Here is a 57,671-nt window from a genome sequence, read left to right as displayed (position 1 = left end):
CGGCGATTGCCAACGGAATTGCCCACCATGGCGGCTTCGTACCCTATACCGCCACCTTCCTGATGTTTGTCGAGTACGCGCGTAACGCCGCGCGTATGGCGGCGCTGATGAAGGCGCGGCAGATTATGGTCTACACCCATGACTCCATCGGCCTTGGCGAAGATGGCCCGACGCACCAGGCGGTAGAGCAGCTTGCCAGCCTGCGGCTCACGCCAAACTTCAGCACCTGGCGTCCGTGCGATCAGGTGGAAACCGCGGTGGCGTGGAAGGCAGCGGTTGAGCGCCACCACGGCCCAACGGCGCTGATCCTGTCCCGACAAAATCTGGCACAAATGGAGCGCACGCCGGAGCAGGTGAAGGAAATTGCTCGCGGTGGTTATGTGCTGAAGGATGCGGGCGGTAAACCGGACCTGATTCTGATAGGCACCGGTTCAGAAGTGGAAATCACCGTGCTGGCGGCAGAAAAGCTGCGTGCGGACGGGGTGAACGTGCGAGTGGTTTCGCTGCCTTCGACGGATACCTTTGATGCACAGGATGAAGAGTACCGTGAGTCGGTGCTGCCTTCCGGCGTCAGCGCCCGCGTGGCGGTCGAAGCAGGCATTGCCGATTACTGGTACAAATATGTCGGCCTGAAAGGGGCGATTGTCGGGATGACCGGCTATGGCGAATCGGCGCCAGCGGAAAAACTGTTCCCGTACTTTGGCTTTACGGTGGAGAATATTGTCGAGAAGGCAAAAGCGGTATTGAAGAAACGTTAGGTTATGGCGCAAATGCCCGATGGCGCTGCGCTTATCGGGCCTACGAATGGATGCTCGTACGGGCGGATATTTTGTAGGCCGGGTAAGGCGTAGCCGCCACCCGGCAATGGCTCACGCATCATGCCCGATGGCGCTGCGCTTATCGGGCCTACGAATGGATGCACGTACGGGCGAATATTTTGTAGGCCGGGTAAGGCGTAGCCGCCACCCGGCAATGGCTCATGCATCACGCCCGATGGCGCTGCGCTTATCGGGCCTACGAATGGATGTTCGTACGGGCGGATATTTTGTAGGCCGGGTAAGGCGTAGCCGCCACCCGGCAATGGCTCATGCATCACGCCCGATGGCGCTGCGCTTATCGGGCCTACGAATGGATGCACGTACGGGCGGATATTTTGTAGGCCGGGTAAGGCTTAGCCGCCACCCGGCAATGACACCCGCACCACACCTACCCGGTGATCCACTGGGTAGGCCACGCATCGGCACCCTGCCAGTTATCGCACTCCGGCTGCCCGGCATAGCGCACTAAACGGAAACGCTGCCCATCGTAGCGCCAGCGGGTTTGCACGCCGCAGTCGCCCAGCCCGCGCCCTTTCTCAAGGGTGATAAGCTCGCGCGTATTTTCATTGAAGGTCAGGTTCATCAGCTCAACGTCACGGCTATCCTGCCCGGAAGGCAGGAATGGCAGACGCAAGCGCACCGGATGCGAAGCATGGGGCTTTTTACGCGACACCAGCCAGGCACGGTAAATCGTGTTATAAGCGCCGGATTCACAACTGATCATCATCAGCGCTTTATCATCAGTGAGCGCGGTGACCCACACTTCACGGCGCAGCGGATCCAGCGAGCACTGGGTATTGTTCATCCGCCAGGTGCCATAATCGAGCAAATCATTGTATTCATCGCGAGTGAGCGGCGTCGGCGTCGGGTTGACTTTGGCAACGGTTTTCAGCGGCGGCGCGGGCGGCACGCTTAACGGTGGTTCATCGCCCTTTCGCACCCACGCCGTTTCGCTGCCAACGCGCTTTTGCTGTGAATCGATAAACAACAGCGCGGCTTTTAGCCCTTTCAGGGAGATCACCTGAACCCCTTTTTGCAGGGTTATCGCCTGCGCGTCCTGCACCTGTTGCAAAAACGCATCAATCGTTGCGCTATCTTCCGTGGCGAGAAGCTTTGGCTGAACCTTCCAGTGTTCTTCCCCACGCTGGAGCGGCTTGTCATCGAGCAGCAGCCGCGGCGCAATCGGCGGCACGGCGGCGACCGGGTTGACCAGACCGCCCAGTTCGATACGCAACGCAGCGTCCATATGCGCGCCCGCACTGCGGCTGAGGGTCATCACCAGGCCGTGGTGCAGGCCGACGTTACGCGTGACGCAGAAATTCTGATTATTGCAGGTGACCAGCCAGTCCGAAAAAACCTGCTGGACAGGAGACGCCCACGTCACAGACGTTGGGAGGAGCCCCAAAAACAATAAGAGAAGAACGCGGTAGCGCATGAACGGTACAACCCCAGAAGAAAAAAACATCAATTAACCGGGGTATCTTCAACGCCAGGGCCGCCACGCTCAATCGGATTTGTCGGATTGATTCATATAAAATACATAATTATTTCTTTAGTAAAATCAATTAATTAAACCAGAAGACTGCAAATACTGTAACAAGATCACCGTCTTACCGTCGCAGATTTCACCCCGCGTTATCATCGCCAGCGCCTCGGTAAACGGGATTTCCAGCACTTCAATGTCTTCATCGTCGATGCCGCCGCCCATCCCCTGGCGCTGGTTATCGTCGTATTCGCCAATAAAGAAGTGAGCGATTTCCGTGACGCCGCCGGGTGACATATAGAGCTGGAACACTTTGCGCACCTCGCCAACCTGATAGCCGGTTTCTTCTATGGCTTCTTTGCGAATGCACGCTTCCGGCTCGTCATCATCCAGCAGGCCTGCGCAGGTTTCGATGAGTCGCCCGTCAGCGTTGCCGTTGACCCAGGTGGCGACGCGGAACTGGCGTACCAGCACCACGTTCTTTTTGCGCGGATTGTAGAGCAGAATGGTGGCGCCGTTGCCCCGGTCATAAACTTCGCGTTTATGCCGGATAACTTCGCCATTTTTGCGGGTTAAATCGTAGGTAATATTGCGCAGAATAAAGTAGTTATCGGAGAGGACTTTATCTTTAATTAGCTCAATCTTAAATGACATACGGGCTCCACAACGCGATTCGAAGCGAACCATACTACGCCGTGGCGCCCGTTTTGTCGTTAATGTACGCCGTGCGTTTTCATACCTAACCAGTCGATAATACCCTGGGCGGCATGACGGCCCTCTGCCATCGCGGTCACCACCAGATCGGCTCCGCGCACCGCATCGCCACCAGCAAACACTTTCGGATTAGTCGTCTGATAACGATAGCGGCTTTCAACGTTCGCGCGAATGCGCCCCCAGTCGTCGAGTTCCACGCCCTGGGCGCTCAGCCACGGCATGCTATGTGGATGGAAACCAAACGCCATAATGACCGCATCGGCAGGCATAACAAACTCGCTGCCCTCAATCGGTACCGGGCGACGGCGTCCCTGACTGTCCGGCTCGCCCATCGCGGTGCGGATGAAACGAATCCCGTTCACCTTGCCCGCTTCATCCAGTTCGAGCGTCAGCGGCTGAACGTTGAATTCAAATTCCGCCCCCTCTTCCCGCGCGTTTTTCACCTCTTTCCTGGAGCCCGGCATGTTGGCTTCGTCACGACGATAAGCGCAGGTTACCTTCGCTGCGCCGTGACGTAGCGCGGTACGCACGCAGTCCATCGCCGTATCGCCGCCGCCCAGCACTACTACATTTAACCCAGCGGTGTTGATGAACGGCTCGTCTGGCAGTTCGTTCAGCCCCATCACATTTTTGGTGTTGGCGATCAGGAAAGGCAGCGCGTCATAAACGCCCGGCGCATCTTCATTGGCTAAATTGGCTTTCATCGAGCGGTAGGTACCCACGCCGACAAAGACCGCATCGTACTCTTCCAGCAGGTCGTTCATCGTCAGGTCTTTACCGATTTCGCAATTCAGCTCAAAGCGAATGCCCATCGCGGTGAAGATTTCGCGGCGGCGGGCCAGCAGCGATTTATCCAGCTTGAAGGACGGAATGCCGAAAGTCAGCAGGCCGCCGATTTCCGGGTGGCGATCAAACACCACAGGCTCCACGCCCTGACGGACCAGGACATCCGCACAGGCCAGCCCTGCCGGGCCCGCGCCGATAATCGCCACGCGTTTACCACTTGCCACTACCGGGCCCACCTCAGGCCGCCAGCCCTTCGCCAGCGCCTGGTCGGTAATGTAACGCTCAAGGTTGCCGATGGTCACCGCGCCATGTTCGTCACGCACGGTGCAGGCACCTTCGCAGAGACGGTCCTGTGGGCAGACGCGTCCGGTAATTTCCGGCAGCGGGTTAGTCTGATGCGACAACGCCACCGCCGCGTCAATATCCCCGGCCTTTACCCGGTCAATCCACTGTGGAATATGGTTATGCAGCGGGCAGGTCCATTCGCAGATACTGTGCTCGCCGCAGGTCAGGCAGCGCGATGAAGCCTGCTGAGCCTGATTTTCACTGAGCGGCAGGTAGATTTCCGCGAAGCCGGTTTTGCGCGCGCTAATCGCCAGTTTATCGGCTTCACCCCGCGCTGGCGTTTGCGCCATCTGCTGCACTTTACTCATCGCGACGGTGTTCTGGCCCGCGCTTTCGCTGTGCCACGGCTGGGCATCGCGACAGGCTGCCTGCATACGGCGGTTTTTCGACATATCGGCCAGCCGCTGCGGGCTGACCAGCGCCAGCGCATCCGCCGGGCAGTTTTCCACGCAGGCCGGGCCCGCGTCGCGCCCTTCGCAAAGGTCGCATTTCTGCGCGTTGGCTTTTACCCGCCCATCGGCAGCGGGCGTCAGGACAATCTGCATGGTGCCAAACGGACACGCGACGGCGCAGGATTTACAGCCAATACATTTGCTTTGGTCAACCAGAATTGCATCATCACGCTGGCTGATTGCACCGTTGGGGCAACTGCGCGCGCACGGCGCATCTTCGCAGTGGCGGCAAGTTACCGCGCTCCGCTGCGTCTGATTTTTGAAGACGGTAATGCGCGGTTGAAAGCGCACAGACGTTAAGACATGCTGTTCATGGTTATGCGACATTACGCAGGCAACTTCACATGCCCGACAGCCAATGCATTTTTGGCTGTCAGCCATTATAAAACGGTTCATAGCGTCCCCTTGTCCGGGTTATATATACTCAAAATCATTCGAGTTGCTTCAAGGCGGCAAGAGAGTGAATCCCCAGGAGCGTACATAAGTACGTGACTGGGGTGAGCGAGCGCAGCCAACGCAGAAGCAACTTGAAGGATGAAGAGTATAAGCTTTCTATTTATAGGGACTATTTATTAGCCGAGGAACTATGCAGCAGGCAATGTCCATTTGCCCAGGAATGGCGACTATTTATCACTATGCTGTGGCAGATCAAAAAATTTCATCATAAATGAAATTACGTTTCATTCAGTTAATGGCAAGATCCCCGCTGAAAACTTCTTGTAACGTGACCGTAATAATCTTGACGAAATGCCTGTCTATGCAGAAAAGCGGCATGATAATTTACACTATCTCCTTAATTTCTCCACGATTGCCGGGAGCCTTGCGGCTAGAGTGTTCCGAGCATTGGCGTCATTAAAAATACGTATAACGAGGTCTCTTCCTGATGGCGAATTTCTTCATCGATCGCCCCATTTTTGCCTGGGTGCTGGCAATCCTGTTATGTCTGACGGGAACCCTGGCTATTTTTTCTTTGCCGGTTGAGCAATATCCCGATCTTGCGCCACCAAACGTACGTATCACCGCCAACTATCCGGGGGCGTCCGCGCAGACGCTGGAGAATACCGTCACTCAGGTTATCGAGCAGAACATGACGGGCCTAGATAATCTGATGTACATGTCATCACAAAGCAGCGCCACCGGCCAGGCGAGCGTGACGCTCAGCTTCCTTGCGGGCACCGATCCAGATGAAGCCGTCCAGCAGGTGCAAAACCAGCTGCAATCGGCGCTGCGTAAACTGCCGCAGGCGGTGCAAACTCAGGGCGTTACGGTACGTAAAACCGGTGATACCAACATTCTGACTATCGCTTTCGTCTCCACGGACGGCAGCATGGATAAACAGGATATTGCTGACTACGTCGCCAGTAATATTCAGGAACCGCTCAGCCGCGTGAACGGCGTGGGCGATATTGATGCCTACGGTTCGCAATACTCCATGCGTATCTGGCTGGACCCGGCCAAACTCAATAGTTTCCAGCTCACCACCAAAGACGTTACCGATGCGATTTCCTCGCAAAACGCCCAGGTGGCGGTCGGTCAGTTGGGCGGTACGCCGTCCGTTGATAAGCAGGCGCTGAACGCCACCATTAACGCGCAGTCGCTGCTGCAAACGCCGCAGCAGTTCCGCGATATTACGCTGCGCGTCAATCAGGACGGTTCCGTCGTCACGCTCGGCGATGTAGCTGAAGTCGAAATGGGCGCGGAAAAATATGATTATCTGAGCCGCTTTAACCGCAATGCCGCCTCGGGCCTCGGGGTGAAACTCGCGTCTGGCGCCAACGAAATGGCGACGGCGGAACGGGTTATCGCGCGTCTGGATGAGCTTAAAGAGTATTTCCCGCGCGGGCTGGAATACAAAGTCGCCTATGAAACGACCTCGTTCGTTAAAGCCTCCATCACCGATGTGGTAAAAACCCTGCTGGAAGCCATTCTGCTGGTGTTCCTGGTGATGTACCTGTTCCTGCAAAACTTCCGTGCGACGCTTATCCCGACCATCGCCGTTCCGGTGGTGTTAATGGGTACCTTCGCCACGCTCTACGCCTTCGATTACAGTATCAACACCCTCACCATGTTCGCGATGGTGCTGGCGATCGGCCTGCTGGTCGATGATGCCATCGTGGTGGTCGAGAACGTCGAACGCATCATGAGCGAAGAAGGCCTAACACCACGGCAGGCGACGCGTAAATCGATGGGGCAAATTCAGGGCGCGCTGGTGGGCATTGCGATGGTGCTCTCGGCGGTATTCATCCCGATGGCGTTTTTCGGCGGCACCACGGGGGCCATCTACCGTCAGTTCTCGATTACGATTGTCGCGGCAATGGTGCTTTCGGTGCTGGTGGCGATGATCCTCACCCCTGCCCTGTGCGCAACGTTGCTGAAGCCGATTCATAAAGGGGAATCCCAGCATACGAAGAAAGGTTTCTTCGGCTGGTTTAACCGCGTCTTTGATACCAGCTCGCGTCGTTATGAATCGGGCGTGGCAAAAATTCTGCATCGTAGTCTGCGCTGGATTGTGATTTATGTCCTGCTGCTGGGCGGGATGGTGTTCCTGTTCCTGCGTCTGCCAACGTCCTTCCTGCCGCAGGAAGATCGCGGTATGTTCACCACCTCTGTGCAGTTGCCCAGCGGCGCGACGCAGCAGCAAACGCTGAAAGTGGTGCAGAAAGTTGAAGATTACTTCTTCGCCAACGAGAAAGATAACGTCACCTCGATTTTCGCCACCATCGGTTCCGGCCCTGGCGGTAACGGGCAGAACGTGGCGCGTATGTTTGTGCGCCTGAAGGACTGGGACGATCGAGACGCCAAAACCGGCACCTCGTTTGCCATTATTGAGCGCGCGACCAAAGCGTTTAACAAGATCAATGAAGCCCGCGTTTTTGCCAGCAGCCCGCCAGCGATTAGCGGCCTGGGCAGTTCCGCCGGGTTTGATATGGAGCTTCAGGATCACGCCGGAGCCGGCCACGATGCGCTGATGTCAGCGCGTGACCAGTTGCTGGAAATGGCGGCCAAAAATCCGGAACTGACGCGCGTGCGCCACAACGGCCTTGATGATAGCCCGCAGTTGCAGGTTGATATCGACCAGCGCAAAGCGCAGGCGCTCGGCGTGTCGATTGATGATATCAACGACACTCTGCAAACCGCGTGGGGCTCAAGCTATGTGAACGACTTTATGGATCGCGGCCGCGTGAAGAAAGTCTACGTTCAGTCGGCGGCAAAATACCGCATGCTGCCGGAAGATATCAATCTGTGGTATGTGCGTAACCAGTCCGGTCAGATGGTGCCATTCTCCGCCTTTGCGACGTCGCGCTGGGAAACCGGCTCACCGCGTCTGGAGCGTTACAACGGCTATTCGGCGCTGGAGATTGTCGGTGAAGCCGCGCCGGGCGTCAGTACCGGGACGGCAATGGATATCATGGAAAATCTGGTGCGCCAGCTTCCGGCGGGCTTTGGCCTCGAATGGACGGCGATGTCCTATCAGGAACGGCTCTCCGGCGCGCAGGCCCCGGCACTCTACGCTATCTCATTGCTGGTGGTGTTCCTCTGTCTGGCCGCGCTGTATGAGAGCTGGTCGGTACCGTTCTCGGTGATGCTGGTGGTTCCGCTGGGGGTTATCGGCGCGCTGCTGGCAACCTGGATGCGCGGGCTGGAGAACGACGTCTACTTCCAGGTGGGGCTGTTGACCGTTATTGGGCTATCGGCGAAGAACGCCATTCTGATTGTCGAATTTGCTAACGAGCGAAATCAGGAAGGGGAAGACCTGCTTCAGGCGACGCTGGACGCCTGCCGTCAGCGTCTGCGTCCGATTCTGATGACCTCGCTGGCGTTCATCTTCGGTGTGTTGCCAATGGCCACCAGCACCGGTGCAGGCTCTGGCGGACAGCACGCCGTAGGTACCGGCGTAATGGGCGGGATGATTTCCGCAACGGTTCTCGCTATCTTCTTCGTACCGCTGTTCTTTGTGCTGGTACGCCGTCGTTTCCCGTTGAAAGAGAAACCGGAATAACCCCTATCGCAGCCAACAAAAAAGGCGACTGGAAAGTCGCCTTTTTATTTGTACATCCGTACATATAATGAGAAGAAGAACAGCGCGCCCTTAACTCACAATACTGGAATCATTTACGAAGCATAACTTCGATAAAATCTTTCCAGTTCCCCAGTTCACGTTCAATCATAACAGCCTCTCTTATTATTATGCTTATCTTACGTGGAATTTTATGGCCTGTGAAGATCGTTTACCCTATTGCTATGATTGTTGCCTCCAGGACTGCTTTCACTTCTTGCGGTAACTATGGGCCCGCTGAATATAAAATTATGTGATGCACAGCAACATTTTGAAATAGTTTATCCGCACCGCATTTAATGGAGAAAAACAGACGTCAGAAGCTGTTATAACGGCCATAGTGGTAGAGCCGGGGCGTGATTCCCCCTCGCCAGCAGCCTGCATTTTTGCGCTAATCTTTCCAGCCAATAACTTACCTTTCCTGCTTTCGGCAGAAATAGTATGCATCTCCAGTGAAATTTTATTCATCAGCCTTTGGAAATCACGCTGAATTAATTGATAATACGGATTGCTAAGATTATTCCGTGTATATTTGTTCTCTCATTAAACCTGCTAATCGATAAAAATAAGGACGCCAATACATGATCACCCTGTATGGAATAAAAAATTGTGACACCATAAAAAAAACCCGTCGCTGGCTGGATGAACACCAGGTGGAGTATCGCTTCCATGATTATCGCGCCGATGGATTAACGGCAGAATTATTAGCCACCTTTATAAATGAACTGGGTTGGGAAGCGCTGCTCAATACGCGCGGCACCACCTGGCGTAAGCTGGATGAGTCCGTTCGCGCCGGTGTCGATAACGCAAATAGCGCGGCGGCGCTGATGCTCGAAATGCCAGCAATCATCAAACGCCCATTGCTCTGCGCGCCCGCACAGCCTATGCTGCTGGGTTTTAGTGATGAACGTTACAGCCAGTGGCTTGCCGACATCGCCCCGGCAGCCGGTCAATAAACCGCCTGTCAGCAACAGCACACTCGGTGCGAAGCACGCAAACTGACTTCGTACCGATGAAGAAAACAAGCAAACATCAGCAGTTAATCAATGAGGTGTAGTCTATGTCTTGCCCGGTCATTGAGCTGGCTCAGCAGCTTATTCGCCGCCCTTCCCTTAGCCCCGATGATGCGGGCTGCCAGGCGCTAATGATTGAACGCCTGCGCGCAGCGGGTTTTACCATTGAACACATGGATTTTGGCGATACGCAGAATTTCTGGGCGTGGCGCGGTCAGGGAGAGACGCTGGCTTTTGCCGGTCATACAGATGTCGTACCTTCCGGCGATGCCGATCGCTGGATCAACCCGCCCTTCGAACCAACCATCCGCGACGGCATGCTGTTTGGCCGCGGTGCGGCAGATATGAAAGGTTCACTGGCCGCCATGGTGGTCGCCGCCGAACGTTTTGTCGCGCAGAACCCAAATCATCAGGGGCGACTGGCGTTTCTGATCACCTCCGATGAAGAAGCCAGCGCCACAAATGGCACGGTGAAAGTCGTTGATGCATTAATGGCGCGTAATGAGCGTCTCGATTACTGCCTGGTGGGTGAACCGTCGAGCACCGAAGTGGTGGGCGACGTGGTGAAAAATGGCCGTCGCGGCTCGATGACCTGTAACCTGACGATCCACGGCGTTCAGGGCCATGTGGCCTATCCGCATCTGGCCGATAACCCGGTTCACCGCGCTGCGCCGTGGCTCAATGAGCTGGTGGCGGTTGAGTGGGATCAGGGTAACGAATTCTTCCCACCGACCAGCATGCAGGTGGCGAACATTCAGGCCGGTACCGGCAGCAACAACGTGATTCCGGGCGATCTGTTCGTGCAGTTTAACTTCCGTTTCAGTACCGAACTGACGGATGAAATGATTAAGGAGCGCGTGATTGCGCTGCTGGAAAAACATCAGCTACGCTACAGCGTTGAGTGGTGGATTTCCGGGCAGCCGTTCCTGACCGAACGCGGTAAACTGGTCGATGCGGTGGTCAACGCCATTGCGCACTATAATGAAATTAAACCGCAACTGTTGACGACGGGCGGCACATCGGATGGTCGATTTATTGCCAGAATGGGCGCACAGGTGGTGGAACTGGGTCCAGTCAACGCCACCATTCATAAAATCAATGAATGTGTGAACGCTGCCGATTTGCAACTGCTGGCGCGGATGTATCAGCGCATTATGGAACAGCTTGTCGCCTGACAACACATTTAAGAGGTAACGCACATGGACTGGCTGTCAAAATACTGGTGGGTTCTGGTACTGGTGTTTCTGGTTGGCGTGATGATCAACGTGATTAAAGATCTCAACCGCGTCGATCACAAAAAATTCCTCGCCAATAAGCCGGATCTTCCTCCCCATCGCGATAACAACGCGAAGTGGGACGAAGACGACGATTGGCCGAAGCACGATCAGTCGAAAAAACCGTAATAACAAACGGGCCGGAAATCCGGCCCGTTTTGTTTTAAAGCATCTCAATGAGATCGTCATTCTTCGGCGTACTGCCGCTTAACGCTTCATCGAAGTAATGTTTCGGAATGGTGTAGCGCAGATGATCGAGTGCGAACTGCATACTGTGTTCGTCAATCGCATGCCCCAGATCCTCTACGATATCCAGCGTGACATCTCCGCCTGCTGCCAGTAAGGCTTCCTGACCCGCCACCGCGTGCGCAAGGTCGATAACCCGGTCTTCACCACCGTGAATCAAATGCACAGTCGTCGTTGTCGATGCGGTTTCAGGCAGCGTCGCATAACGGCCATTAAAGGCAATAACACGGGACGCCAGATTGGGTTCCGCTTTGACGCTCTCAAGCGACATAATCGCACCTTGCGAGAAACCAATTAACGCGGTTGCCAGCGGACCAACGCCGCTCTGTTTTTGCCAGTAGCGTACGGTTTCGATAAAGGTGGGCATAATCGCATCAACGCGCGCCTGGCGATTCTCTTCGGTCACGCCCTGCACAGAGAACCACTGACGCGCCGGAGCCGGGCCACAAGGCTCTGCGCCACCAATGCTCACAACGAGCGCATCAGGAAACAGCGGTGCGAACCAACTGCCAATTTGCCCCATTGCCACCGGGTTATCGCCCACGCCATGGAACAACAGCAGCAACTGTTGCGCGGGTTTAGCGGGGCTTTGAACGACAAAATGATCGTGTTTCATGGCTATCTCCTTTGTTACCGCTCAGTTTACGCTGGCCGAAAAGAATGACCATGCCATTTAACTGAATGAGATAGTTAAAAAAATTGCACCTGCTTTAAGCGTTCGCGCAGCTTTTCGGCACGTTCAGGATTAAGGTCAAACATCGCCTGGGCGGCCTCTTCACGCAGACGTATAAGCAGTGCTTTACGCCCATGAAGACCCAGCGTTGCGCAGAGTTTAGCTTCATCTTCCTGCGCTAATCTGCCGCGTAGCGCCGTCAATGCTAACGGGCTGAGAGAAGCCAACAGGTGCAGATTACCCAGCGTAGCCAGCAACGGACGATGGGCGAAGGCAAAGCCCGCCAGATCCCACCACGCTTCATCATTAAGCATAGCCTCCGGCCCCTGCGGCAGCGTCAATTTCTCATCGACCCACCCTTGCAGCCAGCGCCACTCCTGGCATAAACGTAAATGTTCATGCTGAGTCAGCTGTTTTCCGGTATCGGTGAGCGGGAACAGCGCCATCGCCGCGTAACAACCGCTGCTGGCTTCGCGCTGCGTGCCGATGCGCACCAGGGTAAAGCCACAGCGTTGCCAGAACTGCCAAAGCTCGTCGGTGTAACCAAAGCTAACGGAGAGATAATCGCAGCCCGAGGCGTGCTCACAGGCGCGGGCAATGAGCGCAGAACCAATACCCTCGCGCTGGCGCAAAGGGTGTACTGCCACGCGGCTAATGCGCCGACCGGTCAATGTCGCCGCCAGCGGGCTGCCGCCGTGCGCGGCGAGCGACTGCGCCACCAGGTTACCGCGCGGTCGACGAAACCCCGCCCATACCGCCTGACTTAATTCAGCGCTCAATCCGCCCTCATCCACCAGCCATAGCGCGCCCGCCAGGCCGTTCGGCGTGTCGGCTGCGATAAAATGTTGCCCCGGCGCATCCATCATCCGCCGGAGATCGAGCGGTGAGGTGCGATAGTGCGCACCGGAAAGGAGCTGATACATCGCCGTGGGGAGCTTAGGTTCCGACAGCCATTGCGCCTGTTCTAACGCCCTGAAACTTAACGGGCCGGACGGGGAAACGGTAAAGCTATCGTCAGCGAAAATCAGCAGATCATTCACCACCGCTTCCAGCGGGCAGCCCTGAGCCCAGCGAACGGGCGTGTTGAGCGTAAACTGGCGTAGCGCGGGGAAACGCGCGCAGAATTTCAGCAGGAATCCCCGTCCCGTGCCTTCATAGCCCTGAACGGTGGTGGTCAGTAAAAGATGTGGGAATCGAGAGGCGAGTTGTTCCAGCAGTGGTGCGGGAATAGCGGCGGCTTCATCCACCACCAGCCAGTCTGCGGTTTCAGCAGAAGCCAGCAGGGCGTCCGGCGCCATAAAGTGAAAACGCTCGCCGGCAAAAGCGGCAATGACGTCAGCAGATGCCCGCGTCGGCGCGGTAACGATAGCTCGCCCCTTCAGGCTGCGGATGTGCATCCCCGCCAGTGCCGATTTGCCACGCCCGCGCTCGGCGGTAATGGCGGTCACGCGCGCGGGATTACCCGCCAGCGCATTGAGGATAATGGCTTGCTCCGCATCCGGCTCACCGCTGGCGCGCAGCCAGTGTGGGCGCGAGGGAAAGTTGACCTCCGGGAATGCATCCCCTTCTCGCCACAGCAGTGCTTCCGGGCTTTTGCGCAATACATCGCAAAAATGGTGCACAAAGCGCGGCGTGGCAATCGCTTCTGGCGAGTCGCTCCAGCGCAGGGAATCGGCATCCGGCTGATGTGGCCACCGCGCCCATTCCGGCACCAGCAGCAACAGCCAGCTTCCGGCGCGTAAGGTTCCGGCAAGTGCGGCAAAAGCGGAAACGTCGAAACCCTGACGGGCATCAAAGACGGCGTGCTGAAACTCACGCCCCAGCAGCGTCACCAGCTTTGCTGGCGCGCAGTACGGTTCCGCTTGCGCATCGGGCCCCACCCACAGTACGTCTGACTGAGCGGCGTCACGAAAGGTTTGCGCCTGCTGCTGTGCCCAGTGTGGCTCGCCGCTGATAACCAACAAGCGGCGTACACCTTCCTGCGCCATGCGCGGCGCGAGGGTTAAAAGTTCATCCATGATTGCGATTCATTAACTTACAGCGTTTTGCCGAACGTATTGCACTGCGCCGGGTCACCGCTATCCAGACCACGTTTCAGCCAGGTATAACGCTGCTGTGATGTGCCGTGGGTGAAGCTATCCGGCACGACGCGCCCCTGGCCCTGCTGCTGGAGACGATCGTCGCCAATCGCTTGTGCCGCGTTCAGCGCTTCTTCCAGATCGCCCGGCTCCAGTACGCCCTGCTGCTGCATCGCATGGCCCCAAACGCCAGCGAAGCAGTCCGCCTGGAGTTCCATACGCACAGAGAGTTGATTGACTTGTGATTCGGACGCGTTCTGCTGCATCTGACGGACTTTTGGCTCGATACCCAGCAGTTTCTGCACGTGGTGCCCTACTTCATGCGCAATCACGTAGCCCTGAGCAAAGTCGCCATCCGCGCCCAGTTTCTCTTTCATATCATCGTAGAAAGAGAGATCGATATACACCGTGGTGTCCGCCGGGCAATAGAATGGGCCCATGACCGACTGGCCGGTGCCACAACCCGTACGCGTCGCACCGCGATACATCACCAGTTTCGGCACCTGATAGGTTTTACCCATTTTTTCAAACTGCTGGGCCCAGGTATCTTCGGTGGTCGCAAGTATCACCGAGGTGAATTTGGCGGCTTCGTCATCCTGAGGACTAACGGTTCGTTGTTGGGAGGATTGCTGCGATACAGGTTCTCCGGTCAGAAAGCCCGTGAGATCGACGCCGTAATAGCCCGCGACAACCACGACAATCAACAGAATGATGCCGCCTTTCCCGCTGGGAATACGAATGTTTCGCCCGCCGCCTGAAATCGGCGAACCGGAATCATTTCGTCTGTCTTCGACATTGTCGCTTTCGCGACGACCTTGCCAACGCATATCTACCTCGAACCTATCCTATTAATTATAGTTATGATCGTAGGCGGTTCAGACGAGGATTACCACAGGAAATAACGGGGAAATTCAGAGGGTGCGCGCACCCTCTGCGATGCAGTGGCTTAGGGGGCTCAGTCCAGGTTAACACCCAGACGACGGGCCACTTCTTCGTAAGCTTCAATCAGTCCGCCCAGGCTCTGGCGGAAACGGTCTTTATCCATTTTATCCATGGTTTGTTTATCCCACAGACGGCTACCGTCCGGTGAGAATTCGTCACCCAGTACGACTTCACCGTTGAACAGACCAAATTCCAGTTTGAAATCGACCAGGATCAGGCCCGCATCATCAAACATTTTTTTCAGAACATCGTTGGCTTTGAAGGTCAGTTCTTGCATACGTGCGAGGTTTTCTTTGCTCACCCAGCCAAAGGTTTCGCAGTAAGATTCATTGACCATCGGGTCATGCATCGCATCATTTTTCAGGAACAGGTCGAACAGCGGTGGATTCAGTTCGATGCCTTCTTCAATCCCTAAGCGTTTCACCAGCGAGCCTGCCGCACGGTTACGCACCACGCACTCTACCGGCACCATATCCAGTTTTTTCACCAGACATTCGGTGTCAGAGAGCAGACGTTCCATCTGAGTCGGGATACCCGCTTCTTCCAGTTTGGTCATAATGAAGTGGTTGAACTTGTTGTTCACCATGCCTTTACGATCGAACTGCTCGATGCGCGCACCGTCCCCTGCTGACGTATCGTTACGGAATTCGAGCACCAACAGATCCGGGTTTTCCGTACTGTAGACGGTTTTCGCTTTACCACGATACAACTCAGCTTGCTTTTGCATCTTTATTACTCCTGGTGAGATTTAACGATAAACTTGCCGCTTTTCTGCCGACGCACACGTTTGCGTATCATATCAGAAAAAAGGGCCGGATTGCTCCAGCCCTGAATATTACTTGCTAAACGCTGCCTGGAAGACGGCGACCAGCGCGTCGTTCTGAGACTGCGTCAGGGTATGACCTTTCGGGTCGATGAATTGCAGACTGCTGCGGTTGTCGAGATCGCCGACCTGCAGTTTGTAATCACCGGAGACCAGACCCGGATCGGTAGCGCCCAGTTCCTGCCAGCTGCTGTCAGACAGCGGCTTGTAGGTTACGTTGATGCTGCCCTGAGAACGGGTGCTGTCGGTCACTTTCATGCCCACTTTTTCCAGCACGCCCGGCAGACGTTGCCACACCTGGTTGAACGGACCACGCACCACCAGCATTGGCAGGCCAGTGTCATCCGCTGCGCTCTGCACGTCGAAGGTGGAACCCGCTGCGCTTTGTGAAGCATTCTGCGCGGCGGTCGCTTTCTGATCGAGACCTGCGGAAATGACGTTCAGCATCTCGGCGCTATAGCGTTGCAGCGATGCGGTATCAGCAACCGGTTTGCCCGCTTGTTCCAGGTTAACCAGTTTCACCACCACCGCCTGCTGATAACCCTGCGGTTTCACGGAGACTTGATAACGGCCACGGTACTGCTGATCTTCATCAAGACGGTTCCACTCAACCCAATCGGTGGTTAACGTTTGGGTGGCATCATCACGTTTATCGATGGTGTAGTTTTTACCCTGAAGGATGCTCACTACCTGCGGCCACAGGTTACCGCTACGGCCACTTTCGACCAGCAGCGTGGCGGTATCGCCCGTGAACTGCGTGCGCGCACCAGAAACCAGCGCCAGAGGCTGTGCCGGCGGACGGATGTCCAGGGCTTTACCTACTGCGCCGCTACCGTTAGCAACCGGAATGTTATAATCACCGCGTTGAACCGGCAGGATCATGCCAGCCGGCGCGTGAAGTTCACTTAACGGCGCGGCATCCAGATAGGATTCATCGCCGCTCACCTGGCGCTTATAACGCGAGTCGGAACTACACGCTGCAAGCAGCAGGACAAGTGAAACACCCGCAACCTTCGCCAGGCGCGACTTCTGTACTGAGTAAGCCATCAAATCTCCCTAAACTTTACAGCAAACCGGCGTGCTTCATTGCAGAGGCGACGATATCACGACCGTGGTCGGTGATAGGTGTCATCGGCAGACGCATCGTATCGGTTGCTACAAGTCCCAACTCCTTACACGCCCATTTAACCGGGATAGGATTGGGTTCGACAAATAATTTATTGTGCAGCGGCATCAGACGATTATTGATGACGCGCGCTTTCGCAAACTCGCCAGCGGCGGCCAGTTTACACATTTCTGCCATATCACGCGCAGCAACGTTTGCAGTGACGGAAATCACACCCTGACCGCCCAGCTGCATGAAGTCCAGACCCGTGGCATCATCACCGCTCAGCAGGATGAAATCGTCTGAAACCAGCTCTTTGATCTGGTGAACACGACTTAAGTTCCCTGTTGCTTCCTTGATTGCGATAATATTTTTTATTTCAGCCAGGCGACCCACGGTTTCTGGCAGCATATCGCAACCCGTACGAGACGGCACATTATACAGAATTTGCGGCAAGTCAGTATGTTCTGCGATCGCTTTAAAGTGCTGGAACAGACCTTCCTGAGTCGGACGGTTGTAGTAAGGGGTCACTGTCAGGCAGCCGACTACGCCGGTGTTGTTGAAGCGCTGGGTGAGGCTTATCGCCTCTGCGGTGGCGTTTGCCCCGGTGCCCGCGATAACCGGAATACGGCCATCGGCCAGCTCTACGGTCATCATCACGACATCGCCATGCTCGTCGTGGCCAAGCGTCGCCGATTCTCCTGTCGTCCCTACAGATACAATCGCCGAGGTCCCGTTGGCGACATGGTAATCAATCAGTTTTTTCAGGCTTGAACGGTCGACATTACCTTTCTCATCCATCGGCGTGACAAGCGCTACAATACTTCCCGTGAACATGGGGCCATCCTCTGTGCTGACGTGCGGACATGAGTCTCAATGGTACGTTTGGTACTGTAATAAAAGCAAGAGACTGAAGCCCCTCAGAATGTTGTATGCCGGTTTTTTTTATGCTTTCCTAGGGAATACCTCACCTTTTTGAAGGAAGCACCGGTTTGACAGCCACATTACAACACTATTTGGTCATTACAGCTCTGGGGGCCGATCGCCCTGGCATTGTCAATACCATTACGCGTCACGTCAGTAGCTGCGGCTGCAACATCGAGGACAGCAGGCTGGCTATGCTTGGTGATGAGTTCACCTTCATCATGCTGCTTTCCGGTAGCTGGAACGCGATCACCCTGATTGAGTCCACTTTGCCATTGAAAGGGGCCGAACTGGATCTGCTGATTGTGATGAAGCGCACCACCGCGCGACCGCGCCCGGCAATGCCTTCCACCGTGTGGGTGCAGGTTGAGGTGCCTGATTCTCCGCATATTATCGAACGCTTCACCGCGCTTATCGATTCATGGGAGATGAACATTGCCGAACTGGTTTCCCGAACCCAACCCGGCGATGAAAATGCGCAGCCACAGCTGTTTATTCAGATAACTGCACACAGCCCGGCTACGAAAAATGCATCAAATATTGAGCAAGCGTTTAAAGCCCTATGTACAGAATTGAATGCACAAGGCAGTATAAACGTCATAAATCATTCTCAGCATGACGAACAAGATGGAGTTGCCTAATGAACCCACTGAAAGCCGGTGACATCGCACCGAAATTTAGTTTGCCCGATCAAGACGGCGAGCAAGTAAATTTGACCGACTTCCAGGGACAACGCGTACTGGTCTATTTCTACCCGAAGGCCATGACGCCGGGCTGCACCGTGCAGGCCTGCGGTCTGCGCGATAATATGGATGAACTGAAAAAAGCGGGCGTGGAAGTGCTGGGCATCAGCACCGATAAGCCGGAAAAACTCTCCCGCTTTGCCGAAAAAGAGCTGCTGAACTTTACCCTGCTGTCCGATGAAGATCATCAGGTTTGCGAGCAGTTTGGCGTCTGGGGCGAGAAGTCCTTTATGGGTAAAACCTACGACGGCATCCATCGCATCAGCTTCCTGGTTGATGCCGATGGAAAAGTTGAGCACGTTTTCGATGATTTCAAAACCAGCAATCACCACGACGTGGTGCTGAACTGGCTTAAAGAGAGCGCTTGATGTAAAAAAGCCGACGTTTTAACGTCGGCTTTTTATTTACTCTTCGTCGGCCACTAAACCATCCGGCCAGGCATGGACTACCGCTTTAATCAGCGTCGCCAGCGGGATGGCGAAGAATACGCCCCAGAATCCCCACAGCCCGCCGAAAATCACCACCGACAGAATAATCACCAACGGATGCAGGTTCACGGCTTCAGAGAAAAGCACCGGCACCAGCAGGTTACCATCCAGCGCCTGAATAATTAGGTACACCGCAAACAGGCTCCAGAACTCGGTCCCAAGGCCAAACTGGAACAGCGCCACGCACACCACCGGAATGGTGACCACAAACGCGCCGATATAGGGAATCAGGACGGAGAACCCTACCAGCACCGCAAGCAGCAGCGAATAGTTGAGGCCGAACAGAATAAAGCCTATCCAGGTCGCCACGCCGACCACCACCATTTCTAATACCTTGCCACGGATATAGTTGGTGATTTGCTGGTTCATCTCTTTCCAGACTAACCCGGCCAGACCGCGATTACGCGGCAGCACGCGGCGCACGGCGTTCAGCATCTGCTCTTTATCCTTCACCAGGAAAAAGACCATTAACGGCACCAGCACCAGATAGACCGCCAGCGTCAGCAGCCCAACCAGCGAAGCCACCGAATATTTCACCACCGAGTCGCCCATGGTCTGCATGCGCGCGCGCATGTTTTCTGCCATCGCATCGATGATGCCCGCGTCCATCAGCGCCGGATAACGGCGCGGCAACGTGGCGGCAAAATCAGAGAGCTTATTCAGCATGCCGGGCATATCGCGAATCAGATAGATGCCCTGCTGCCAGGCGACCGGCATCACCACAAACGCCATCAGCAGCAGAATACCGACAAAGACGACCAGCACGGCGGTGGTGGCCCAGCGTCGCGACCAGCCGAGTTTCTCCAGGCGAATGGTGGGCCACTCCAGTAAATACGCGAGCACAATCGCCACCAGCAACGGCGCTAACAAGCCGCTAAAGAAAAACAGGATACCGAAACCGGCCACCAGAATAACCAGCAGCGCTATCGCTTCCGGGTCACTAAAACGGCGGCGGTACCACTGCATCAACATTTCGAGCATAAAGACTTCCCTGACGCACATTGGCGGATCACAGTGCCCGAATTGTATCTAAATGTCACAGAAAAGACTTCGCTTTTTCTATTTATAGACACAAACAGCAAAAGTTGTGTGAATATCATTTTCAACCTCTTTGAGGCCAGATAAACTGCCCAAATAGCCTTTCAGGGAACGTAACGCCGCCCTGTCGGTCAAACTGAAAAATCCCACATTACAGGACAGAGGTTATGTTCAGGCAGTTGAAAAAAACGCTGGTGGCATCCCTTATTGCAGCGCTCACGCTCGGCCAGGCGGCACCCGCTTTTGCAGATGCGGCTGATACGTTGCCAGATATGGGCACCTCCGCAGGAAGCACGCTCTCCATTGGTCAGGAGATGCAAATGGGGGATTTCTACGTACGCCAACTGCGCGGCAGCGCGCCGCTGATTAACGACCCCCTGCTGGTGCAGTACATCAATACGCTGGGTATGCGTCTGGTGTCGCACGCCTGGTCGGTGCGTACGCCGTTCCACTTCTATTTAATCAACAACGACGATATCAACGCCTTCGCCTTCTTCGGCGGGAACGTGGTGCTGCACTCGGCGTTGTTCCGCTATTCCGATAATGAAAGCCAGCTGGCATCGGTCATGGCGCACGAAATCTCTCACGTCACCCAGCGCCATCTGGCGCGTGCGATGGAAGACCAGAAACGTAACGCCCCGCTCACCTGGGTCGGCGCATTAGGCTCAATTCTGCTGGCGATGGCCAGCCCGCAGGCCGGGATGGCGGCGTTGAGCGGTACCCTCGCCGGTACGCAACAGAGCATGATCAGCTTCACCCGTCAGAATGAAGAAGAAGCGGATCGTATCGGTATTCAGGTGTTACAACGATCCGGCTTCGACCCGCAGGCGATGCCGGCATTTATGGATAAATTGCTCGACCAGGCGCGCTACTCCTCGCGCCCGCCAGAAATGCTGCTGACTCACCCCCTGCCGGAAAGCCGTCTGGCCGATGCGCGTAACCGCGCCAATCAGATGAAACCGATGGTGGTGCAATCCTCCGCCGATTTCTATCTGGCGAAAGCGCGTACGCTTGGGATGTATAACTCCGGGCAAAATCAGCTGACCAGCGACCTGATCGATGCCTGGTCGAAGGGCAATATTCGCGAACAAAATGCCGCGCAGTATGGCCGTGCGCTTCAGGCGATGGAAGCGAAGAACAACGCGCAGGCCAGTAGCCTGCTGCGCCCGCTGCTGGCCGCCGACCCGCAAAATGCGTGGTATCTTGACCTGGCAACCGATATCGACCTCGGTCAGAACAAAGCCGCCGACGCCATTAATCGGCTGAAAAGCGCGCGCGACCTGCGCACGAACCCGGTGCTGCAGCTCAACCTGGCCAACGCCCTGCTCGAAGCAGGACAGGCATCTGAAGCGGTGACCATCCTTAACCGCTACACGTTCAACTATAAAGATGACACCAACGGCTGGGAGCTGCTGGCACAGGCGCAGGCCAAACTGGGCCATCGCGATCAGGAACTGGCAGCCAGAGCCGAGAATATGGCGTTAGTCGGACGGCTCGACCAGGCGATTTCTCTGCTCAGCAGCGCCAGCGCCCAGGTCAAACTCAGAAGTCTGGAACAGGCGCGCTACGACGCGCGTATCGACCAGCTTCGTCAATTACAGGAACGTTTCCGTCCTTACACGAAAATGTAAATCGGGAACGAAATTGTCAGAACTCGGGAGATTTTATGACTGATGCGGTAAAAATTTACCACAACCCGCGCTGTTCCAAGAGCCGCGAGACCTTAAGCCTGCTGAAAGCCAACGGCGTTGAGCCAGAAGTGGTGCTTTATCTGGAAACTCCGCCGGATGCCGAAGGCATCAAGCAGCTGCTGCAAATGCTGGGCATGAACAGCGCCCGCGAACTGATGCGCCAGAAAGAAGATCTCTATAAATCACTCAATCTGGCCGATAACCAACTGACTGAAGCCCAGCTGATTCAGGCGATGGTTGAGAACCCGAAGCTGATTGAACGCCCGATTGTGGTCAGCAACGGCCAGGCGCGCATTGGTCGCCCACCGGAGCAGGTTCTGGAAATCGTTAGCTAGTGTGAGTTTGCCGCAGCACTTCAAGAAAGTGCTGCGGCGTGCATTCACCCAATTTTTTCTGCCCTTTCCCCGAATTCCATAGTTCACAGAGGTGCTGTAATACCTCATCAGGGCTTTTTTCTTTCAGTACCGGGAAAAGCTCCCCCAGCGGTGGTGTTGCAGATTCTCCCCACGCTACGATGGGTCGAGACGCTACGCGATGCTTTAATTTTTTCGCATCCAGCCATTCGCTGACAGGCGAGTCTGGCGCTATCTCAAACCACTTACAATCATTTGTCTCAATAGATTGAATATCAGCAGGACACTGCGTTAGCGCCTCTTCCAGCCAGTGAATCACCAGCTGTCGCGATATGCCTGAATAGATGCGCGCAAAGAGCCAGCCGCTGACAGGCTCCTGCGCCCATAACAAATGATGATCGCCGCCATCATCCATGTGCAGCGGCAAAAAGACGTAATGCAACTGCAACGAATCCGCACGCAGCCCTGCTTTCAATGCCTTTTTTCCCTGTAATGACGCAGCACCCGCCCCCCTCCGCGCAGGTTTCAGGTAGCGGTTCAACGTTGCCCGCGAAACCGTAATTCCCAGCCCTTCAACAACAAGAAACAGTAATTCATCCAGCGGCGCGCGCAGTTGTTCACGTAAGACATTAAGCAAGGCAATTTGATCAGATCTCAATGCTTTGTGTATCACGCCAGGCGTGGTTTGCCGGTCAGTGATATGCTCGCGCTGACGCCAGCGACGCACGGTTGTCACAGAAATACCCAATTCCTTTGCCAGCTCACGGTCACTTTTATCTGACTGTTGCAGATAGCGACGTATGCGTGGCGTAGTGGTGGCGTTGGCATGCAGCTTAATTTCCATGACTATCTCCACAAATAATCGTAACTAATCATATGAGATTAATATGATTAAACCCAACGCAATGTGACTCATTTCACCGTTCTGCGTGAGGAATTCTTCAATAATCCCGTTACATAACACACACCCTGCCCTTAATCTTGTACGGAGTTCACAATGAACAATGTTCTGGGATTTCTTGAAGCAAAGCTGATGCCACTGGCGGCTAAAGCGGCGCAACAGCGCCATTTATGCGCCATTCGCGGTGCTTACGTCTCCTTCATGCCGTTTATCATCGTCGGCTCTATTCTGTTGGTTATCTCCTCATTTCCTAACCAGCCTTACCAGTTGTTTATGTCTCGCACCTTTGGTGATAACTGGAGCAGTATCGTTGAGATTCCTTTCAGCGCCGTCTTTTCAACTATGTCGCTGTTCATTAGCTTTCTGGTGGCCTTTCGCCTGGCTGAGCACTATGGCGAAGACAGAATCTCCTGTGGGATCCTCGCGCTGGTTTGCTTCTTAATTCTTACCCCGTTTATCAAAGTCGCCGACAACGGCGGTATCACCGTGGTACCGATCGAATGGATTGGCACCAAAGGCCTGTTTGTCGCTATGATTGGCTCACTGCTCTGGACGGAACTGTTCTGCTGGCTGAAACGTAAAAAGCTGGTGATCAAGATGCCTGAGGGCGTTCCACCGGCAGTGCAGGAGTCTTTCGCCGCGCTGATCCCGGCGCTGATCGTAATGATTATCGTGCTGGCGATTCGTATCAGTTTTGATAACACCCACTACCGCACCATTCATCAGTTTATTTATGAAGTGGTGGCTACGCCGGTTCGTCACTACGGTACCTCTTATTTTGGCGCGCTGATGACGGTGTTCAGCATTACGATCCTCTGGTCCGTCGGCATTAACTCCGGCTCGATGATTAACGGCATCATTCGCCCGCTGTGGATGGAAAACCAGACCGATAATATCGCCGCAATTCAGGCGGGTGCAATGCCGCCGCATATCATCACCGAACAGTTTTTTGACATGATCTGGATGGGCGGCGCGGGTGCGACGTTATCGCTGGTGCTGGCGATGCTGATTTTTGCGCGCAGTAAAAACATGCGCGAAGTCGCCCGACTGGGGGCGGGTGCCTCAATCTTTAATATCAACGAACCGATTCTGTTTGGCCTGCCGGTCATTATGAACCCTATCATGCTGATTCCGTTTAACCTGGTGCCACTGGTGCTGGTGACCGTGCAATATGTGGCCATGAAAGTCGGTATCGTCGCGGTGACCACCGGGGTCTTTATTCCCTGGACGCTGCCGCCGGTCATCAGCGGTTTCATTGTGACCGGACATCTTTCCGGCTGCCTGATGCAGATAGTGAACCTGTTGATTGGCGCCATGATCTATCTACCCTTCATGCGCATCCTGGACAAACAGTACCGCGCCGCAGAAATTCAATCACATCACGACGCCGCTAACGCACTGGCGAAACAGGAGTAAACAATGTGGGGAATCATTGCCACCTGGAGAATGGCGCTGGAAGGCGTTACGCAATCCGCCGACGCTCTGATGCAGGGCCATCGCGCCGGCGATGCAGTGGTAGACGCCGTTGCCGCCGTTGAAGACTTTCCGTTTTATAAATCCGTCGGCTACGGGGGATTGCCAACCGAGAATGGTGAAGTTGAGCTGGACGCCGCCTGGATGGATGGCGACACGCTGGCCTTTGGCGCGGTAGCCAATCTGGTCGACATCGCGAACCCGGTCCGCGTCGCGCATGCCCTTGGACGGCAACGCTACAACTGTGTGCTGGTCGGGCAAGGCGCACGGGAATGGGCGTTAAGCCAGGGGTTTGCCGATAAAAAGATGCTCACCGAACGAGCGCTTCAACACTATCGTAAACGCTGCCGCGAAACGCTCGATAAAGGGCTAAGCCCGTACGATGGACATGACACCGTCGGCATCATCGGTCTGGATAAACAGGGTTCAATGAGCGTCGCGACCTCCACCAGCGGCCTGTTTATGAAAAAGCGCGGACGCGTGGGCGATTCCCCTGTGATTGGTTCCGGTTTCTATTGCGACAGTGAAGTTGGCGCCGCAACGGCCACCGGCGTCGGGGAAGATCTCATGAAAGGCTGCGCCAGCTACGAAATCGTTCGCCGCATGGCACAGGGCATGGCGCCACAGCAGGCAGCGGATTCTGTCGTCCAGGAGCTAGAAGACAAGCTGATGTCGCGCTTCGGGCGAGCGGGCGACCTGTCTGTCGTCTGCATGAACGCGCGAGGTGAGTTTGGCGCGGCCACCAATATTCAATCCTTCTCCTTCGTGGTCGCGACGGAAAACCAGCCGCTAACTGTTTTTCGCACCGAGCGCGTACAAGGAAAAACCGTTTGTTATCCCGTCGATGATGCGTGGATGCAGGCCTACGCTGCGCGGATCCGGGCTCCGATTGAGGAATAATTTATGATTCACTATCAATTACTGACATCTCACCAGGAAATTGTGGCAAAAAGCCATCTTATCACCACAGCAGGTAGCCCGCTCGCGAATGCACTCCCCTCGTTATTAATGCAAGAAATGAGCGCACAAGCCGAGACGGGTGAGCTTGCGGATACCACATTTCACTGCGCGCCGCTGGCCCGCCTGACCATCGTGCCGCAAAGCGACTGGCAGGATACGTTAACCGATACGCTGGTTAATCATCTGCGCCCTCTGCTGGCCGCGCCGCGTAGCGAGCATGTTGTGCTGGATTGTTCATATTCACCCCATCTCGTTGTGGTGAGAAAAGCGGTGCGTTTCATCTTCAACCTGGCGCATAACCTGGACGATCTGGGGCTAAAGAAAACGACCAATCGCTTACGCGTCACCCAGCTCAGCCTCTATTGTCACGAGGAACAGAAACCATCGCTGGAAGCATTAATCCGCGAGGAACACGCCATTGCCTATGGCATGATCGCCGCCCGTCGGCTGGCTGATATTCCATCTGAACAATGTACCCCGCAGTTTGTCGTCGACGAGGCGCAGCGACTTTGCGCCGATTTTCAGTCATTACGCTGCGAAGTTCTGGACGAACAGGCTATCGTTGAACAAGGGCTGGGGTTATTGCATGCCGTGGGTAAAGGCTCAGCCCGCCCGCCACGCCTGTTAGCGATTCATTATGACGGCGTAAAAGAAGGCCCGGTACGCAGTTACGTGGGCAAAGGGATCACCTTCGACACCGGCGGTCTGTGGCTGAAAGAAGGCGCTGGCATGTACACCATGAAGTACGACATGTGCGGTGCCGCCAACGTTCTGGGGCTAATGCTGACCATCGCCACGCTGGCGCTGCCGGTGCGGGTGATGGGGGTACTGGCGCTGGCGGAGAACGCCATCGGGCCAAATGCGATGCAACCGGGCAACGTAGCACGCGCCTGCAACGGCTTGACGGTTGAAATCAATAATACGGATGCCGAAGGTCGATTGGTGCTGGCCGACGCCATCGCCTGGGCCAGCCAGCGTCACGCCCACACCCGATACATTATTGATATGGCAACGCTTACCGGTGCGGTAGTCAAAGCGTTAGGCTACGAGCTGAGCGGTTTGATGACCCAGGATGAAAACCTGCGTCAAGCGTTGACGCAGGCCGGAGAACAAAGCGGCGATGAAGTGTGGTCGCTACCTCTGGATGCGCGCCTGAAAAAACAGACCGACAGCGCAATTGCCGATTTGTGCAATACGCCGGGAAATAACGCCGCAATTAGCGCCTCCGCCGCGTGGCTGCTGCATCACTTCTGCCCGCAAAGTATCCCGTGGGCACATTTAGACGTCAGCGGCACCGCCCTGTGGCGCGAGAGTGGAAAAAGCGTGGCATCGGGCAGGCCCATTCCTTTACTGCTGCGCCATTTGCTCAACGACCTACGCTGAAAAAAGTGCGTATCACGTTCAGGAAAAATTGTCGTCTTACACGGCAGTAAAAGTATCTCTCGCCGCTGCTCGCAGCGGTGAGATTTGCCCATTGAGCCGGTTAAGCAACGCTGCCAGAGTCCCTCCATCAGTTAATATCCCATGGAGGGAGTATGGAAGAGCAAACCACATCCACACCGCACGATGCGATCTTTAAGCATTTTATGGCCCACGTGGATACGGCGCGGGATTTTCTCGAGATTTATCTTCCCGCTTCGCTACGCGCCATCTGTGATCTGAGCACCTTAAAGCTGGAAGCCACCAGCATGGTGGAGAAAAATCTGCGCTCGCGCATTTCGGATATTCTCTATTCGGTGAAAACGCAGGCGGGCGACGGCTATATCTACACGCTGATTGAGCATCAAAGTCGTCCGGAAAAACACATGGCGTTTCGGATGCTGCGCTACTCGCTGGACGTTATGCAGCGGCATCTGGATGCCAAAAATAAACAGTTGCCCATCGTTATCCCCCTGCTGTTTTATCATGGCGAGGCGACGCCCTATCCCTACAGCCTGCGCTGGTTTGATGAATTCGCCGACCCCGAACTGGCTAAGCGTTTGTATAGCCAGCCCTTTCCTCTGGTCGATATCACCGTCGTGCCCGATAGCGAAATTATGCAGCATCGGCGAATTGCCACACTCGAACTGCTGCAAAAACATATCCGATTGCGGGATCTTTCCGAGCAGATCGCCCCGCTAGCTGCCCTTTTAACGATGGGATACACTAGCAAGGATCGGCTGCTTGCCATACTGAATTACATGCTGCATACCGGCACCGCCGAGAACCCTGAGAAGCTGATTCAGGAGCTTTCTCAGCGTACGTCACACCATGAGGGAACGCTTATGACTATTGCCGAATATCTTGAGCAGAAAGGCTGGACCAGAGGAGTTGAAGAGGGGCGCGGTGAGGAAGCGCGACGTATTGCGCTTGCCATGCTGGCCGAGGGATTTAACGTGCAACAAGCGAGCAGACTGACTGGTGTCGCTGAGACAGAGCTGGTCAGCGCCAGCACGCACTAACCGCTACAGCTTCAGAATCTCTTTCACAAACGGAATCGTGAGTTTTCGCTGGGCAGTAATCGACGCGTGATCCAGCTGGTCGAGCGTTAAAAATAGCGTACGCATCTCTCTGTCCAGCCGTTTAAGCAGGAAACGGCACACATCTTCCGGCAGCTCAAAGCCGCGCAGACGCGCGCGCAGTTGTAGCGCTTGTAGTTTGTCTTCATCAGAGAGCGGCTGAAGCTTATAAATTTGCCCCCAGTCGAGACGAGAAGCGAGATCCGGCAGGCCGAGATTAAGCTGACGCGGTGGACGATCGCCGGTGATCAGCAGTCGGGTATTCCCTGTTTCGAGGATCCGGTTATACAGATTGAAAATCGCCATCTCCCAGAGTTCATCCCCGGCAATGCACTCGATGTTGTCAATACACACCAGCGCAAGCTGTTCCATTCCTTCCAGAACCTCCGGCACAAACCAGGTGCGTTTATCCAGCGGAACATAGCCCACGGCATCACCGCGCGCCGAGAGTTCAGCACAGGCTGCGTGCAGCAGATGGCTACGCCCTGCCCCTTCCCGCGCCCATAGATAGATGTATCCGCTGTGTTCCTGGCGCAGGACGTTTTGCACGGCTGCAAGGAGAGAAGGGTTATCACCCGGCCAGAAACTCGCAAACGTTTCGTCGTCGGGAAGATAGAGTGGCAAAGAGAGCTGTGCCGGTGCGTTCAGAGGGACCTCTTCATGAGCTTACGTAAAAACGCGATGAGTTTATCACAGAATTATCCCATGAGAGAACCGGGCGGCGTACCGCCCGGTCAGAGGATCAGCGGGTGGAGACGTCGCTGTCGTCAGCATCCAGCACCACTTCTTCCGGGCGCAGCACGCTGATCAGTTTGAAGATCAGGCTCAGGCAGACGCCCACCACGGTCGCCAGCGCCATGCCTTTCAGCTCAGCAGCCCCAATGTGCACTTTCGCGCCGCTGACGCCGATGATCAGAATCACCGAGGTCAGGATCAGGTTTTGCGCTTTGCTGTAGTCCACTTTCGATTCAATCAGGACGCGAATACCGGATGCGCCAATCACGCCGTACAGCAGCAGAGATACACCACCCATCACCGGCAGCGGGATAATCTGGATGGCCGCAGCCAGTTTACCGACGCAGGAGAGCAGAATCGCAATCACCGCCGCGCCGCCGATAACCCATGTGCTGTAGACGCGGGTAATCGCCATCACGCCAATGTTTTCACCGTAAGTGGTGTTTGGCGTGGAGCCAAAGAAACCAGAGATAATCGTCGACAGACCGTTAGCGAACATAGAACGGTGCAGACCTGGGTCGCGAATCAGATCTTTTTTAACGATATTCGCGGTCACCACCAGGTGGCCGACGTGCTCGGCAATCACTACCAGCGCAGCAGGCAGAATCGTCAGAATAGCGAACCATTCAAAGCGCGGGGTATAGAAAGTTGGCAGCGCGAACCAGTGCGCCTGGGCAATCGGCGTGGTATCGACAACGCCCATCACGAAGGAGAGCGCATAGCCCACCAGCACACCAATAAGAATAGGGATAATGGCGAGGAAGCCGCGGAACAGAACTGAACCAAATACAGTGACCGCAAGCGTAACCATCGAGATAATAATAGTTTTGCTATCCGGCGTTTGCCCTTCTGCTGGCAGCAGGCCCGCCATGTTCGCCGCCACGCCCGCCAGTTCAAGGCCGATGACGGCAACGATTGCGCCCATCGCCGCCGGAGGGAACATCACATCCAGCCAGCCGCTACCGGCTTTTTTCACGATAAACGACACCAGACAGAACAGCACGCCGCACATAATAAAGCCACCGAGCGCCATTTCGTATCCCAACGGCAGCAGAAGCATAACCGGTGAAATAAATGCAAAGCTCGAGCCCAAGTACGCCGGAATTTTGCCTTTACAGATAAAGAGGTAGAGCAAAGTGCCGACGCCGTTGAACAGCAGCACGGTTGCCGGGTTAATGTGGAACAGGACTGGCACCAGAACGGTGGCACCAAACATGGCGAACAAGTGCTGCAAGCTAAGCGGGATCGTCTGTAACAGCGGCGGTCGTTCACTCACTCCGATAGCACGGCGCGTCATAATGTTTTCCTCAGTGTCAGTGTTTTTAGATTTTGCATTTAGTTTTATTCAAAAAAAAGCCGACTCTTAAGTCGGCTCTTTATGATTTATTATCTTATTTAGTACCAAAGATTTTGTCACCGGCGTCGCCGAGGCCCGGAATAATGTATCCGTGCTCGTTTAACCCGTGGTCAATGGATGCGGTGTAGAGCTCAACGTCCGGGTGCGCGCTTTCCAGCGCAGCGATGCCTTCTGGTGCCGCGACCAGCACCAGCACTTTGATGCTGCTGCAGCCCGCTTTTTTCAGCAGGTCGATGGTGGCGATAACGGAACCGCCGGTTGCCAGCATCGGGTCAACGATCAGCGCCATACGCTCATCGATATTGGAAACCAGTTTCTGGAAGTACGGTACCGGCTCCAGCGTCTCTTCGTCGCGGTACATACCCACAACGCTGATACGCGCGCTCGGAACATTTTCCAGCACGCCGTCCATCATGCCGAGGCCCGCACGCAGGATTGGCACAACGGTAATTTTCTTGCCTTTAATCTGGTCGATTTCTACCGGGCCATTCCAGCCTTCGATAGTGACTTTTTCGGTTTCCAGATCGGCGGTTGCTTCATAAGTCAGTAAGCTGCCAACTTCGGAGGCGAGTTCACGGAAGCGTTTAGTACTGATATCGTTCTCGCGCATCAGGCCTAGCTTGTGTTTGACGAGTGGGTGTTTCACTTCCACAATCTTCATTCTCTTTCTCCTTTGAATAGGGCAGCCACAAAAAAAATCGACGGATTATACCGCCATTCTTTTCGCCGGCAACATTTTTTTACTTGATGCTGATCAAGCATAGGCGGGGTTGCGGTGAAGAGAAAAACGATTATCAGCGCTGACAGGCATTACGAAAGGAAAGCGGCCAACCGGGGTTGACCGCTTAAAAGCAATTACAGCTTCTCGCCGTTAGAGGCAATGACCTCTTTATACCAGTTGAAGGATTTTTTACGGCTGCGCGCCAGCGTGCCGTTGCCTTCGTTATCTTTATCAACGTAGATAAAGCCGTAGCGTTTTTTCATCTCGCCGGTGCCTGCGGAAACGAGGTCAATACAGCCCCATGGGGTGTAGCCCATCAGGTCAACGCCATCTTCCACTACCGCTTTTTTCATCTCGTTTATGTGGGCCGCGAGATAATCAATACGGTACTGGTCGTTCACCGTGCCGTCGCTTTCCAGCACGTCGATTGCGCCAAAGCCATTTTCGACGATAAACAGCGGCAACTGATAGTGGTCGTAGAACCAGTTCAGCGAGTAACGCAGCCCCACCGGGTCAATCTGCCAGCCCCAGTCGGATTTCTGCACGTAGGGGTTAGAGACCAGGCTGGTGGTTTCATCGTAATCCAGCTGCGGGTTATCGTCGGTCGCTTTGGTGGCAAACGACATGTAGTAACTAAAACCGATGTAATCGACACAGCCCTGGGTGAGCGCCTGTTTGTCTTCTTCGGTGATATCCAGCGCAAATCCGCGACGTTCAAAGTAATTCAGCAGATGTTGCGGATATTTTCCGCGAACGTGAACATCGGTGAACCAGTAGCGGCGATGCATGGCGTTCATCGCCATCATCATGTCGTTAGGCGCACAGCTCAACGGATAGATAGGGCACATGGCAATCATGCAGCCGATTTGCAGCGCCGAATTAATTTCATGCCCGGCTTTCACCGCCAGCGCGCTGGCCACCAGCTCATAGTGTGCCGCCTGATACATCACCGGCTCGCGATCTTCACCCGGCAGGTATTTCAGCCCCGAGTTGGTGAACGGCGCGAAATCTTCGTGGAAGTTAGCCTGATTGTTGATCTCGTTAAAGGTCATCCAGTACTTCACTTTGTGCTGATAGCGCGTGAAAACAACCTTTGCAAAGCGTACAAAGAAATCAATCAGTTTACGGTTGCGCCAACCGCCATATTCGGTGACCAGGTGATACGGCATCTCAAAGTGTGACAGCGTGATCACCGGCTCAATGCCGAGCTTCAGGCACTCATCGAACAGATCGTCATAGAACTGCAATCCGGCTTCATTCGGTTCCAGCTCGTCACCTTTTGGAAAAATACGTGTCCAGGCGATGGAGGTTCGGAAACATTTGTAGCCCATCTCGGCGAAGAGCTTGAGATCGTCTTTGTAGCGATGATAGAAATCAATCGCTTCATGGTTGGGATAATTTTTACCGGGTAATACCCCATCGGTGATTTCGCGCGGTACCCCGTGTGCGCCAGCCGTCATCACATCAGCTACGCTGATGCCCTTTCCGCCTTCCTGCCAGCCGCCTTCCAGTTGATGCGCCGCCACTGCGCCGCCCCACAGAAATCCCGCTTTAAATCCAGACATAGCTTTCCCTCATTAAACAGTCGCGTTCTGTTGATTGAAATGGTAAACCGAGCCCAGCAGCCCGGCGTCGTTGCCCTGGCTTGCCGCACACACGAATTCGTCGATTCCGAACCAGCGCAGATGCTCACGCAGCAGCGCCAGGAATCCGGGGCGCTCAATAATGCCGCCGCCAATAAAAATGGTTTCGGGGTCGAAAAGATTGACCAGGTTATAGAGCCCGGTAGCGATGCCATTCAGGAAGTCATCGACCAGACGACGCGCTGTGCGATCGCCGGCCTCATAGGCATCAAACACCGCTTCACCGGTGATGGCCTCAAGCGGCTGCCCAAGGCTATCGGCATAGCGTTTACGCAGCACGCGCAGCGTACAGGTTGTGTTCATGGTGTAATTCGTCACGTGACGCGAGGCGGGCCGGTCCGTGAACATATAGCCAAACTCACCGGCGCGAAAACGCTTGCCGTGAACCAGTTTGCCGTTGCAGAAAATCGCACCGCCGATACCGGTGCCGATAGTCAGCACCAGAAAATCATCCATGCTTTTGGCCTTGCCAAGCCAGCGCTCCGCCAGCAGCACGCAGTTGGCGTCGTTTTCAACCGTTACCGGTCGCGATGTTTTCGCCTCCAGCCACGCTTTCATCGGAAAGTTATCGAAGCGACGTATAGCACCGCCCATTTCGATAAACCCGGTATGAGGATTAACATAGCCCGGCGCGCTGATAGCAATGCCAGTGCATTGAGGATGCGCAGCAACCCAGTCGAGCATTGCCTGCAAAATTTGGTCGCCGTCGCTATCGACGATGGTCGCTTTGCCTTTTTCTACAATGGTGCCCTGTGCGTCCACTACGCCCATTTTTAGCGCGGTACCGCCAATATCAAATGCTGCGATGCTCATCGTTCTCATCCCTCCTGAATGGTAAAACGACATGCTAATGTCACGTTTCCGCAAAAAACAGAAACCGGTTTCAGTGGCATCATGTGCATTCACCGCAACTGATGCAAGGACAAAAATGTACCCGGTTTCATTTTCGTGAACGGTATCAAAGTTGACCGCGTTCTCAGGCCGAACGGCGAAAATCCACGCGCTGAAAAATGGATGCACAATGGGCTCGCAAACGTTTGCTTAGACTGTTAGAATTGCGCCGATTTTTCTTGCTAACGCAAACGCGTGGAGACTTAGCAGTGACCGACAAAACCTCTCTCAGCTATAAAGATGCCGGTGTTGATATTGACGCAGGAAACGCTCTGGTTGACCGAATCAAGGGTACGGTGAAGAAAACCCGTCGCCCGGAAGTGATGGGTGGATTGGGTGGATTCGGCGCATTGTGCGCGCTGCCGCAAAAATATCGTGAACCGGTGCTGGTCTCTGGCACGGACGGCGTTGGCACCAAGCTGCGTCTGGCAATGGATTTAAAACGTCACGACACCATTGGTATCGACCTCGTCGCCATGTGTGTGAACGACCTTGTTGTTCAGGGCGCTGAACCCCTGTTCTTCCTCGACTACTACGCCACCGGCAAACTGGATGTCGACACTGCGGCCAGCGTGATCAACGGCATCGCGGAAGGCTGTTTACAGTCTGGCTGCTCCCTGGTGGGCGGCGAAACGGCGGAAATGCCGGGCATGTACCACGGTGAAGATTACGATGTGGCAGGCTTCTGCGTCGGGGTGGTAGAAAAATCAGAAATCATCGATGGCTCAAAAGTCACCGACGGCGACGTGCTGATCGCGCTGGGCTCCAGCGGCCCGCACTCAAACGGTTATTCACTGGTGCGTAAAATCGTGGAAGTCAGCGGTTGCGACCCGGAAACCACACAGCTGGAAGGCAAGTCTCTCGCCGACCACCTGCTGGCACCGACCCGTATCTACGTGAAAAACATCCTGGAACTGATTGAAAACGTTGACGTTCACGCCATCGCGCACCTGACTGGCGGCGGTTTCTGGGAAAATATCCCGCGCGTGCTACCGGATAACACTCAGGCGGTGATTGATGAGTCTTCCTGGCAGTGGCCGGCTATCTTTAACTGGATGCAGGACGCGGGTAACGTCAGCCGTCATGAAATGTACCGCACCTTTAACTGTGGCGTGGGTATGGTGATTGCACTGGCAGCCGACGAAGCAGATAAAGCCATCGCCCTGATGAACGAAAAAGGTGAAAACGCGTGGAAAATCGGCTATATCAAAGCCACTGATTCCGAACAGCGTGTGGTCATCGAATAATGAAAAATATCGTGGTGCTCATTTCCGGCAACGGAAGCAACTTACAGGCCATTATCGACGCCTGTGCGCAGAAGAGAATAAAGGGCACCATTCGTGCGGTATTCAGCAATAAGGCCGACGCGTTCGGCCTTCAACGCGCCCTTGATGCGGGGATCCCTCAGCATGCGTTAACCGCCAGTCAGTACGCCAGCCGCGAAGCGTTCGACCGCGAGCTGATGCACGAAATCGACGCTTATGCGCCGGATATCGTGGTGCTGGCAGGCTATATGCGCATTCTGAGCGCGGATTTCGTGAACCATTATCAGGGACGCTTGCTGAATATCCACCCTTCCCTGCTGCCAAAATATCCGGGCCTCGATACCCATCGTCAGGTGCTGGAAAACGGCGATGCCGTGCACGGCACCTCGGTACACTTTGTCACCGAAGAGCTGGACGGCGGCCCGGTGATTTTACAGGCTAAAGTCCCCGTGTTTGACGGTGACGACGAAGCCGATATCACCGCGCGCGTGCAGGCTCAGGAACATGCCATTTACCCACTGGTGGTGAGCTGGTTTGTCGAAGGCCGCCTGACCATGCGTGAAAACAGCGCCTGGCTGGATGGCGTGAAATTGCCAGTCAGTGGTTATGCATCTGAAGATGAGTAATCTTATTCACCGCAGTTTCCGCTGCGGTGATTTCAATACTATCAATCCTCCCACCAATGCCGCCCGGCGAATAGCATTCTGGTCATGAATTTCCCTGCCACCGCTTAATAAGTGTCATACTCTTCTGGCACAGTTGGACATTCAACTGGAATGCTCGCCATAATAGCCAGGCCATAACGCGTGGATGGAACGGAGTGTAAGTAGTAATGGGTCAGGACAAACTGTATATCGAGAAAGAGCTAAGCTGGTTATCCTTCAATGAGCGGGTTCTCCAGGAAGCCGCGGATAAAAGCAATCCGCTGATTGAGCGCATGCGTTTTCTGGGGATTTATTCCAATAACCTGGATGAATTCTACAAAGTGCGTTTCGCCGAACTGAAGCGACGCATCATCATCAGCGAAGAACAGGGCATCACTGCCCACTCTCGTCATCTGTTGGGCAAGATCCAATCCCGCGTACTGAAAGCCGATCAGGAATTCGACGGTCTCTACAACGAACTGCTGCTGGAAATGGCGCGTAATCAGATCTTCCTGATTAACGAGCGCCAGCTTTCAGTGAATCAGCAAAGCTGGCTGCGTCATTACTTTAAACATCAGTTACGCCAGCACATCACCCCGATTCTGCTGAACCGGGAAACGGACCTGGTGCAGTTCCTGAAGGATGATTACACCTATCTGGCGGTGGAGATTATTCGCGGCGATGAAACTAACTATGCGCTGCTGGAAATACCGTCTGATAAGGTCCCGCGCTTTGTGAATCTGCCGCCGGAAACGCCTCGCCGTCGCAAGCCGATGATTCTGCTGGATAACATCCTGCGCTACTGTTTGGATGATATCTTCAAAGGCTTCTTTGATTACGATGCTCTGAACGCCTACTCGATGAAAATGACCCGTGATGCCGAATACGATCTGGTACACGAAATGGAATCGAGCCTGATGGAGCTGATGTCCTCCAGTCTGAAGCAGCGTTTGACCGCCGAGCCGGTACGTTTTGTCTATCAGCGCGATATGCCGGATGCGATGGTGGAGATGCTGCGTAAAAAACTCACTATCTCCCGCTACGACTCCATCGTGCCGGGTGGCCGCTATCACAACTTTAAAGACTTTATTGGCTTCCCGAACGTCGGCAAAGCCAATCTGGTCAATAAACCGATGCCGCGCTTGCGCCATATCTGGTTCGACAAATTCCGCAACGGTTTTGATGCCATTCGCGAACGCGATGTGCTGCTTTATTACCCGTATCACACGTTTGAGCACGTGCTGGAACTGCTGCGCCAGGCGTCATTCGACCCGAGCGTGCTGGCCATCAAAATCAACATTTACCGCGTGGCCAAAGATTCTCGCATCATCGACGCCATGATCCACGCGGCGCACAACGGCAAGAAAGTGACGGTAGTGGTGGAGTTACAGGCGCGTTTCGATGAAGAGGCCAACATCCATTGGGCCAAGCGCCTGACGGAAGCGGGCGTTCACGTTATCTTCTCGGCGCCAGGGCTCAAAATTCACGCCAAACTGTTCCTCATTTCGCGTAAAGAAGGCGAAGATGTGGTGCGTTACGCCCATATCGGTACCGGGAACTTTAACGAGAAAACCGCGCGTATTTATACCGACTACTCGTTGCTGACCGCCGACGCGCGGATCACCAATGAAGTGCGTCGGGTCTTCAACTTTATTGAGAACCCGTATCGCCCGGTCACCTTCGATTACCTGATGGTGTCACCGCAAAACTCCCGCCGTCTGCTCTATGAGATGATTGACCGGGAAATCGCCAACGCGCAAAACGGCCAGAAAGCGGGCATTACGCTCAAGCTGAACAACCTGGTTGATAAAGGCCTGGTCGACAGGCTGTATGCTGCGTCAGGTTCTGGCGTGCAGGTTAACCTGCTGATTCGTGGTATGTGTTCGTTAATCCCGGAACTGGAAGGGCTGAGCGATAACATCCGCGTGATCAGTATTGTTGACCGCTTCCTCGAACATGACCGGGTCTATATTTTTGAAAACGGCGGCGACAAGCAGGTTTACCTCTCTTCCGCCGACTGGATGACGCGTAACATTGACTACCGAATTGAAGTGGCGACGCCACTGCTCGATCCGCGTCTGAAACAGCGCATTCTCGATATTATCGAGATTCTGTTCAGCGACACGGTCAAAGCACGTTACATCGATAAAGAGCTGAGTAATCGCTATGTTCCGCGTGGTAACCGCCGTAAAGTGCGGGCCCAGCAGGCGATTTACGACTATATAAAATCACTTGAACAACCTGAATAACCTATGCCCATAAAAAGCAAAGCCCCCCGCCCGCAGGAATTTGCGGCGGTAGACCTTGGTTCGAACAGTTTTCATATGGTTATCGCCCGTGTGGTTGACGGCGCGATGCAGATCATTGGCCGCCTGAAGCAGCGTGTGCATCTGGCTGATGGTCTGGATGAAAATAACATGCTTAGCGAAGAAGCGATGGAGCGCGGATTAAGCTGTCTGGCGCTGTTTGCCGAACGTCTGCAAGGGTTCTCCGCTTCCAGCGTCTGTATCGTCGGTACACATTCACTGCGGCAGGCTGCGAACGCCACGGAATTTTTAACCCGTGCCGAAAAAGTAATCCCTTATCCAATCGAAATCATTTCGGGCAATGAAGAAGCGCGTCTGATTTTTATGGGCGTGGAGCACACCCAGCCGGAAAAAGGCCGCAAACTGGTACTGGATATCGGCGGTGGTTCGACGGAACTGGTGATCGGCGAAGATTTCGAACCCAAGCTGGTTGAGAGCCGTCGCATGGGATGCGTCAGCTTCGCACAGCAGTTTTTCCCGGGCGGAGTGATTACCCGCGAAAGCTTCCAGCGCGCCCGTCTGGCGGCGGTACAAAAGCTGGAGACGCTCTCCTGGCAATATCGCATTCAGGGCTGGAATGTTGCGCTGGGCGCATCAGGCACGATTAAAGCCGCCCATGAAGTACTGATCGAAATGGGTGAAAAAGATGGTTTCATCACCCCGGAGCGCCTCGAGATGCTGGTGGAAGGCGTGCTGAAATGTAAGAATTTTTCGGCGCTAAGCTTGCCGGGTCTTTCTGAAGAGCGCAAAAACGTGTTTGTTCCAGGGCTTGCGATTCTTTGCGGAGTCTTTGACTCGCTGGCGATCAAAGAGCTGCGTTTGTCCGATGGCGCGCTACGCGAAGGCGTACTGTATGAAATGGAAGGCCGTTTCCGTCATCAGGATGTTCGTAGCCGTACGGCGCAAAGTCTGGCGAATCAGTACAATATCGACCGCGAGCAAGCGCAGCGCGTGCTGGAAACCACCACGCATATGTATGAGCAGTGGCTGGCGCAGAATCCTAAACTGGGGCACCCGCAACTGGCGGCTCTGCTGCAATGGGCATCTTTGCTGCATGAAGTCGGGCTGAATATTAATCACAGCGGTATGCATCGCCACTCCGCTTATATTCTGCAAAACAGCGACCTGCCGGGATTCAATCAGGAACAGCAATCGCTGATGGCGACGCTGGTGCGCTACCATCGTAAGGCCATCAAGCTGGATGATCTTCCACGTTTTACGCTGTTTAAGAAAAAACAGTTCCTGCCGATGATTCAGTTACTGCGCCTTGGCGTGCTGCTGAATAATCAACGTCAGGCCACCACTAAGCCGCCAACGCTGACGCTAACAACTGAGGCTCATCACTGGACGCTCTGTTTCCCCCACGGCTGGTTTAGTCAGAATGCGCTGGTCCTGCTCGATCTGGAAAAAGAGCAGGAATATTGGGAAGGCGTTTCCGGTTGGTGGTTAAAAATCACCGAGGAGAGCTCACCGGAAATCGCTGCCTAATCGCGGCGATAGAGGCTCGGCAGCCAGTTTCTCCAGAAGAACTGGCTTGCCGATGCCATATCCCTGAAGGTAATCAATTCCCAGCGATATCGCAGCTTCACGAATCTCTTCATTTTCGACAAACTCTGCCACCACTCGCATGTTTTTCATCCGCGCCAGATGGCAAATGGAGGCGACGATTTGGTAGTCGAGGCTGCTGGTCGCAATATTGCGGATAAAGCTGCCGTCTATTTTGAGAATATCGGCGCTGACGTGCTTCAGCCGCGCATAGCTTGCATACCCGGTGCCAAAATCATCAATCGCCACGCGGCATCCCATATCCTGAAGCACGGCCAGCGTCTGACGCGCTTGCTCTGGGTTGCTCAGGGAGTGGCTTTCAGTAACTTCAAAAATCAACTGCCACGCCTCAATATTATATTTCGCCAGTAAATCAGCCACCTGTTGAGAAAACTCCAGCCCACAGGCGGTGGAAGGTGACAGATTTACCGACAGCCGCATTCCCGGATGCTGCTCACGATGGCTATCCATAAAGCGCAATGTATGTTCCAGAACCCAAAGATCGATTCGTGATGCCATTCCGAATTCGTGGGCGACGGGCAGAAAATCATTGGGTGAAATCAGTTCCCCTTCATCGCCAATCATCCGCAGCAGCACTTCATGATAATCATCGCCACGAATGCTAACGATCGGTTGCGCCATCAGACAAAAGCGATCGTTCTCCAGCGCCTGCTGCACGCGTAGCATCATCGCCACTTTATCTTTTAATTCCTGCTGCAAATGCAGAGCGCCGCGCCGCTGAAGGTTTTCCGGCTGGTGAGAAATCAGTGACAAATCGGCGATGGTACTCAGTTCTCCCAGCAGCAGGGAAAGGTGTGAAACCGGCGAATGAATGTAGCAGTAGCTCATCCCGACCTGTGGCTGAAGCGGCATTCCGTTCCAGATATAGCGAAACTGCTTCACTCTGGCATCCAGGCGCGCAATATGTTGCTGATAGTCTTCAGTATTCAACCGCATTGCCAGATCGTGCCCTGAAAGCTGGTACACATCTTCTCCTGGCCGCAGCACCTCGCTCAGCCACTCTGCCAGTTTCTGTTTGTAGTTGATACGGAGCATCACGCCGTAGTGGCGGCCCAGTACTTCCAGGTCGGGCATTCGCAGGAAACAGACCACCGACCAGGGCGCAGTATCAATTGCCCGATTCAGGGCGCGGAGATTGGGTAAATGCACCACCGGGTCGAGAAATGCCATCCTGCGCACTCTGGCATGGATAGTTCTCTCACGCGTCGACAGCACCGCGATGTAAGCAATGATAAAGGAGAACACCAGATAGCTGGATGAGGTGATCGCCAGTTGAGAACTATAACCGGGGTGAATAGGCAAATAGTGATAATGGAAATGGATCGCGACAATCAGCAGCAGAGTCCACAACGGCGAGATAAAGCGATAGCCAAAACGCATCGCGCCCCACAGCGTCACGGGCAGGAGCAGCGACAACGTGTAGTTGGTGCTGAAAATGGTGCTCTGATTGGTCAAAGGCATCAGCAGCAGGCCAAGCAGCAATGAAAGGACAATCAGCCAGGCGACAACTTCCATCCACTTTACTTTGGGATCGAAATCGAGCCGCATCTGCGAAATCAGCCCGCGAATGTAGCAAGGGTTACGTGCCAGGCGAATCAGCATATAGCAGAACGGTACGCCGGTTAAACAACTCACCAACAGCGATTGATAGTTAATTAGGCTGCGCAACGTCAGCGGCGATACCCACTGAAAATCACTGCGGCTGGGATAGAGCCCCACGTAGATGGCAAACTGAAACAACAACTGAAACACGGTCGCCGGGAAAAACATCTGCCAGAACAGGCGATGCGCAATCAGCCGCGTATCACCATGAGAAACCATTTGGCGACGCGGGATAAAAATACGATAGCCGCCCCAGGCAAGAACCAGCGGAATAATAAAATGCAGGACAATACCGACTCTCTCAAGAAAACAGAGATCCTTGCTCAGGTAGAGCCATATGCTCGCAGCAATACCCGGTATCGCTTTCCAGCCAAAAAAAAGCATCAGACACAGCATAAATGGCAGCGGCAGATAATAAAGCGATACCTTGCCCCCATCAATCCATGCATATGTATTAACAAGATTTATGATTGGTAGTAAAATCAAGGGCAAAGCAAGCGGTAATGCCCACCAGCAATCACGATATTTTTTATATGTTTTACAGAAATACATAGATGCTCTAAGGATATCCCAAATCCTGCTGGGTATATTCAGACAGGCATCCAACCTGGCTTAGTGGCCCGCAAAGTAAGTTACCATGCGGTTCGGACTGGGAATTCTAGAGGTCAACGGACACGAGCGCTTGATACAAATCAACAAATAAGGTGCATAAAAACATTAAGTTTCAATTTTTTGCGGTGGGGCAGATTAATTAATGGATTTTGTAAATAGTATTAATATCTTATATAACATTAATTAATGATTCGTTTGACGTTTTTTTACATTGTCTTTGATTGACCCCGTTGATTCCCTATGCCTTAATGTAGACATCGCCCCGTTTGTGGGTATTGTTAAAGGACCCCTTTGTGAGCCAGGCTACCAGTATGCGAAAACGACACCAATTCAATGGTCGAATGATTCGAATCATACTCCTCATCAGTTTGATGTTCTTCCTTGGGCGTTTCGTCTACTCCTCTATCGGTGCATGGCACCATCATCAGGATAAAAAAGAATCACAATCAACGAACCTGACGATTGAGAAGCCTGTGCAGCGCTGACTCTCGAGCGTTTGTCCAGACTATTATCTATTCGTGGTTTCGCGTGTTCCCAACAACCACTCCCCCACATAATGCCCGCCCACGCGGCTATACCACATCAGCGCCAGCAGGATGTTCTTTTTCGTACCTTCGCCACGCAAATACATCCCCGCTACCGCCTTTTCAGCGTCAACCAGCCCACGCTCGGCAGCTTTCAGGTACCATTCCAGTGCCAGTGGGCGATCTTTATTCAGGTGATAGCCGTTGTAATACCATACGCCAAAGTTATATTGGACCTTCGCAATTTCTCGTTCTGCTGTCTGGCGATACCACGCCTGTGAATGAACTTGCTCAGGCCTGTGGGCTTTGTCATATATTTCGCCAAGAGGAAGCTGGCATGGTGCATAGCCACCCTGCACCGCTTCATTAAGCCAGTAGACGGCCAGCCGATAATCCGGCTCGACGCCTTTCCCAGTGAAATAAGCCTCGCTGAGGTAGAATTGCGCAGGCCGATACATTCTGTCTGCCGCTTTGCGCATATAAGCCACCGCTTGCTTATCATCCTTAGGTAAGGCAAGGCCGTGCGCATACATTACGCCAACAAGAAACTGTGCTGGTGAAGCGGGATTGCCTATTTTATCGGCGGCTTTACGATACCAGTTAAGTGCCTGTTGATAATCCTGCGCAAATCCATCACCGTAGTAGTACGCGTTTCCCAATATGACTTGCGTAGAACTGTCCCCCTTCTCCGCCGCCTTGCGATACCATTTGAGGGCTTGTTGCCTGTCTTGTGGGAAATTTTTGCCATATTGGTAATGATAGCCCAGGATGAAATACTCAAACCCGTTACCTTCCTTGCCTGCTTTTTCAAGCCACTTTATCGCCAGTTTATAATCAGGAATAACATATTCACCATTCGCATACATATCGCCAAGAATAAATTGCGAAAGGTAATGCCCTTCTTCCGCTTTGCGCTCAGTTTGTTGTACATACTGACACTCCTCTGAATCTGACGTGTATCGAGGCAGGCAGCTAGCGGCATAGCTTTGTTGCGGAAAAATAAAACCGAATAATGTAAAAACAGCCATTATTCTCAAAATTAATATTAAGCGCATACAACATCCTTATTGTCATTTTGACATCAAATTATCTGTGCAAGATTGTTTCCGTCATCGCTTAATTGTGCCTTCGCCTTTCCGGCGAATAGCAGCATAAAAAAACCCGCCGTTAAGCGGGTTTCATATTACTTTACCGTATCAGTGCAGGAATAATCATTCCCACTCGATCGTTGCTGGCGGTTTACCGCTGATGTCATACACCACGCGGGAAATACCGTTCACTTCGTTGATGATGCGGTTGGATACGCGGCCCAGGAAGTCGTACGGAAGGTGCGCCCAGTGTGCGGTCATAAAGTCGATGGTTTCGACGGCGCGCAGAGAAACAACCCAGTCGTACTTACGGCCATCGCCCATCACGCCAACGGAACGTACCGGCAGGAACACGGTGAACGCCTGGCTCACTTTGTTGTACAGGTCAGCTTTGTGCAGCTCTTCAATGAAGATGGCATCGGCACGACGCAGCAGGTCGCAGTACTCTTTCTTCACTTCGCCCAGCACGCGAACGCCGAGGCCTGGGCCCGGGAACGGGTGACGGTAGAGCATGTCGTACGGCAGGCCAAGTTCCAGACCAATTTTACGCACTTCATCTTTGAACAGCTCACGCAGCGGTTCAACCAGGCCCATCTTCATCTCTTTCGGCAGGCCGCCCACATTGTGGTGAGATTTGATGACGTGTGCTTTACCGGTAGCGGAAGCCGCAGATTCGATGACGTCCGGATAGATAGTGCCCTGCGCCAGCCATTTCACATCTTCCAGTTTCAGCGCTTCTTCGTCGAACACTTCAACGAACACGCGGCCGATGATTTTACGTTTCGCTTCCGGGTCATTTTCGCCCGCCAGCGCGTCGAGGAAGCGTTTTTCGCCTTCTACGTGAACAATGTTCAGGCCGAAGTGGTCGCCAAACATGTCCATTACCTGCTGGGCTTCATTAAGACGCAGCAGACCGTTATCCACGAACACACAGGTCAGGTTTTTGCCGATAGCGCGGTGCAGCAGCATCGCGGTTACAGACGAGTCCACGCCGCCGGAGAGGCCGAGGATCACTTTGTCATCGCCAACCTGCTCGCGAATGCGTGCCACGGCGTCGTCGATGATTTTTGCCGGGGTCCACAGGGCTTCGCACTGGCAGATATCCAGAACAAAACGCTCCAGCATGCGCATACCCTGACGAGTATGGGTCACTTCCGGGTGGAACTGCACGCCGTAGAAGCGTTTTTCTTCGTTCGCCATAATCGCGAACGGGCAGGTTTCGGTGCTGGCAACGGTCACGAAGTCAGCCGGGATCGCGGTGACTTTGTCGCCGTGACTCATCCAGACGTCCAGCAGCGGTTTGCCTTCCGGCGTCAGGGAATCTTCGATACCGCGAACCAGGGCGCTGTCGGTCAACACTTCAACCTGCGCATAGCCGAATTCACGCTCAGAGGAGCCTTCCACGTGGCCGCCAAGCTGCATAGCCATGGTCTGCATGCCGTAGCACACGCCAAATACCGGTACGCCTGCTTCGAAGACATACTGCGGCGCGCGCGGGCTGTTTTCTTCCGTGGTGCTTTCCGGGCCACCGGAAAGAATGATGCCGCTTGGATTAAACTCACGGATTTGTGCTTCAGTAACATCCCACGCCCACAGTTCACAGTAGACGCCCAGTTCACGCACGCGACGTGCAACCAGCTGAGTGTACTGAGATCCGAAATCGAGAATAAGAATGCGATGCTTATGAATATTGTCTGTCATTTGACGATTGTTCCGAGGCAAGTGAAACAGGGTAAATAAATCGCCCGACGCGGAGTCGGGCGAAGAAAATCAGGAACCCAGACGGTAGTTCGGGGATTCTTTGGTGATGGTCACGTCGTGAACGTGGCTTTCCTGAATGCCCGCACCGCTGATGCGTACGAATTCAGCTTTAGTACGCAGCAGGTCAATCGTACCACAACCGGTCAGGCCCATACAGGAGCGCAGGCCGCCCATCTGCTGGTGAATGATCTCTTTCAGGCGACCTTTGTACGCTACGCGGCCTTCGATACCTTCCGGCACCAGTTTGTCGGCGGCGTTATCGCTCTGGAAGTAACGGTCAGAGGAACCTTTGGACATCGCGCCCAGGGACCCCATGCCACGGTAAGATTTATAAGAGCGGCCCTGGTAGAGCTCGATTTCACCCGGGGATTCTTCAGTGCCTGCCAGCATGGAACCCACCATTACCGCGCTTGCGCCGGCGGCGATGGCTTTCGCGATATCACCGGAGAAACGGATACCGCCGTCGGCAATAACCGGAATGCCCATACCTTCCAGCGCTTCAACCGCGTCGGAAACAGCAGTGATCTGCGGAACACCTACGCCGGTAACGATACGGGTAGTACAGATGGACCCAGGGCCAATACCTACTTTCACCGCGCTGCAACCCGCTTCAGCCAGTGCACGAGCACCTGCGCCAGTTGCGACGTTACCGCCGATGATTTGCAGATCAGGATATTTGGCACGGGTTTCACGAATACGTTGCAGAACGCCTTCAGAGTGACCATGAGAGGAATCAATCAGCAGGACGTCAACGCCCGCGGCAACCAGCGCATCAACACGCTCTTCGTTGCCCGCACCTGCGCCCACTGCCGCGCCTACGCGCAGACGGCCATGCTCGTCTTTACAGGCGTTCGGTTTACGTTCTGCTTTCTGGAAATCTTTAACGGTGATCATGCCGCGCAGATGGAAGCTGTCGTCAACGACCAGCGCTTTTTCAACGCGTTTTTCGTGCATTTTGGCCAGAACCACTTCGCGGGTTTCGCCTTCACGCACGGTAACCAGACGCTCTTTCGGCGTCATGTATACGCTGACCGGCTGGTTGAGGTCGGTAACGAAACGTACGTCACGACCGGTGATGATACCCACCAGCTCGTAGTCTTCGGTGACAACCGGGTAGCCTGCGAAACCGTTACGCTCTGTCAGTTCTTTCACTTCGCGAAGCGTAGTGGTCGGCAGAACGGTCTGCGGGTCGGTGACAATACCGGATTCATGTTTCTTCACGCGCTTAACTTCTTCAGCCTGGCGCTCGATAGACATGTTTTTGTGGATAAAGCCGATGCCGCCTTCCTGCGCCAGCGCGATAGCCAGGCGAGCTTCAGTCACGGTGTCCATTGCCGCAGAGAGCATAGGAATATTCAGGCGAATAGTTTTCGTCAGTTGGGTGCTGAGGTCAGCAGTATTCGGCAGAACGGTGGAATGAGCGGGAACAAGGAGGACGTCGTCAAACGTCAGAGCTTCTTTAGCGATACGTAGCATGGGCAATATCTCGACCAGAGTGGTTAATAAATATTGCCGTGGCATTATACAGAGCGTAATCGGTTGCATCCACCTTTTTTTGCAAATAATGCTTGCGCTCCCCGGTCAGCACGTTACTATCGATTGAATAACCTGCTGATTTAAAATTTGATCTCGCTCACATGTTACCATCTCAATCCCCCGCAATTTTTACGGTTAGTCGCCTGAATCAGACCGTCCGTTTGCTGCTTGAGCAGAAGATGGGGCAAGTGTGGATCAGCGGCGAAATCTCTAACTTTAGCCAGCCCTCTTCCGGGCACTGGTACTTTACCCTCAAAGACGATACCGCCCAGGTGCGCTGCGCGATGTTCCGCAATAGCAACCGCCGGGTCACCTTCCGCCCACAGCATGGGCAACAAGTTTTAGTTCGCGCCAATATTACGCTCTACGAGCCGCGCGGCGACTACCAGATAATCGTTGAGAGTATGCAGCCGGCCGGTGAAGGGCTGCTGCAACAGAAGTACGAACAGCTCAAAGCGAAGTTGCAGGCTGAAGGTTTGTTCGATCAGCAATACAAAAAACCACTTCCCTCCCCTGCGCATTGCGTTGGTGTGATCACCTCAAAAACCGGTGCTGCGCTACATGATATTTTGCATGTGTTAAAACGTCGCGATCCTTCTCTACCGGTGATCATCTACCCCACCGCCGTTCAGGGCGATGACGCGCCGGGGCAAATTGTTCGCGCCATTGAACTGGCGAATCAGCGCAATGAGTGCGACGTGTTGATCGTTGGGCGCGGCGGCGGTTCGCTGGAAGATTTATGGAGTTTTAACGACGAACGCGTAGCGCGGGCTATTTTTGCCAGCCGCATTCCGGTCGTCAGCGCCGTCGGGCATGAGACGGATGTGACCATTGCCGATTTTGTTGCCGATCTGCGTGCGCCAACGCCGTCTGCCGCCGCTGAAGTAGTGAGCCGTAATCAGCAAGAGTTACTGCGCCAGGTGCAATCGACCCGTCAACGGCTGGAGATGGCGATGGATTATTATCTCGCCAACCGCACGCGTCGCTTTACGCAGATCCATCACCGATTACAGCAACAGCATCCGCAGCTCCGGCTGGCACGCCAGCAAACCATGCTTGAGCGCCTGCAAAAGCGGATGAGCTTTGCGCTGGAAAATCAACTTAAGCGTACCGGGCAACAGCAGCAGCGGTTAACACAGCGGCTGAATCAGCAAAATCCACAGCCGAAGATTCATCGCGCGCAAACGCGCATTCAGCAACTGGAATATCGCCTGGCTGAAACCCTGCGCGCACAGCTTAGCGCCACGCGTGAACGGTTTGGTAATACGGTAACGCATCTGGAAGCCGTAAGCCCTCTGTCAACGCTGGCACGCGGTTATAGCGTCACCAGCGCCGCCGATGGCGCGGTGTTAAAGCAGGTGAAACAGGTGAAAGCGGGCGATACGTTGACCACGCGATTAGGCGATGGTGTGGTGGTCAGTGAAGTCAGCACAATAATGAAAACGCGTAAATCGCTAAAAAAACCGACAACTCTGTAGGCCGGACAAGGCGCAGCCGCCATTCGGCGTTTGGGGCCGCAATGCCTGATGGCGCTTCGCTTATCAGGCCTACAAAGTCCCTTGTGTATGGCCGCCGTAGGCGGCCCCCCACATTGATCTTATTGGGTACAAGTCACAAAGCCTTTTGTGCTGCCCGGAGTAATAGCGCAGTCCTGTTGTCCACTATTCTCAAACACGCCGCATCTCTGAGAAGATAAGTAAGGAAAACTCGGGGATGCAGGCCAACCCAGCGAATTAAAGTTAGTATACAGCCCCATTAAGTCGTCATCGTTTGGCGCGTTGGTCAAGCTGCCACACTGCGCCTCGATATCCCAATTCCTTGAATCCACCATGTGCCCCATAGCCCAGGCTTCATTGTTTACGTCAGGCGTGGCTGGGGAAGAAGCATTCGCAGGTAGCTCCGATGCCAACAACGGGCGATGCAGTGTTTTACCATTCACCGTGGTCGTATCTGCCATGTGCCCCCAGTAATAGGCGCTTGAGACATTCGGGCTGGTCACTACGGTGAAAATAGCGTCCATTGTCGCAGTGATGCTGGTGTTATTGTCCAACGTGACCGTCAACGGCGTTTTATAACCCGGCGTATTATTCTGTTTAACCATAAACGTCGCCGTACCGTCAGAACCGGTGGTTCCCTGCAAAGCATTGCCACTGTCAGGCCACGTCACCGCCGCTCCCGATGTCGGCTGAACGGTCATGTCATCCATCGCATCCACATCGCCGTACAAGGCCATACCTGGGTTTCTTGGCGCAGCATCACCGCGTTTCAGCGTAAACGCCACATTCGGCACCGTTTTCCCGGCGCTGTCTTTCACCGTTACGGTAACGGGCATGGCTTCGCCTTTTTTCACTTTCGCCGCCTGAGTGGTAGCGTCAAACGCCGTTGAGGTGAGCGTGACGCTGGAAACGGTTGAACGCGCATTAACCAGGCATGGCAGAAATGCTCCTGTTGCATTCGTATACAGCGTGCCATTCCTCAAATCCACCGACTGATCTTTACCCGCGGCGGATTTATCCTCTGCCCACCAGGTGTAATACACAGACCAGCCCGTTTCAGCGGCGAAGGAGTTATCCGGATAACGCGCAGACAGTGAACTTAAATCACTAAGCAGAGGCTGTCTTGCCACTTCGCAAGGGGTCACACTCTCATCAGATTTTTTTGTCGGTGAATAGTAAGGCCAGTCCTCATTATTGTTATTGATCTTGCCGACGCCGGAGGTCGATGGCAGTTCACTCCACAATTTCGGGCGTTCAAATACCGCACCATTCACTGCCGTCAAGGTTGCTGGCATATGCCCCCAGTAGTTTGCCTTCGGCGAATCCGGGCTGGTTACCACCGTGAACATCAGGTCCTGGTTGGCGGTGACCTGCGGATTTCGCCCCAGTGAGGCTGTAAACGGCGTTACCAGGCCGATGGTATTTTTTTGTGTAATATTGAACGTTACAGTGCCGTCACTGCCGGTGATGCCGCTCCATGTTGCCGAATTCGCGGCGAAGGAAATGCTGGCTGATTCCGGTGTGACTTCATTTAAAATAAGATCATCGACGGTAGTGGAGGAGACAGAGATACCTGAACGGCTTTTCGCCTGCGCGCGCTTGAGCGTAACGCCTTCGCCGCCAACGGGGTTACCATTGGCATCTTTGATCGTCACCACTAAGGGAAGCGTCTCACCTTTTTTCACAGATGACGTAGGTGTGCCACCATTGCTGGCGGTTCTGCCTTCATCGTAGGCGGTTGATGACAGTGTAAGGCTTGCCGGTACCGAATGCGGTTGCGTCAGGCAGAGCATTAAAGCGAATCCACTCGACGTGGTCGACGATTGTCCCGTTTTCAAATTAATGATGCCGTAAAACCACACCGACCCGCTGGGGTTAGGCATACTCATTTCATAAGCCCACCAGTTTCCACTTCCGGCAGCTACAGGCAACCCCAGATCCGTCTGTATTGCCCCGCCAGGATGATCGTTATAGAGCCCCTGTAGCTCATTGAGACGCGGCTGATACTCCAGTGGGCAATCCGACGTAGCTCTGTCGTTAACACCAATGTATGACCACGACTCATTATTACTGCCTACCGAGGACCCGGAGGTTGCTTCCGCTGCCAGTAAAGGTCGTTTAAAGGTCACCCCCGCACTGCTGGTAAACGTGTCGGGCATATGACCCCAGTATTTTGCTTTCGGTGAGTCGGGACTGGTTATCACCGTGAAAATGACATCCATCGTGGCGCTTATTGAAGTGTCGCGTAGCAATGTTGCAGTGAGCGGGGTTGCCAGCCCATAAGTCCCGTTTTGCGTCACATCAAAGGTCACTTTACCATCACTGCCTGTCGTCAACAGTGCTTTTGATGTATTACTCGTGAGAGTCATATTTACGCCAGCAGGCGTGACAGGCACGAGGGTGAGATCATCAGCTGAAGCATCGACACTGTATTTTGCACGATCCAATGCCGTCCCGCGTACGAGGTTAAAGTTGGCGCCGGGCAATGGATTTCCTGCGCTATCCCGCACAATCACCGTCATCCGGATCGCCGTACCTTTCGGCGCGGTTGCGCTGGGGCGACCATCATTACTGGCCGTTTTCTCCGCATCCAGTGCCATGGAGGTTATCTCAATAGAAGCAGCCACTGCATGAGGGTTTACCAGACAGGGCACAAACGCCACGGTGGTTGACGACGCCCTGGCGCTTGATCCATTCGATAAACTAATAGACTGATCGTACCAGGTATTCGCGTAGGCAACTTTATCGTAAGCCCACCAGGTTTTCGTCAGCGGAAGGCCTAAATCGGTTCCTATCGCACCATTAGGATGTTCACTGTACAACTCCTGAAGTTCGCTTAATAACGGTTGATAAGGTTCGTCACAGCCTGATTTGCTGACATCATTTTTTGCTGCTGTATTCAAGGAAAGCCAGGATTCATTATTTTCCACGGTTGACTGCCCCGCTGGATGCTCGGCACTAAGCATTGGCCGCTTGAAGACAACCCCCGACCTTGTCGTGAAGGTTTCAGGCATATGCCCCCAGTAGTTTGCCAGAGGCGTATCCGGGCTGGTTATAACGGTAAACATCACCGGTAATTTGTTGGATTCTATCGTCGACTGATACAACTGAGCGTACATATTGGTTAGCAGGCCCACGGAATCATCTTGTTTTACCGTAAACGTGGTAGTCCCATCCGCGCCCGTTACCCCATAAAGCAGTGTTGACGAACTATCCATCTTCGTAGAAGTCCCTGCCGCGTTAATCACTGTAAGCGGCTTATTTATCATCGTGGCATTTTGACGATTCGTTGAACCCTCTCGCTTGAGAATAAAGGGAGCATTGGGCACGGTATTCCCCTGCGCATCTTTGGTCACCACGCGAATCACCGCGTCTTCACCTTTTTTCACTTTCAATGCACTCAAGGTATCGTCAACTTTGACAAATTGCGCTGCATCGTTCGCTTCAACAATGATCTGACTGGCAACAGCGACTGGCGTGGTCCGGCAGCTAAGAGGCCCTGCATTACTTGATGAAACCTGTGTCTCATCTCCCGTTTTCAACGAAACGACATCAAACTTAAAGGTTTGAGTGAACATATCTGCGACAGTATTCGAGATATAGGGCTTTGAAACTGGCCAGCCAATCGCATCATGCAATGCGCTCCCCCCCTGGTGCGCATAAATGGCCTTAAGTTCATTGTCAGTTGGAACATACTCTGCGCCACAACCACTTATCGAAGTATCGTTAGCCTTGTCAGCCGGGAACATAGACCAGTTTTCACCCTCTTCTGCCAGGGTGCTGATACCATTAGAGGCGCTAATCTCGTCTCTCAGCAATGGCCTTTTATAAATGAGACCGTCATCGCCTGTCGCCGTTTCAGCCATATGCCCCCAGAATTTGGCTTTTGGCGAATCCGGGCTGGTAAGCACCGTAAAGACGACGGGAAGCGACGATGTAATGCTGCTGGAGGAGTCCAGCGCTGCCGTGAGTTCCGTTTTTAACCCGGTAGTCTGGTCTTGTTTCAGAGTGAAGGTGGTGGTGCCATCGGCACCCGTCACGCCATAAATAACCAGGGTTGTTGAAAGAAAATCATTTTGGGTATTTCCCCAGGCATCCGTTACCGCCAGGGAGGCAATCGACGTGCTATTCGATACGTTGGCCCTGTTCACGCTGATGTTTCGTTTGAGGGTAAATGCGGTATTTCCTACAGGATTCCCCTGCGAATCCTTCGTGGTTACACGCACCACTGCCGCTTCGCCTTTTTTAACTTTGACAACATTATTTGTGCTGTCGAAGGTGGTTGGATCCGCTGCGTCCAGCAGAATCTGGCTTGCCTGTAACACCTCGGTCGTCTGGCAGGTTAACAACTTCCTCTCGGAAGCGGATATTGAGGTACTGGTTCCATTGCCCAGATCGACGGCTTTGTAATTATGCTGCGATAAACTGTCCGTACTCGAGGTGCTTGAAAGATAATGAGTATTTACAGGCCAACCTTGTACGGTTTTCATCGCGTTGCTGCGGTTATTGTCAAACAGCGACTCCAGCCCAACCTGCGCAGGAACATAATTAGCCCCACAGCCATTGCTGGAGGAGTTTGCCTCGCTGATGTTATACAACGACCAGACCTCATTATCTTCAGTAAGAGAGGACTGAGTTGACCACTCATTCAGTAAGCGCGGGCGTTTAAATACCGTGCCGTCAGTAGCCGTCACCGTTTCCGCCATGTGCCCCCACATTTTCGCCTTATCGCTGTCCGGGCTGGTCGCAACGGTAAAAATGGTGTCGAGGCTGGCGTTTTTCGTTGCATCAGAATACAGCGCCGCGATCAGCGCCGTTTTGGTGCCATGCGTATCCGGGCGAGTGATGGTGAGTATTTTAGTGCCGTCGCTGCCGGTCATGGCTGTGTATGCAGTCGCGGTATCATTCAGTGACGTTTCATCCGCCAGGCCACCGTTGACGATGACTGGCGCAACCAGCGCATCACCGCTGCCAGCAATATGTTTTTCATTTGAGCGGGTGTAACCATCGCCACGTTTCAGGGTGAATGGCATATCCGACAGTGCATTGCCCTGGGCATCCTTCACCGTTACCTTAACCTGGAGCGTTTCGCCTTTTTTCAGCTTCGCCGCTTTCGCCGTCGCGTTCCATTGCGCCTGATCCACCACCTCTAAGGTAATAGCGTTAGCAGGACTATTTGCCGTCGCCAGGCAACTGACATAAACCGCGTTACTACCGCCAATAGCCTGTGCGCCATCATTGAGTGCAATGGTATAAAAATGAGGAACTTTATCCGCAGGGGAACTACTCCAGTACGGCTCACGCAGGGTTGGCCAGCCGTGTACTGTCTGTACAGCGTTACCCTTATTAGCCTCATAGAGCGCACTAAGCTGGGAACGACGTGGCAGCATATTCGCTCCGCAGCCACCGTTACTTATACTTGACGTATTTGCCTGACTCACACGCGCCCAGACTTCATTGTTTTCTGTCAATGTCGCATCCGGGCTGGAAACTTCCGCTGCCAGTTTGGGCCGGGTGAAGGTTAAAGAATCGACTGTAATAGTCTCATCCATATGCCCCCACATCTGCGCCGCCACCACATCCGGGCTGGTGGGGGTGGTGAATATCACGTTGTAATTCACTGTATTGGGAATATAGGAGTTAACAGGCGCAATATTCAGCGGCGTCCCTAAGCCCACCCCCTGGGGTTGTTCAATCTCCACCGTTGCGTAGCCCTGTGCATCCGTAGTCCCGGAATAAACCACCGAGGCCTGGGATGTTCCATAGAGCGTGCCGTTCATTTTTATCGCGCCACTCGTCGGATCGGTAAACCCGGTAGTCTGCCCCTGACGGTTTCTACCCATCTCCTTTGTGATGCTGAAGGCGGTAAACGGCACGGCCGCATTATTCAACGCATTGAAGGTATGCACCGTCATGGTGACGGTTTCTCCGACTTTCGCCTTCGCTTTGCTGCCCACGGAAACGTCATGATCGGTCGTAGCGGTAATCTGGGCAACCATCTCATTACCGGAACAGGAGAGATAGTTCTGCTTAAAGCCTGAATAGGTGTCGATGTTACCTGTGCCCAGGTTAACAGATGAATGTGGCTCTTGTTGTACCGCACTAAGATAATCTTGTTGCACCGTTGGCCAGCCATGTTCGGTACCAATCGCATTGCCGGGATGCGCTGTGAACAGACCATGCAATTGATCCTGACTCGGAATATGACCTACACCACATTCAGCCTGCATACTGCTATTCTGGTCGAACAGTGCCCAGTCTTCGTTGTTCTCCCGCACCGAACCGAGTTCATGGTCGGTTTCATCTGCCAGCCGTGGACGTTTAAAGATATTATTAGAATCAATAATACCCTGCATATGCCCCCACATCCGGGCCTTGTCACTATCGGGGCTGGTAATCACCGTAAAAATAACGTCTTTCTCATCCGACGCAGTGAAATCGCTACGCATCTTTGCGGTAATGTGCGTTTTCACACCCGCGCCGCCCGGTTGCGTTAGTGTCAGTGATGCCTGGCCATTCACATCGGTAATGCCTTCATAGGTATGCGCGTCAACCTGATGGACGTTACTGCCACCCGCTATCTGCACCGGATGCGCTTCCCATGCCGCATCCGATTGATTTTTACGGTTGATGCCGTCATCCAGATGTAACGAAAAGTAGTAATACGCCAGCGGTTGATTATTGTTTTTGTCATCGGTGATGGTTACACGCAGGGACGCTTCTTCCCCCACCTTTACTTTCATCGCCTTTAACGTCGAATCATAGCTTCCCGGTGTTAGCACCAGTTTCGGTTCAACGTCAGGAGCTTCTTTATCGACGCAACTGACAATAAACGTCGTATCGTCCGGTTTTTGCGCTTCGCTACGGTTGGAAACATCCGCCGCATGGTGCTGTCCGGTCATTCCCGCCAGTGATGACCAGTAGTAGTTACCCTGTATCGGCCAACCAACGAGCTCCTGAACTGTCGTGGGCACCACCGTTGCCAACGCGCCAAACTGGCGCATACCGGGCAAAATGTCGCAATGTTTATCCGCACCACTCCAGGTGAAGGTAGACCAGGTTTCATTGTTATCGTTAACGGTACCATTTTCGTTATCGACTTCTGCCGCCAGTTTTGGCCGACTGAACGTATAATCATGGGCCTTTAGCGTATCGGGCATATGGCCCCACATCGTGGCCTGAGGGACATCCGGGCTGGTAAGGACGGTAAAGATCACTGCCGTTTCACTGGTTTGACCAATACCTGAAAGGCTGGCTACCAGCGGCGTTTTTACACCAGGGCCGTTGGGTTGCGTGACCGTGATCGTCGCAACGCCGTTCGCATCGGTGGTGCCGTGATATTCGGTCGCGATAGTGGTCAGTTCAGTTCTGTCCAGAACAACCGGCGAAGCATTATTGACCTCACCCTGTCGGTTTTCAGCATCTTTGCGTTTGATAATAAAAGGAATATTTCCTGCAACGTTGCCGCTGCAGTCTTTGGTGGTAACGGTCAACGTGATATTGCCGCCAACGGTAGTTTTCGCCCCGCCCACGGTATCGTCATAACCGGCCGCACTGACAGAAATTAAGTCGCCCTGGGCCGGTGCAATATTTAACGTCACTTTTTTATCGACAAGCGTCAGAAGACTTTCATAGGGATAACCTGTCGAGGTGCGTAGATAAAGCTGCGGCATGGTCTGCTGTGGGTCTGGCTGCGGCCAGACAACCAGCGAACGCCCGGCAAGCCCTTGCGCACAAAAGGAACGCCCAGCCACTGGCTGTGGATTAAGAAGGGTTTCCGGTGTCGCCGCATCCGCCCAGACTAAAGAGACCGCTGGCGGCGTTTGGTTTTCCCAACGGGGATTGGTAAACACATCGCCTTCCAGGTCCTGCGGGTTCGTCACAATCAGCTTCGACACATCCAGATTAACGCTAAATTCATTGGGTTTAGCGGAAAACGCAATATCATGGGTCTTCGCGGGATCAAGCCAAATACTGCCCTGATAAACCGGCATACTGGCGCTGTCGGCATTGGGGACGGTACCGTTAAATTCACCCGCCGTATCGGATGAGTCTTGCCATGACGAGCCCGCCCATGACCATCCCGGCAGCATTGCGGTAAGCAGCAATACAAGCAGAACATAAAAAGTACCGGGTTTCAGGGGCTGGGACATGAAAAGAACTCCACCAGTTATTTAACGATCGGTTACCGCATCAACATATTTTGCTTAATCCTGAATTAAGCAAAATATGCGGAAACAGCATTCCCTTGCGGGAATGCTGTTGAGCAAGTGTTATTTGTGTTTGTAGATAATCTGCAGTTTGTAACCCTGAACCCCATCGCCGTTGGTCGGGATCGCAAGGGCATCTTTGCCATCACGAGCAGGGCCGTTAAGGTTGGTTCTGGCTTCGTCGTTGGTCGCAGGGATGACCAGGTTTTGATTATCGAAGCTTGAGTTAACAATGCCGCCCCCCGTACCGAGCTGATCGCTGGTGTCAGAGAGAACCCAACGGAAGTCGTAATTGGCGGTAACATCAACGTCAGTACCTGCGTCATACTGACCGTTTTTGTTCTCATCCGAGTACAGTTTGGCGACGTACGTTTTGCCCAACTGGATTGGCGTATTGCCGTTAATAAGGTTGGTCGAGGTATCTTTAACAAAGATGGCGACTTTCAGGTTCTGGTTAACTACCGGTCCTGGATCAACGTTATCTTCATCGCTTCCCCCGCCGTTAGCATTTGAAACATCATAAAGATGCAGCGCAGTCCCAACGTATGGCGTACCCGTCTGGGTGGTTGGGGTAATTTCAATACCGATATAGCGTCCACGGTCGGCATCGGTAAGGGTGTAAGTGGTCACCTTCGTTGCCAGCTCTTTTGGATCGCCCCCCTGGGCGTCCTTGTAGCTCATCCAGCGGATGGTATCGATGGTTTTTGCATCTTTACCCGCCGTACCAAGATCGACGTCGCCTTCAGTATCGCCAATCGCCCAACTGAGCGTTAATTTGTCGCCAGAGTACATACGCTTGTCGGATGTACTGCCTGACGGACGAGTACCTTGATAGTCAGATGTTAACGTCACCCGACCCGCGCCAGTTACCTCATCTTCATCGACGGGGTAGAGCCACGGAATAGTCCCCTGGAAAATATTGGTCTCGCCGCTCTCGATCCACGCGCTGTCTTCCGCCAGCGCAAGGGGCGTCACGCAGTAACCCGCCAGTGCCAGCGCCAATGCGATCCGGGTCAGACCGCGTCTTTTGTCCTGCTTCATTGAGTCTCTCCTTAATGAATATTCAGCGACTGGCCGACTGGCCTTACGCCAATCTTATTTTTTGGTGTACAGCACGCGTAAACCGTATCCCTGCAAGCCATCTTCCACTTTTGCACCATAGGATTGCGCCGCTTCACGGTTGGTCGCCGGTATTACAATGTCTGCATTGGATGTGTTCGCCTGCGCACCTACTTCGCCATTGATGCTCTTGCCGGTAAATTCCCACTTGTAGTCGTACTGAGTCATCTCTTCATCGGTTAGTTTTTCCGACTGCTGAAAAACACCGTCTTTGTTGGCATCACGCCACAACACAAATCGGTACGTGTTGCCCAGCGGCAGGGGGTCTTTATCATTGCCGATCAAATTGACTGGCTTCGCTACCCCAAGCCGGTAAATGAAAGCATTAAGCCCGCCGATATCAGATCCAATAAACGTGACATCCACATAGTTACTGTCATCGTAGGGAGCCGCTTTCGCTTTCCAGCGGAAAACGCCTGGCAATGTACTGGAGAGGGTTACCGTTCCCTTTTCTTTATCTTGTTTGGCAATAAACACGCAGGGGTTGTCGGTCGAGCAGGGTTTATTGGTTAGCGTGACTTTTTTGTCCTGAGCGTCGTAGAGCTGCGGTGCAAGATTATCTTCTGGCAGAGCATCACCGTTGCGGTCCGTGTTATCGCCAAAACTGTCCGTCACCTCGAGGTCCATGACCACACCATCAACGCCATCCGCCTGAGCGCTGGCTTCATGGCTGTGGTTATTCTCGTCAGGCGCATCAGCAATGTTATTGACGATAAG

General features: G+C 54.0%; 44 protein-coding genes (2 of these 44 running past the window's edge). 19 read left to right on the top strand and 25 right to left on the bottom strand.

Translation table 11 applies throughout. The annotated features are described in order from the left end of the window. A protein-coding gene (gene tkt, locus G163CM_RS00990) for a transketolase (RefSeq protein ID WP_231826548.1) crosses the window boundary here: on the top strand, positions 1-758 show its end. Its footprint begins 1,240 nt before the window's first position; only the last 758 of its 1,998 coding nucleotides appear in the window; its start codon lies beyond the left edge, outside the window; its stop codon occupies positions 756-758. Here tkt and G163CM_RS00985 read toward each other — a convergent pair. The 4 genes from G163CM_RS00985 to aegA form a co-directional block, all read right to left on the bottom strand. Continuing rightward, entirely contained in the window at positions 755-1,093 is a 339-nt protein-coding gene (locus tag G163CM_RS00985) for a hypothetical protein (RefSeq protein ID WP_231826547.1), read from the bottom strand. The two genes, tkt and G163CM_RS00985, sit on opposite strands and share 4 nt — an antisense overlap. Before the next feature lie 113 nt (positions 1,094-1,206). Next, entirely contained in the window at positions 1,207-2,253 is a 1,047-nt protein-coding gene (locus G163CM_RS00980) for a DUF1176 domain-containing protein (protein WP_015963478.1), read from the bottom strand. A 126-nt stretch (positions 2,254-2,379) separates the two neighbouring features. Further along, positions 2,380-2,955 carry a GDP-mannose pyrophosphatase NudK gene (nudK, locus tag G163CM_RS00975; protein ID WP_231826546.1) on the bottom strand — a complete coding sequence of 192 codons (576 nt, stop codon included), beginning with the start codon at positions 2,953-2,955 and terminating at the stop codon, positions 2,380-2,382. Positions 2,956-3,014: 59 nt separating this feature from the next. Continuing rightward, positions 3,015-4,994 (bottom strand): formate-dependent uric acid utilization protein AegA, encoded by a 1,980-nt coding sequence (gene aegA / locus G163CM_RS00970; RefSeq protein WP_231826545.1) that lies wholly within the window; start codon positions 4,992-4,994, stop codon positions 3,015-3,017. A 487-nt stretch (positions 4,995-5,481) separates the two neighbouring features. Here aegA and acrD point away from each other — a divergent pair, with 487 nt between their 5' ends. Beyond that, entirely contained in the window at positions 5,482-8,598 is a 3,117-nt protein-coding gene (gene acrD, locus G163CM_RS00965; RefSeq protein WP_231826544.1) for a multidrug efflux RND transporter permease AcrD, read from the top strand. A 109-nt stretch (positions 8,599-8,707) separates the two neighbouring features. Here acrD and ypfM read toward each other — a convergent pair whose 3' ends face one another. Beyond that, positions 8,708-8,767 carry a protein YpfM gene (gene ypfM / locus G163CM_RS00960; RefSeq protein WP_001386977.1) on the bottom strand — a complete coding sequence of 20 codons (60 nt, stop codon included), beginning with the start codon at positions 8,765-8,767 and terminating at the stop codon, positions 8,708-8,710. Between the two features lie 469 nt (positions 8,768-9,236). Here ypfM and G163CM_RS00955 point away from each other — a divergent pair, with 469 nt between their 5' ends. The 3 genes from G163CM_RS00955 (at position 9,237) to G163CM_RS00945 (ending at position 11,071) form a co-directional block, all read left to right on the top strand. After that, positions 9,237-9,611, top strand: a complete 375-nt coding sequence (locus G163CM_RS00955) for an ArsC family reductase (protein ID WP_231826543.1) — start codon at positions 9,237-9,239, stop codon at positions 9,609-9,611. 104 nt (positions 9,612-9,715) lie between these two features. After that, positions 9,716-10,843 (top strand): succinyl-diaminopimelate desuccinylase, encoded by a 1,128-nt coding sequence (dapE, locus tag G163CM_RS00950; RefSeq protein ID WP_015963473.1) that lies wholly within the window; start codon positions 9,716-9,718, stop codon positions 10,841-10,843. Positions 10,844-10,867: 24 nt separating this feature from the next. Beyond that, positions 10,868-11,071: a YpfN family protein gene (locus G163CM_RS00945; protein ID WP_015963472.1), complete on the top strand. Its 204-nt coding sequence runs from the start codon at positions 10,868-10,870 to the stop codon at positions 11,069-11,071. 34 nt (positions 11,072-11,105) lie between these two features. Here the strand turns inward: G163CM_RS00945 and ypfH are convergent, their stop codons facing one another. The 6 genes from ypfH to dapA form a co-directional block, all read right to left on the bottom strand. Then, on the bottom strand, positions 11,106-11,804 hold the full coding sequence (ypfH, locus tag G163CM_RS00940) for an esterase (RefSeq protein WP_231826542.1): 699 nt from the start codon (positions 11,802-11,804) through the stop codon (positions 11,106-11,108). Between the two features lie 74 nt (positions 11,805-11,878). Continuing rightward, entirely contained in the window at positions 11,879-13,888 is a 2,010-nt protein-coding gene (locus tag G163CM_RS00935) for a tRNA(Met) cytidine acetyltransferase TmcA (protein ID WP_231828306.1), read from the bottom strand. A gap of 8 nt (positions 13,889-13,896) precedes the next feature. Then, positions 13,897-14,766: a KPN_02809 family neutral zinc metallopeptidase gene (gene ypfJ, locus G163CM_RS00930; protein WP_231826541.1), complete on the bottom strand. Its 870-nt coding sequence runs from the start codon at positions 14,764-14,766 to the stop codon at positions 13,897-13,899. A gap of 128 nt (positions 14,767-14,894) precedes the next feature. Next, a complete protein-coding gene (gene purC, locus G163CM_RS00925; protein ID WP_015963468.1) occupies positions 14,895-15,608 on the bottom strand; it encodes a phosphoribosylaminoimidazolesuccinocarboxamide synthase in 714 nt (237 codons plus the stop codon). 108 nt (positions 15,609-15,716) lie between these two features. Continuing rightward, positions 15,717-16,751: an outer membrane protein assembly factor BamC gene (gene bamC, locus G163CM_RS00920; protein WP_231826540.1), complete on the bottom strand. Its 1,035-nt coding sequence runs from the start codon at positions 16,749-16,751 to the stop codon at positions 15,717-15,719. 16 nt (positions 16,752-16,767) lie between these two features. Next, the gene (gene dapA / locus G163CM_RS00915) at positions 16,768-17,646 is read right to left on the bottom strand and encodes a 4-hydroxy-tetrahydrodipicolinate synthase (RefSeq protein WP_015963466.1); all 879 of its coding nucleotides are present in this window, start codon (positions 17,644-17,646) and stop codon (positions 16,768-16,770) included. Between the two features lie 155 nt (positions 17,647-17,801). Between dapA and G163CM_RS00910 the strand changes: the two genes are divergently transcribed. Then, the gene (locus tag G163CM_RS00910) at positions 17,802-18,374 is read left to right on the top strand and encodes a glycine cleavage system transcriptional repressor (RefSeq protein WP_015963465.1); all 573 of its coding nucleotides are present in this window, start codon (positions 17,802-17,804) and stop codon (positions 18,372-18,374) included. After that, a complete protein-coding gene (bcp, locus tag G163CM_RS00905) occupies positions 18,374-18,844 on the top strand; it encodes a thioredoxin-dependent thiol peroxidase (RefSeq protein WP_231826539.1) in 471 nt (156 codons plus the stop codon). Before G163CM_RS00910 ends, bcp begins: the two co-directional genes overlap by 1 nt. A gap of 36 nt (positions 18,845-18,880) precedes the next feature. Here the strand turns inward: bcp and G163CM_RS00900 are convergent, their stop codons facing one another. After that, positions 18,881-19,945: an AI-2E family transporter gene (locus tag G163CM_RS00900; RefSeq protein ID WP_015963463.1), complete on the bottom strand. Its 1,065-nt coding sequence runs from the start codon at positions 19,943-19,945 to the stop codon at positions 18,881-18,883. A gap of 224 nt (positions 19,946-20,169) precedes the next feature. On the opposite strand from G163CM_RS00900, the gene bepA reads away from it, so the two are divergent. Next, positions 20,170-21,633, top strand: coding sequence for a beta-barrel assembly-enhancing protease (gene bepA / locus G163CM_RS00895; protein WP_231826538.1), 1,464 nt, complete (start codon positions 20,170-20,172; stop codon positions 21,631-21,633). Between the two features lie 35 nt (positions 21,634-21,668). Further along, positions 21,669-22,028, top strand: coding sequence for an arsenate reductase (glutaredoxin) (gene arsC, locus G163CM_RS00890; RefSeq protein WP_015963461.1), 360 nt, complete (start codon positions 21,669-21,671; stop codon positions 22,026-22,028). Here the strand turns inward: arsC and G163CM_RS00885 are convergent. Further along, positions 22,021-22,890, bottom strand: a complete 870-nt coding sequence (locus G163CM_RS00885; RefSeq protein WP_231826537.1) for a helix-turn-helix domain-containing protein — start codon at positions 22,888-22,890, stop codon at positions 22,021-22,023. The genes arsC and G163CM_RS00885 overlap by 8 nt on opposite strands. 153 nt (positions 22,891-23,043) lie before the next feature. Between G163CM_RS00885 and G163CM_RS00880 the strand changes: the two genes are divergently transcribed. The 4 genes from G163CM_RS00880 (at position 23,044) to G163CM_RS00865 (ending at position 27,821) form a co-directional block, all read left to right on the top strand. Next, complete coding sequence (locus G163CM_RS00880; protein ID WP_231826536.1) at positions 23,044-24,363, top strand: PTS sugar transporter subunit IIC; 1,320 nt, start codon at positions 23,044-23,046, stop codon at positions 24,361-24,363. Between the two features lie 3 nt (positions 24,364-24,366). After that, complete coding sequence (locus G163CM_RS00875; protein WP_231826535.1) at positions 24,367-25,320, top strand: glycosylasparaginase; 954 nt, start codon at positions 24,367-24,369, stop codon at positions 25,318-25,320. Between the two features lie 3 nt (positions 25,321-25,323). Beyond that, complete coding sequence (locus G163CM_RS00870) at positions 25,324-26,763, top strand: leucyl aminopeptidase family protein (protein WP_231826534.1); 1,440 nt, start codon at positions 25,324-25,326, stop codon at positions 26,761-26,763. Between the two features lie 152 nt (positions 26,764-26,915). Then, positions 26,916-27,821 (top strand): Rpn family recombination-promoting nuclease/putative transposase, encoded by a 906-nt coding sequence (locus G163CM_RS00865; RefSeq protein WP_231826533.1) that lies wholly within the window; start codon positions 26,916-26,918, stop codon positions 27,819-27,821. Positions 27,822-27,824: 3 nt separating this feature from the next. Here G163CM_RS00865 and G163CM_RS00860 read toward each other — a convergent pair whose 3' ends face one another. From G163CM_RS00860 to bglK, 5 genes are all read right to left on the bottom strand, one after another. Further along, positions 27,825-28,526: a DnaA inactivator Hda gene (locus G163CM_RS00860; RefSeq protein WP_231828305.1), complete on the bottom strand. Its 702-nt coding sequence runs from the start codon at positions 28,524-28,526 to the stop codon at positions 27,825-27,827. Positions 28,527-28,620: 94 nt separating this feature from the next. Next, the gene (gene uraA, locus G163CM_RS00855) at positions 28,621-29,910 is read right to left on the bottom strand and encodes a uracil permease (RefSeq protein WP_015963458.1); all 1,290 of its coding nucleotides are present in this window, start codon (positions 29,908-29,910) and stop codon (positions 28,621-28,623) included. A gap of 94 nt (positions 29,911-30,004) precedes the next feature. Then, complete coding sequence (gene upp / locus G163CM_RS00850) at positions 30,005-30,631, bottom strand: uracil phosphoribosyltransferase (RefSeq protein WP_015963457.1); 627 nt, start codon at positions 30,629-30,631, stop codon at positions 30,005-30,007. Positions 30,632-30,825: 194 nt separating this feature from the next. After that, positions 30,826-32,256, bottom strand: coding sequence for a 6-phospho-beta-glucosidase (locus G163CM_RS00845; protein ID WP_231826532.1), 1,431 nt, complete (start codon positions 32,254-32,256; stop codon positions 30,826-30,828). Between the two features lie 12 nt (positions 32,257-32,268). Continuing rightward, positions 32,269-33,147: a beta-glucoside kinase BglK gene (bglK, locus tag G163CM_RS00840; protein WP_231826531.1), complete on the bottom strand. Its 879-nt coding sequence runs from the start codon at positions 33,145-33,147 to the stop codon at positions 32,269-32,271. 287 nt (positions 33,148-33,434) lie between these two features. Here bglK and purM point away from each other — a divergent pair, with 287 nt between their 5' ends. From purM to ppx, 4 genes are all read left to right on the top strand, one after another. Then, positions 33,435-34,472, top strand: a complete 1,038-nt coding sequence (purM, locus tag G163CM_RS00835; RefSeq protein WP_015963454.1) for a phosphoribosylformylglycinamidine cyclo-ligase — start codon at positions 33,435-33,437, stop codon at positions 34,470-34,472. Continuing rightward, positions 34,472-35,116 carry a phosphoribosylglycinamide formyltransferase gene (purN, locus tag G163CM_RS00830; RefSeq protein ID WP_231826530.1) on the top strand — a complete coding sequence of 215 codons (645 nt, stop codon included), beginning with the start codon at positions 34,472-34,474 and terminating at the stop codon, positions 35,114-35,116. Before purM ends, purN begins: the two co-directional genes overlap by 1 nt. Before the next feature lie 206 nt (positions 35,117-35,322). Beyond that, positions 35,323-37,383, top strand: a complete 2,061-nt coding sequence (gene ppk1 / locus G163CM_RS00825) for a polyphosphate kinase 1 (RefSeq protein ID WP_015963451.1) — start codon at positions 35,323-35,325, stop codon at positions 37,381-37,383. Between the two features lie 3 nt (positions 37,384-37,386). Next, entirely contained in the window at positions 37,387-38,928 is a 1,542-nt protein-coding gene (gene ppx / locus G163CM_RS00820; RefSeq protein WP_231826529.1) for an exopolyphosphatase, read from the top strand. Here the strand turns inward: ppx and G163CM_RS00815 are convergent. Continuing rightward, positions 38,908-41,160 carry a sensor domain-containing phosphodiesterase gene (locus G163CM_RS00815; protein WP_231826528.1) on the bottom strand — a complete coding sequence of 751 codons (2,253 nt, stop codon included), beginning with the start codon at positions 41,158-41,160 and terminating at the stop codon, positions 38,908-38,910. The two genes, ppx and G163CM_RS00815, sit on opposite strands and share 21 nt — an antisense overlap. Positions 41,161-41,513: 353 nt before the next feature. Here G163CM_RS00815 and G163CM_RS00810 point away from each other — a divergent pair, with 353 nt between their 5' ends. Next, on the top strand, positions 41,514-41,705 hold the full coding sequence (locus G163CM_RS00810) for a YfgG family protein (RefSeq protein WP_231826527.1): 192 nt from the start codon (positions 41,514-41,516) through the stop codon (positions 41,703-41,705). A gap of 23 nt (positions 41,706-41,728) precedes the next feature. Here the strand turns inward: G163CM_RS00810 and G163CM_RS00805 are convergent, their stop codons facing one another. From G163CM_RS00805 to guaB, 3 genes are all read right to left on the bottom strand, one after another. Continuing rightward, complete coding sequence (locus G163CM_RS00805) at positions 41,729-42,799, bottom strand: SEL1-like repeat protein (RefSeq protein ID WP_231826526.1); 1,071 nt, start codon at positions 42,797-42,799, stop codon at positions 41,729-41,731. A gap of 156 nt (positions 42,800-42,955) precedes the next feature. Next, positions 42,956-44,533 (bottom strand): glutamine-hydrolyzing GMP synthase, encoded by a 1,578-nt coding sequence (gene guaA, locus G163CM_RS00800; protein ID WP_231826525.1) that lies wholly within the window; start codon positions 44,531-44,533, stop codon positions 42,956-42,958. A 69-nt stretch (positions 44,534-44,602) separates the two neighbouring features. After that, the gene (gene guaB / locus G163CM_RS00795) at positions 44,603-46,069 is read right to left on the bottom strand and encodes an IMP dehydrogenase (protein WP_015963444.1); all 1,467 of its coding nucleotides are present in this window, start codon (positions 46,067-46,069) and stop codon (positions 44,603-44,605) included. Positions 46,070-46,230: 161 nt separating this feature from the next. Between guaB and xseA the strand changes: the two genes are divergently transcribed. Then, entirely contained in the window at positions 46,231-47,607 is a 1,377-nt protein-coding gene (gene xseA, locus G163CM_RS00790; RefSeq protein ID WP_231826524.1) for an exodeoxyribonuclease VII large subunit, read from the top strand. A 119-nt stretch (positions 47,608-47,726) separates the two neighbouring features. Here the strand turns inward: xseA and G163CM_RS00785 are convergent, their stop codons facing one another. The 3 genes from G163CM_RS00785 to sinH all read right to left on the bottom strand — a co-directional run. Further along, complete coding sequence (locus tag G163CM_RS00785) at positions 47,727-55,778, bottom strand: adhesion domain-containing protein (protein ID WP_231826523.1); 8,052 nt, start codon at positions 55,776-55,778, stop codon at positions 47,727-47,729. A 120-nt stretch (positions 55,779-55,898) separates the two neighbouring features. Then, positions 55,899-56,876 (bottom strand): SinI family autotransporter-associated protein, encoded by a 978-nt coding sequence (locus G163CM_RS00780; RefSeq protein ID WP_231826522.1) that lies wholly within the window; start codon positions 56,874-56,876, stop codon positions 55,899-55,901. Positions 56,877-56,930: 54 nt separating this feature from the next. Then, positions 56,931-57,671, bottom strand: the final stretch of a protein-coding gene (gene sinH, locus G163CM_RS00775; RefSeq protein ID WP_231826521.1) for an intimin-like inverse autotransporter SinH. Its footprint extends 1,452 nt past the window's final position; only the last 741 of its 2,193 coding nucleotides appear in the window; its start codon lies off the right edge, out of view; the stop codon is at positions 56,931-56,933.

Origin of the sequence: Pseudocitrobacter corydidari, from assembly GCF_021172065.1 — a bacterium.
Taxonomy (GTDB): domain Bacteria; phylum Pseudomonadota; class Gammaproteobacteria; order Enterobacterales; family Enterobacteriaceae; genus Pseudocitrobacter; species Pseudocitrobacter corydidari.
Note: the sequence above shows the minus strand (reverse complement) of the source record. Positions and strands in the feature narration are given on the sequence as shown.

Excerpts from the sequence above, each read along its gene's own strand:
- G163CM_RS00880 (WP_231826536.1), top strand. The coding sequence starts at position 23,044 with ATGAACAATGTTCTGGGATTTCTTGAAGCAAAGCTGATGCCACTGGCG.
- dapA (WP_015963466.1), bottom strand. The coding sequence starts at position 17,646 with ATGTTCACGGGAAGTATTGTAGCGCTTGTCACGCCGATGGATGAGAAA.
- G163CM_RS00885 (WP_231826537.1), bottom strand. The coding sequence starts at position 22,890 with ATGGAAATTAAGCTGCATGCCAACGCCACCACTACGCCACGCATACGT.
- uraA (WP_015963458.1), bottom strand. The coding sequence starts at position 29,910 with ATGACGCGCCGTGCTATCGGAGTGAGTGAACGACCGCCGCTGTTACAG.
- aegA (WP_231826545.1), bottom strand. The coding sequence starts at position 4,994 with ATGAACCGTTTTATAATGGCTGACAGCCAAAAATGCATTGGCTGTCGG.
- arsC (WP_015963461.1), top strand. The coding sequence starts at position 21,669 with ATGACTGATGCGGTAAAAATTTACCACAACCCGCGCTGTTCCAAGAGC.
- bepA (WP_231826538.1), top strand. The coding sequence starts at position 20,170 with ATGTTCAGGCAGTTGAAAAAAACGCTGGTGGCATCCCTTATTGCAGCG.
- ypfH (WP_231826542.1), bottom strand. The coding sequence starts at position 11,804 with ATGAAACACGATCATTTTGTCGTTCAAAGCCCCGCTAAACCCGCGCAA.
- ppx (WP_231826529.1), top strand. The coding sequence starts at position 37,387 with ATGCCCATAAAAAGCAAAGCCCCCCGCCCGCAGGAATTTGCGGCGGTA.
- G163CM_RS00805 (WP_231826526.1), bottom strand. The coding sequence starts at position 42,799 with ATGCGCTTAATATTAATTTTGAGAATAATGGCTGTTTTTACATTATTC.
- purC (WP_015963468.1), bottom strand. The coding sequence starts at position 15,608 with ATGCAAAAGCAAGCTGAGTTGTATCGTGGTAAAGCGAAAACCGTCTAC.
- G163CM_RS00875 (WP_231826535.1), top strand. The coding sequence starts at position 24,367 with ATGTGGGGAATCATTGCCACCTGGAGAATGGCGCTGGAAGGCGTTACG.
- G163CM_RS00785 (WP_231826523.1), bottom strand. The coding sequence starts at position 55,778 with ATGTCCCAGCCCCTGAAACCCGGTACTTTTTATGTTCTGCTTGTATTG.
- bglK (WP_231826531.1), bottom strand. The coding sequence starts at position 33,147 with ATGAGCATCGCAGCATTTGATATTGGCGGTACCGCGCTAAAAATGGGC.
- purN (WP_231826530.1), top strand. The coding sequence starts at position 34,472 with ATGAAAAATATCGTGGTGCTCATTTCCGGCAACGGAAGCAACTTACAG.
- guaB (WP_015963444.1), bottom strand. The coding sequence starts at position 46,069 with ATGCTACGTATCGCTAAAGAAGCTCTGACGTTTGACGACGTCCTCCTT.
- upp (WP_015963457.1), bottom strand. The coding sequence starts at position 30,631 with ATGAAGATTGTGGAAGTGAAACACCCACTCGTCAAACACAAGCTAGGC.
- G163CM_RS00955 (WP_231826543.1), top strand. The coding sequence starts at position 9,237 with ATGATCACCCTGTATGGAATAAAAAATTGTGACACCATAAAAAAAACC.
- G163CM_RS00870 (WP_231826534.1), top strand. The coding sequence starts at position 25,324 with ATGATTCACTATCAATTACTGACATCTCACCAGGAAATTGTGGCAAAA.
- G163CM_RS00945 (WP_015963472.1), top strand. The coding sequence starts at position 10,868 with ATGGACTGGCTGTCAAAATACTGGTGGGTTCTGGTACTGGTGTTTCTG.
- G163CM_RS00845 (WP_231826532.1), bottom strand. The coding sequence starts at position 32,256 with ATGTCTGGATTTAAAGCGGGATTTCTGTGGGGCGGCGCAGTGGCGGCG.
- G163CM_RS00865 (WP_231826533.1), top strand. The coding sequence starts at position 26,916 with ATGGAAGAGCAAACCACATCCACACCGCACGATGCGATCTTTAAGCAT.
- acrD (WP_231826544.1), top strand. The coding sequence starts at position 5,482 with ATGGCGAATTTCTTCATCGATCGCCCCATTTTTGCCTGGGTGCTGGCA.
- xseA (WP_231826524.1), top strand. The coding sequence starts at position 46,231 with ATGTTACCATCTCAATCCCCCGCAATTTTTACGGTTAGTCGCCTGAAT.
- G163CM_RS00815 (WP_231826528.1), bottom strand. The coding sequence starts at position 41,160 with ATGTATTTCTGTAAAACATATAAAAAATATCGTGATTGCTGGTGGGCA.
- guaA (WP_231826525.1), bottom strand. The coding sequence starts at position 44,533 with ATGACAGACAATATTCATAAGCATCGCATTCTTATTCTCGATTTCGGA.
- G163CM_RS00985 (WP_231826547.1), bottom strand. The coding sequence starts at position 1,093 with ATGCATGAGCCATTGCCGGGTGGCGGCTACGCCTTACCCGGCCTACAA.
- dapE (WP_015963473.1), top strand. The coding sequence starts at position 9,716 with ATGTCTTGCCCGGTCATTGAGCTGGCTCAGCAGCTTATTCGCCGCCCT.
- G163CM_RS00780 (WP_231826522.1), bottom strand. The coding sequence starts at position 56,876 with ATGAAGCAGGACAAAAGACGCGGTCTGACCCGGATCGCATTGGCGCTG.
- G163CM_RS00900 (WP_015963463.1), bottom strand. The coding sequence starts at position 19,945 with ATGCTCGAAATGTTGATGCAGTGGTACCGCCGCCGTTTTAGTGACCCG.
- ppk1 (WP_015963451.1), top strand. The coding sequence starts at position 35,323 with ATGGGTCAGGACAAACTGTATATCGAGAAAGAGCTAAGCTGGTTATCC.
- bcp (WP_231826539.1), top strand. The coding sequence starts at position 18,374 with ATGAACCCACTGAAAGCCGGTGACATCGCACCGAAATTTAGTTTGCCC.
- bamC (WP_231826540.1), bottom strand. The coding sequence starts at position 16,751 with ATGGCTTACTCAGTACAGAAGTCGCGCCTGGCGAAGGTTGCGGGTGTT.
- nudK (WP_231826546.1), bottom strand. The coding sequence starts at position 2,955 with ATGTCATTTAAGATTGAGCTAATTAAAGATAAAGTCCTCTCCGATAAC.
- ypfJ (WP_231826541.1), bottom strand. The coding sequence starts at position 14,766 with ATGCGTTGGCAAGGTCGTCGCGAAAGCGACAATGTCGAAGACAGACGA.
- G163CM_RS00980 (WP_015963478.1), bottom strand. The coding sequence starts at position 2,253 with ATGCGCTACCGCGTTCTTCTCTTATTGTTTTTGGGGCTCCTCCCAACG.